Origin of the sequence: Streptomyces camponoticapitis, assembly GCF_014646115.1 — a bacterium.
Lineage (GTDB): Bacteria > Actinomycetota > Actinomycetes > Streptomycetales > Streptomycetaceae > Streptomyces > Streptomyces camponoticapitis.
Genome location: NZ_BMMV01000014.1, coordinates 154,281 through 208,917 on the forward strand (window position 1 = coordinate 154,281; position 54,637 = coordinate 208,917).

The 54,637-nt window shown below is 71.5% G+C and carries 53 protein-coding genes, 7 tRNA genes and 1 pseudogene (2 of these 61 only partly in view); 19 read left to right on the top strand and 42 right to left on the bottom strand.

All coding sequences use genetic code 11. The features are described 5' to 3' along the window. Positions 1–47 carry the beginning of an HIT family protein gene (locus IEY79_RS21825; RefSeq protein ID WP_189109250.1) on the bottom strand. It extends 520 nt beyond the left edge of the window, so the window shows 47 of its 567 coding nt (coding positions 1–47); its start codon is at positions 45–47; its stop codon lies beyond the left edge, outside the window. A gap of 66 nt (positions 48–113) precedes the next feature. Here IEY79_RS21825 and IEY79_RS21830 point away from each other — a divergent pair, with 66 nt between their 5' ends. Beyond that, positions 114–839: a potassium channel family protein gene (locus IEY79_RS21830; protein ID WP_189109251.1), complete on the top strand. Its 726-nt coding sequence runs from the start codon at positions 114–116 to the stop codon at positions 837–839. A 38-nt stretch (positions 840–877) separates the two neighbouring features. Here IEY79_RS21830 and thrS read toward each other — a convergent pair whose 3' ends face one another. Next, positions 878–2,860: a threonine--tRNA ligase gene (gene thrS / locus IEY79_RS21835; protein ID WP_189109252.1), complete on the bottom strand. Its 1,983-nt coding sequence runs from the start codon at positions 2,858–2,860 to the stop codon at positions 878–880. Positions 2,861–3,053: 193 nt separating this feature from the next. Between thrS and IEY79_RS21840 the strand changes: the two genes are divergently transcribed. Then, complete coding sequence (locus IEY79_RS21840; protein WP_189109253.1) at positions 3,054–3,779, top strand: exonuclease domain-containing protein; 726 nt, start codon at positions 3,054–3,056, stop codon at positions 3,777–3,779. A gap of 76 nt (positions 3,780–3,855) precedes the next feature. Here the strand turns inward: IEY79_RS21840 and IEY79_RS21845 are convergent. Together IEY79_RS21845 and IEY79_RS21850 are read right to left on the bottom strand one after the other, a co-directional pair. Then, a tRNA-Val gene (locus IEY79_RS21845) sits at positions 3,856–3,927 on the bottom strand. Positions 3,928–3,966: 39 nt separating this feature from the next. Beyond that, on the bottom strand, positions 3,967–4,422 hold the full coding sequence (locus IEY79_RS21850) for an SRPBCC family protein (RefSeq protein ID WP_189109254.1): 456 nt from the start codon (positions 4,420–4,422) through the stop codon (positions 3,967–3,969). 92 nt (positions 4,423–4,514) lie between these two features. Between IEY79_RS21850 and IEY79_RS21855 the strand changes: the two genes are divergently transcribed. After that, positions 4,515–6,983 carry an SCO7613 C-terminal domain-containing membrane protein gene (locus IEY79_RS21855; RefSeq protein ID WP_229701017.1) on the top strand — a complete coding sequence of 823 codons (2,469 nt, stop codon included), beginning with the start codon at positions 4,515–4,517 and terminating at the stop codon, positions 6,981–6,983. Between the two features lie 78 nt (positions 6,984–7,061). Here the strand turns inward: IEY79_RS21855 and IEY79_RS21860 are convergent. Next, positions 7,062–7,133: transfer RNA gene (locus IEY79_RS21860), tRNA-Val, on the bottom strand. A gap of 55 nt (positions 7,134–7,188) precedes the next feature. Beyond that, the gene (locus IEY79_RS21865; RefSeq protein ID WP_189109256.1) at positions 7,189–7,647 is read right to left on the bottom strand and encodes a TIGR02611 family protein; all 459 of its coding nucleotides are present in this window, start codon (positions 7,645–7,647) and stop codon (positions 7,189–7,191) included. A gap of 190 nt (positions 7,648–7,837) precedes the next feature. Between IEY79_RS21865 and IEY79_RS21870 the strand changes: the two genes are divergently transcribed. After that, positions 7,838–8,251, top strand: coding sequence for an SsgA family sporulation/cell division regulator (locus tag IEY79_RS21870; RefSeq protein ID WP_023542925.1), 414 nt, complete (start codon positions 7,838–7,840; stop codon positions 8,249–8,251). 199 nt (positions 8,252–8,450) lie between these two features. After that, positions 8,451–9,008, top strand: a complete 558-nt coding sequence (locus IEY79_RS21875) for a CGNR zinc finger domain-containing protein (RefSeq protein WP_189109257.1) — start codon at positions 8,451–8,453, stop codon at positions 9,006–9,008. A gap of 3 nt (positions 9,009–9,011) precedes the next feature. Here the strand turns inward: IEY79_RS21875 and IEY79_RS21880 are convergent, their stop codons facing one another. Both IEY79_RS21880 and IEY79_RS21885 read right to left on the bottom strand, forming a co-directional pair. Next, positions 9,012–9,164, bottom strand: coding sequence for a hypothetical protein (locus IEY79_RS21880; RefSeq protein ID WP_189109258.1), 153 nt, complete (start codon positions 9,162–9,164; stop codon positions 9,012–9,014). Positions 9,165–9,292: 128 nt separating this feature from the next. Continuing rightward, positions 9,293–9,754 carry a hypothetical protein gene (locus IEY79_RS21885; protein ID WP_189109259.1) on the bottom strand — a complete coding sequence of 154 codons (462 nt, stop codon included), beginning with the start codon at positions 9,752–9,754 and terminating at the stop codon, positions 9,293–9,295. Between the two features lie 205 nt (positions 9,755–9,959). Between IEY79_RS21885 and IEY79_RS21890 the strand changes: the two genes are divergently transcribed. After that, a complete protein-coding gene (locus IEY79_RS21890) occupies positions 9,960–10,472 on the top strand; it encodes a DsbA family protein (protein ID WP_189109260.1) in 513 nt (170 codons plus the stop codon). A gap of 40 nt (positions 10,473–10,512) precedes the next feature. On the opposite strand, the gene IEY79_RS21895 is transcribed toward IEY79_RS21890, so the two are convergent. The 3 genes from IEY79_RS21895 to IEY79_RS21905 are packed head-to-tail and all read right to left on the bottom strand — an operon-like array spanning position 10,513 to position 13,272. Continuing rightward, complete coding sequence (locus IEY79_RS21895) at positions 10,513–11,352, bottom strand: GNAT family N-acetyltransferase (RefSeq protein ID WP_189109261.1); 840 nt, start codon at positions 11,350–11,352, stop codon at positions 10,513–10,515. 42 nt (positions 11,353–11,394) lie between these two features. Continuing rightward, the gene (locus IEY79_RS21900; RefSeq protein ID WP_189109262.1) at positions 11,395–12,216 is read right to left on the bottom strand and encodes an aminotransferase class IV; all 822 of its coding nucleotides are present in this window, start codon (positions 12,214–12,216) and stop codon (positions 11,395–11,397) included. Next, entirely contained in the window at positions 12,217–13,272 is a 1,056-nt protein-coding gene (locus tag IEY79_RS21905) for a chorismate-binding protein (protein WP_189109263.1), read from the bottom strand. A gap of 180 nt (positions 13,273–13,452) precedes the next feature. Between IEY79_RS21905 and IEY79_RS21910 the strand changes: the two genes are divergently transcribed. The 5 genes from IEY79_RS21910 (at position 13,453) to IEY79_RS21930 (ending at position 13,894) form a co-directional block, all read left to right on the top strand. Beyond that, positions 13,453–13,525, top strand: a tRNA-Gly gene (locus IEY79_RS21910). Between the two features lie 35 nt (positions 13,526–13,560). Continuing rightward, positions 13,561–13,634: transfer RNA gene (locus IEY79_RS21915), tRNA-Cys, on the top strand. 1 nt (position 13,635) lies between these two features. Then, a tRNA-Val gene (locus tag IEY79_RS21920) sits at positions 13,636–13,707 on the top strand. A gap of 20 nt (positions 13,708–13,727) precedes the next feature. Beyond that, positions 13,728–13,799 (top strand) — tRNA-Val (locus IEY79_RS21925). 23 nt (positions 13,800–13,822) lie between these two features. Beyond that, positions 13,823–13,894, top strand: a tRNA-Val gene (locus IEY79_RS21930). Between the two features lie 55 nt (positions 13,895–13,949). Here IEY79_RS21930 and IEY79_RS21935 read toward each other — a convergent pair. The 4 genes from IEY79_RS21935 to IEY79_RS21950 form a co-directional block, all read right to left on the bottom strand. After that, positions 13,950–14,246, bottom strand: a complete 297-nt coding sequence (locus IEY79_RS21935; protein WP_189109264.1) for a TFIIB-type zinc ribbon-containing protein — start codon at positions 14,244–14,246, stop codon at positions 13,950–13,952. Positions 14,247–14,314: 68 nt separating this feature from the next. Continuing rightward, positions 14,315–15,328 carry a phosphotransferase family protein gene (locus IEY79_RS21940; protein WP_189109265.1) on the bottom strand — a complete coding sequence of 338 codons (1,014 nt, stop codon included), beginning with the start codon at positions 15,326–15,328 and terminating at the stop codon, positions 14,315–14,317. Positions 15,329–15,547: 219 nt separating this feature from the next. Further along, positions 15,548–15,754: a hypothetical protein gene (locus tag IEY79_RS21945; RefSeq protein ID WP_189109266.1), complete on the bottom strand. Its 207-nt coding sequence runs from the start codon at positions 15,752–15,754 to the stop codon at positions 15,548–15,550. 189 nt (positions 15,755–15,943) lie between these two features. Further along, on the bottom strand, positions 15,944–16,201 hold the full coding sequence (locus IEY79_RS21950) for a DUF8836 family protein (RefSeq protein WP_189109267.1): 258 nt from the start codon (positions 16,199–16,201) through the stop codon (positions 15,944–15,946). Positions 16,202–16,406: 205 nt separating this feature from the next. Here IEY79_RS21950 and IEY79_RS21955 point away from each other — a divergent pair, with 205 nt between their 5' ends. After that, complete coding sequence (locus tag IEY79_RS21955) at positions 16,407–17,678, top strand: serine/threonine protein kinase (protein ID WP_189109311.1); 1,272 nt, start codon at positions 16,407–16,409, stop codon at positions 17,676–17,678. A gap of 20 nt (positions 17,679–17,698) precedes the next feature. Here IEY79_RS21955 and IEY79_RS21960 read toward each other — a convergent pair whose 3' ends face one another. From IEY79_RS21960 to IEY79_RS21995, 8 genes are all read right to left on the bottom strand, one after another. Then, positions 17,699–18,520 carry a TrmH family RNA methyltransferase gene (locus IEY79_RS21960; protein ID WP_189109268.1) on the bottom strand — a complete coding sequence of 274 codons (822 nt, stop codon included), beginning with the start codon at positions 18,518–18,520 and terminating at the stop codon, positions 17,699–17,701. After that, on the bottom strand, positions 18,513–19,760 hold the full coding sequence (cobA, locus tag IEY79_RS21965; RefSeq protein ID WP_189109269.1) for a uroporphyrinogen-III C-methyltransferase: 1,248 nt from the start codon (positions 19,758–19,760) through the stop codon (positions 18,513–18,515). Before cobA ends, IEY79_RS21960 begins: the two co-directional genes overlap by 8 nt. Before the next feature lie 317 nt (positions 19,761–20,077). Continuing rightward, a complete protein-coding gene (gene cobT / locus IEY79_RS21970) occupies positions 20,078–23,632 on the bottom strand; it encodes a nicotinate-nucleotide--dimethylbenzimidazole phosphoribosyltransferase (RefSeq protein ID WP_189109270.1) in 3,555 nt (1,184 codons plus the stop codon). Between the two features lie 336 nt (positions 23,633–23,968). Beyond that, positions 23,969–25,189 carry a precorrin-6y C5,15-methyltransferase (decarboxylating) subunit CbiE gene (cbiE, locus tag IEY79_RS21975; RefSeq protein ID WP_189109271.1) on the bottom strand — a complete coding sequence of 407 codons (1,221 nt, stop codon included), beginning with the start codon at positions 25,187–25,189 and terminating at the stop codon, positions 23,969–23,971. Between the two features lie 177 nt (positions 25,190–25,366). Continuing rightward, positions 25,367–26,005 carry a GNAT family N-acetyltransferase gene (locus tag IEY79_RS21980; protein WP_229701018.1) on the bottom strand — a complete coding sequence of 213 codons (639 nt, stop codon included), beginning with the start codon at positions 26,003–26,005 and terminating at the stop codon, positions 25,367–25,369. A 118-nt stretch (positions 26,006–26,123) separates the two neighbouring features. Then, complete coding sequence (locus IEY79_RS21985; protein WP_189109273.1) at positions 26,124–26,984, bottom strand: MetQ/NlpA family ABC transporter substrate-binding protein; 861 nt, start codon at positions 26,982–26,984, stop codon at positions 26,124–26,126. A gap of 94 nt (positions 26,985–27,078) precedes the next feature. Beyond that, positions 27,079–27,747 carry a methionine ABC transporter permease gene (locus IEY79_RS21990; protein WP_189109274.1) on the bottom strand — a complete coding sequence of 223 codons (669 nt, stop codon included), beginning with the start codon at positions 27,745–27,747 and terminating at the stop codon, positions 27,079–27,081. Further along, entirely contained in the window at positions 27,744–28,844 is a 1,101-nt protein-coding gene (locus IEY79_RS21995) for a methionine ABC transporter ATP-binding protein (RefSeq protein ID WP_189109275.1), read from the bottom strand. Before IEY79_RS21995 ends, IEY79_RS21990 begins: the two co-directional genes overlap by 4 nt. A 621-nt stretch (positions 28,845–29,465) precedes the next feature. On the opposite strand from IEY79_RS21995, the gene IEY79_RS22000 reads away from it, so the two are divergent. After that, on the top strand, positions 29,466–29,825 hold the full coding sequence (locus IEY79_RS22000; RefSeq protein ID WP_189109276.1) for a hypothetical protein: 360 nt from the start codon (positions 29,466–29,468) through the stop codon (positions 29,823–29,825). A gap of 2 nt (positions 29,826–29,827) precedes the next feature. After that, positions 29,828–30,268 carry a hypothetical protein gene (locus IEY79_RS22005; RefSeq protein WP_189109277.1) on the top strand — a complete coding sequence of 147 codons (441 nt, stop codon included), beginning with the start codon at positions 29,828–29,830 and terminating at the stop codon, positions 30,266–30,268. 15 nt (positions 30,269–30,283) lie between these two features. Here IEY79_RS22005 and IEY79_RS22010 read toward each other — a convergent pair whose 3' ends face one another. Then, positions 30,284–30,787 carry a GNAT family N-acetyltransferase gene (locus tag IEY79_RS22010; RefSeq protein ID WP_189109278.1) on the bottom strand — a complete coding sequence of 168 codons (504 nt, stop codon included), beginning with the start codon at positions 30,785–30,787 and terminating at the stop codon, positions 30,284–30,286. A gap of 359 nt (positions 30,788–31,146) precedes the next feature. Continuing rightward, complete coding sequence (locus IEY79_RS22015) at positions 31,147–32,313, bottom strand: glycerophosphodiester phosphodiesterase (RefSeq protein ID WP_189109279.1); 1,167 nt, start codon at positions 32,311–32,313, stop codon at positions 31,147–31,149. A 287-nt stretch (positions 32,314–32,600) separates the two neighbouring features. Here IEY79_RS22015 and IEY79_RS22020 point away from each other — a divergent pair, with 287 nt between their 5' ends. Then, a complete protein-coding gene (locus IEY79_RS22020) occupies positions 32,601–33,224 on the top strand; it encodes a lysophospholipid acyltransferase family protein (RefSeq protein WP_373292592.1) in 624 nt (207 codons plus the stop codon). A gap of 73 nt (positions 33,225–33,297) precedes the next feature. Here IEY79_RS22020 and IEY79_RS22025 read toward each other — a convergent pair whose 3' ends face one another. The 9 genes and pseudogenes from IEY79_RS22025 to IEY79_RS22065 all read right to left on the bottom strand — a co-directional run bounded on the left by IEY79_RS22025 (position 33,298) and on the right by IEY79_RS22065 (position 41,794). Next, positions 33,298–34,581: a sensor histidine kinase gene (locus IEY79_RS22025; RefSeq protein WP_189109280.1), complete on the bottom strand. Its 1,284-nt coding sequence runs from the start codon at positions 34,579–34,581 to the stop codon at positions 33,298–33,300. Next, positions 34,578–35,246, bottom strand: coding sequence for a response regulator transcription factor (locus tag IEY79_RS22030; protein WP_189109281.1), 669 nt, complete (start codon positions 35,244–35,246; stop codon positions 34,578–34,580). Before IEY79_RS22030 ends, IEY79_RS22025 begins: the two co-directional genes overlap by 4 nt. A 183-nt stretch (positions 35,247–35,429) precedes the next feature. Then, positions 35,430–36,332: a S1C family serine protease gene (locus IEY79_RS22035; protein WP_189109282.1), complete on the bottom strand. Its 903-nt coding sequence runs from the start codon at positions 36,330–36,332 to the stop codon at positions 35,430–35,432. Positions 36,333–36,345: 13 nt separating this feature from the next. Beyond that, entirely contained in the window at positions 36,346–37,296 is a 951-nt protein-coding gene (locus IEY79_RS22040) for a VWA domain-containing protein (RefSeq protein ID WP_189109283.1), read from the bottom strand. Beyond that, positions 37,293–38,303 (bottom strand): DUF58 domain-containing protein, encoded by a 1,011-nt coding sequence (locus IEY79_RS22045; protein ID WP_189109284.1) that lies wholly within the window; start codon positions 38,301–38,303, stop codon positions 37,293–37,295. Before IEY79_RS22045 ends, IEY79_RS22040 begins: the two co-directional genes overlap by 4 nt. Beyond that, a complete protein-coding gene (locus tag IEY79_RS22050; RefSeq protein ID WP_229701019.1) occupies positions 38,300–39,349 on the bottom strand; it encodes an AAA family ATPase in 1,050 nt (349 codons plus the stop codon). Before IEY79_RS22050 ends, IEY79_RS22045 begins: the two co-directional genes overlap by 4 nt. Further along, a complete protein-coding gene (locus tag IEY79_RS22055) occupies positions 39,346–39,591 on the bottom strand; it encodes a hypothetical protein (protein WP_189109285.1) in 246 nt (81 codons plus the stop codon). Before IEY79_RS22055 ends, IEY79_RS22050 begins: the two co-directional genes overlap by 4 nt. 72 nt (positions 39,592–39,663) lie before the next feature. Next, positions 39,664–41,249, bottom strand: a pseudogene (locus IEY79_RS38430) (MFS transporter). Continuing rightward, positions 41,249–41,794, bottom strand: a complete 546-nt coding sequence (locus tag IEY79_RS22065; RefSeq protein WP_189109286.1) for a TetR/AcrR family transcriptional regulator — start codon at positions 41,792–41,794, stop codon at positions 41,249–41,251. The pseudogene IEY79_RS38430 and the gene IEY79_RS22065 overlap by 1 nt, the downstream one beginning before the upstream one ends. Positions 41,795–41,916: 122 nt before the next feature. Between IEY79_RS22065 and IEY79_RS22070 the strand changes: the two genes are divergently transcribed. Continuing rightward, positions 41,917–44,136: an NADP-dependent isocitrate dehydrogenase gene (locus IEY79_RS22070; RefSeq protein WP_189109287.1), complete on the top strand. Its 2,220-nt coding sequence runs from the start codon at positions 41,917–41,919 to the stop codon at positions 44,134–44,136. A gap of 63 nt (positions 44,137–44,199) precedes the next feature. Here IEY79_RS22070 and argH read toward each other — a convergent pair whose 3' ends face one another. The 3 genes from argH to IEY79_RS22085 all read right to left on the bottom strand — a co-directional run bounded on the left by argH (position 44,200) and on the right by IEY79_RS22085 (position 47,384). Then, positions 44,200–45,627: an argininosuccinate lyase gene (gene argH, locus IEY79_RS22075; protein ID WP_189109288.1), complete on the bottom strand. Its 1,428-nt coding sequence runs from the start codon at positions 45,625–45,627 to the stop codon at positions 44,200–44,202. 94 nt (positions 45,628–45,721) lie between these two features. Continuing rightward, entirely contained in the window at positions 45,722–46,915 is a 1,194-nt protein-coding gene (locus IEY79_RS22080) for an argininosuccinate synthase (protein WP_189109289.1), read from the bottom strand. Positions 46,916–46,976: 61 nt separating this feature from the next. Next, positions 46,977–47,384 carry a DUF488 domain-containing protein gene (locus IEY79_RS22085; RefSeq protein WP_189109290.1) on the bottom strand — a complete coding sequence of 136 codons (408 nt, stop codon included), beginning with the start codon at positions 47,382–47,384 and terminating at the stop codon, positions 46,977–46,979. A 66-nt stretch (positions 47,385–47,450) separates the two neighbouring features. Between IEY79_RS22085 and IEY79_RS22090 the strand changes: the two genes are divergently transcribed. After that, on the top strand, positions 47,451–48,065 hold the full coding sequence (locus IEY79_RS22090; protein WP_189109291.1) for a pyridoxamine 5'-phosphate oxidase family protein: 615 nt from the start codon (positions 47,451–47,453) through the stop codon (positions 48,063–48,065). Positions 48,066–48,144: 79 nt separating this feature from the next. Beyond that, entirely contained in the window at positions 48,145–48,888 is a 744-nt protein-coding gene (locus tag IEY79_RS22095) for a L,D-transpeptidase family protein (protein ID WP_189109292.1), read from the top strand. Between the two features lie 27 nt (positions 48,889–48,915). Here IEY79_RS22095 and IEY79_RS22100 read toward each other — a convergent pair whose 3' ends face one another. The 5 genes from IEY79_RS22100 to argC are packed head-to-tail and all read right to left on the bottom strand — an operon-like array spanning position 48,916 to position 53,930. Next, positions 48,916–49,518, bottom strand: coding sequence for an arginine repressor (locus IEY79_RS22100; protein WP_229701020.1), 603 nt, complete (start codon positions 49,516–49,518; stop codon positions 48,916–48,918). A gap of 7 nt (positions 49,519–49,525) precedes the next feature. Continuing rightward, entirely contained in the window at positions 49,526–50,740 is a 1,215-nt protein-coding gene (locus tag IEY79_RS22105; RefSeq protein WP_189109293.1) for an acetylornithine transaminase, read from the bottom strand. After that, positions 50,737–51,675: an acetylglutamate kinase gene (gene argB / locus IEY79_RS22110; protein ID WP_189109294.1), complete on the bottom strand. Its 939-nt coding sequence runs from the start codon at positions 51,673–51,675 to the stop codon at positions 50,737–50,739. The genes IEY79_RS22105 and argB overlap by 4 nt, the downstream gene beginning before the upstream one ends. After that, the gene (gene argJ, locus IEY79_RS22115) at positions 51,672–52,841 is read right to left on the bottom strand and encodes a bifunctional glutamate N-acetyltransferase/amino-acid acetyltransferase ArgJ (protein ID WP_189109295.1); all 1,170 of its coding nucleotides are present in this window, start codon (positions 52,839–52,841) and stop codon (positions 51,672–51,674) included. Before argJ ends, argB begins: the two co-directional genes overlap by 4 nt. 60 nt (positions 52,842–52,901) lie before the next feature. After that, complete coding sequence (argC, locus tag IEY79_RS22120; protein ID WP_189109296.1) at positions 52,902–53,930, bottom strand: N-acetyl-gamma-glutamyl-phosphate reductase; 1,029 nt, start codon at positions 53,928–53,930, stop codon at positions 52,902–52,904. A gap of 140 nt (positions 53,931–54,070) precedes the next feature. On the opposite strand from argC, the gene IEY79_RS22125 reads away from it, so the two are divergent. After that, positions 54,071–54,637, top strand: partial view of a TetR/AcrR family transcriptional regulator gene (locus tag IEY79_RS22125; RefSeq protein ID WP_189109297.1) — the 5' portion only. It continues 12 nt past the right edge of the window; 567 of the gene's 579 nt are visible here — the first part of the coding sequence; it begins with the start codon at positions 54,071–54,073; the stop codon falls past the right edge of the window.

A 54,637-nucleotide genomic window follows, 5' to 3' on the forward strand; every position in this document is an offset into this window, starting at 1 on the left:
CCCACTCCGATCTGCTGCTCCGGCTCACTCGTCATGCTGTGCAGCATATGACTTCGGCCCGGTGAAGCGTGTCGCCGGGCCCGCCCCGTCCCCTCCCCGGCGATGCTGGCGCGATGCATGTCCGGAACCGAGCGAACCGCCTGCGTGACTGGGAGCGGCGCCTCGAACTGCCACTGCTCGTCGCCTCGCCGCTCTTCCTCGCCTGTTACGCGGCGCTGGTGCTGAACGACAGCCGCGACCCGGTCGTGGGTGATGTCGTACTGGGCGTCCTGCTCGCGGTCTGGGCGCTGTTCGCCGTGGACTACGCGGTACGTCTGGTACTGAGCGGCCAGGGGGCCCGCTTCGTGACGGCGCACTGGCTCGACACGGTCGTCCTGCTGCTGCCCCTGCTGCGCCCGGTGCGGATCGTGAGCACCTATGTGACGCTCCAGCGCCGCCGCGACGAGCCGCGGCTGAGTCTGTACGGGCGGGTGATGCTGTACGCCGGTGTGACGGCGGTCCTGCTCAGCTTCGCCTCCGCGCTCGCGGTCTACCAGCAGGAGCGCGGTGCGCCGGGCGCCACCATCCGGACCTTCGGGGACGCGGTGTGGTGGGCCTGCTCGGCGATCACCACGGTCGGGTACGGCGATGTGACACCGGTGACGCCGCTCGGGCGGCTGTTCGCGGTCTTTCTGATGGTGTGCGGTCTGGCGCTGCTGGGCGCGGTGACGGGTTCGTTCTCCTCGTGGCTGATCCAGGTCTTCGACCGGGAGGACCGGTCGAGGACGAAGGACCGGGGAGAGCAGGGTGACGACCGGGGAGAGCGGGGAGGGCGCGCGGTACGGCCTCCGGGAAGCTGACGCCTCCCCGGAGGCCGTACCGGACCCGCTCCGTCGTCTCAGACCTGTACGCGGCGCTCCACGACGTCCAGGAGCTCGGCGAGCGCCTCGTCGGCGGGAATGCCGTTCTTCTGCGTGCCGTCCCGGTAGCGGAAGGACACCGCGCCGTTGGCGACGTCCTCGTCGCCGGCGATGATCATGAACGGCGTCTTGGCCTTCTGGTGGTTGCGGATCTTCTTCTGCATCCGGTCCGCCGACGCGTCCACCTCGACGCGCAGCCCCTTGGCCTTCGCCCGCGCGGCGAACTCCTGGAGGTAGGGCACGTGCGCGTCGCCGATCGGGATGCCGACCGCCTGGACGGGGGCCAGCCAGGCCGGGAACGCGCCCGCGTAGTGCTCCAGGAGCACGGCGAAGAAACGCTCGATCGAGCCGAACAGCGCCCGGTGGATCATGACCGGCTGCTGCTTGGTGCCGTCGGACGCGGTGTACTCCAGCTCGAACCGCTTCGGCTGCTGGAAGTCGACCTGGATGGTGGACATCTGCCAGGACCGGCCGATGGCGTCCTTGGCCTGTACGGAGATCTTGGGCCCGTAGTACGCGGCGCCGCCCGGGTCAGGAACGAGCGGCAGACCCTGCTTGTCGGCGGCCTGCTGGAGCGCCGCGGTGGCCTCCTCCCACTCCGCGTCCTCGCCCATGAACTTGTCCGACTCCGGGTCGCGGGTGGACAGCTCCAGCTCGAACTCGGACAGGCCGTAGTCGCGCAGCAGCTCCAGCACGAAGGTGAGCAGGGAGTCCAGCTCCTGCGGCATCTCCTCCTTGGTGCAGTAGATGTGCGCGTCGTCCTGGGTGAAGCCGCGTGAGCGGGTGAGGCCGTGCACGACCCCGGACTTCTCGTAGCGGTAGACGGTGCCGAACTCGAACAGGCGCAGCGGCAGCTCGCGGTAGGACCGCCCGCGCGCCTTGAAGATCAGGTTGTGCATCGGGCAGTTCATGGCCTTGAGGTAGTAGTCCTGGCCGTCGAACTCCATGGGCGGGAACATGCCGTCCGCGTAGTGCGGCAGGTGCCCCGAGGTCTCGAAGAGCTTCTTCTTCGAGATGTGCGGGGTGTTGACGAACTCGTACCCGGACACCTCGTGGCGGTGGCGCGAGTACTGCTCCATCTCCTTGCGGATCACCCCGCCCTTGGGGTGGAAGACCGCGAGACCGGAGCCCAGCTCGTCGGGGAAGGAGAACAGGTCCAGCTCGCTGCCCAGCCTGCGGTGGTCGCGACGCTCGGCCTCGGCGAGGAAGTCGAGGTGGGCCTTGAGCTCCTCCTTCGACGGCCACGCGGTGCCGTAGATCCGCTGGAGCTGGGGGTTCTTCTCGCTGCCGCGCCAGTAGGCGGCGGCGGACCGCATGAGCTTGAAGGCCGGGATGTTACGGGTGGTGGGCAGGTGCGGGCCGCGGCACAGGTCCTTCCAGCACAGCTCGCCGGTCTTGGCGTCGAGGTTGTCGTAGATCGTCAGCTCACCGGCGCCGACCTCGGCCGACGCGCCCTCGGCGGCGTCGGCGGCCTTGCCCTTGAGCCCGATCAGCTCGATCTTGTACGGCTCGTCGGCCAGCTCGACGCGTGCGTCCTCGTCGGTGGTGACCCGCCGGGAGAACCGCTGGCCGCGCTTCTGGATCTCCTGCATCTTCTTCTCGACGGCCTTGATGTCGTCGGGGGTGAAGGGCTCGGCGACATCGAAGTCGTAGTAGAAGCCGTCCTTGATCGGCGGCCCGATACCCAGCTTGGCCTCGGGGAACAGCTCCTGCACGGCCTGCGCCATCACGTGCGCGGTGGAGTGGCGCAGGATGTTCAGGCCGTCCTCGGAGGAGATCTCCACGGGCTCGACACTCTCGCCGTCGGCGACCTCGTAACTGAGGTCCTTCAGCTCTCCGGCCACCCGGGCGGCGATCACGGTGCGCTCGCCGGGGAAGAGGTCGGCCGCCGTAGTGCCCGTCGTCACCACGCGCTCTTCCCGCTCGGAATCGCGTTCGATGGTCACGCGGACATCTGACACCGGTCTCTCCTGACTCACGGGGCGCGCAGGCTCGTTTCCGTACGCGTCGGGAATCGTACCGAGCCGGAGGGGCCACTCGCTAAACGGTTCAATTGTGCCGTCATCTCCGGCGTACGCCGCAAAGGGTGCGGGTATCACCGATTCGGGCAGTCGGCCGGATGCCATCTGCCAAGCGTGCGTGAGGAGTTCAGGGATGACGCACTGGTACGAGGGCCCCCTGGCCGCATTCGACATCGAAACGACGGGCACCGACGCCGAGGAGGACCGGATCGTCTCGGCCGCCCTCGTCGTCCAGGACGTATCGGGCGCTCGGGCCCGGGTCACCCGCTGGCTGGTCAATCCGGGTATCCCGGTGCCGGTCGAGGCGACCGAAGTGCACGGCCTCACCGACGCGTTGGTCCAGCGTTCGGGCCGCTGGCCGGCTCCGGTGATCGAGGAGGTCGGGCGGGGCCTCGCCGAGCAGTGCATGGCGGGCCGGCCACTCGTCGTGATGAACTCGCCGTTCGGACTGACGCTGCTCGACCGAGAGATGCGGCGCCACCGCAGCTCCTCCATGGCCCGATATATGGAGAACGCCCCGTTCTGCGTGCTGGATCCGAGTGTGCTCGACCGGCATCTCGATCCCGTCCGCAAGGGCCGGCGGCGGCTGGTCGATCTCTGTTCGCTCTACGGGGTGGTGCTGGACGGCTCCCACGACGCCGCCGCCGACGCGGCGGCTGCGCTGGAAGTGGTCCGGTCGCTGGGGCGCCGGTTCGCCACCACGACACAGCAGCTCACCGCGGCCCAGCTGCACGCCCGGCAGGCGGTCTGGCACGCGGCCCAGTCACGGGGCAGGCAGGAGTGGTTCGCGCGCGGCGGCTCACGGGTGGCGGCCGACCCGGCGTGGCCGCTGCGGCCCCAAATGCCGGCTGTGGCCTGACCGCTGGGCCGCGGGTCCGGGCCGGGGCCCGACAACAGCGAGGCCGGTCCGTCAGCGACGGACCGGCCTTTCCCGGTGGGCGATACTGGGTTCGAACCAGTGACCTCTTCGGTGTGAACGAAGCGCTCTCCCACTGAGCTAATCGCCCGGGAACGGACTGAACCATACAGGTCTCGGCGGGTTTCGTTCAAACGGTATGGCCGCCCGCGAGGACCTTCCGCAGCCCCCGCCGCCCGGCCCGCATCATCAACGCGTGGTTGGCCAGGAAGAAGGGCCGCCCGGGCACGGCGAAGCGGCGCAGCAGCGGTTTGTTGACGACGACCTCCTGCTCGTACAGGGCGCGGGTGCCGCCGCCCCGGGCACTCAGGGTCCAGCGTGCCCACCCTTCGAGATCACCCGTCATGGCGATCTCCAGGACGCGGGCCCGCGGGTCGCTCCTGCTCGCGCGGGCGTGGACGAAGAGGTCGTACGGAATCACCGACCGGAACCGGGCCGTCCCGCCGCGCTCGTCGACCGGCGTCACCTCCCGGACCTGCGGCCACCAGTCGGGGTACTCACCGGCCCGTTCCAGCACGCCGAACACGGTGTCCGGGGCGGCGTCGAGATCCCAGACGCTGCGGAAGCGGTAGTGATGCCAGTCCATGGGCCAAGTGTGCGCCCCCCGCCCGTACTCAGACCCGTATCTGAGTACGAGAGCCGATGGCCCGTGCTGTGGCGCGGACCACACTCCACTCCATGGAGAACGTTCCGCGACCGGCCGAGGAGCTCGCGGTCCTCGATCACGAGCTCGCCCGAATCGAGGCGCGCAGAGCGCAGTTGCTCGCCCGCAGGTCCTATCTGCTGACGCTGCTGACACCGGTGGCACCACCGGTGCCGCCGGTCCCCCGGGCGCGGCGCGCCGCCCGGGCGGCCGAGACGTCCCCGCCGAGCGTGCAGAACGCCCTGCTCGCGCTGGGCGGCGTACTGCTGACCATCGCGGCCATCGCCTTCACCGTGGTCAGCTGGGGCTCCCTGGGTATCGGCGGCCGGTCCGTCGTGCTGGGCACCGTCACCGTCGCCGCACTCGCCGCCCCGGTCCTCCTGCTGCGCCGCTCCCTGGCCTCGACCGCCGAGGCCGTGGGCGCGCTGGCCCTGGTCCTGACCGTCCTCGACGCCTACGCGCTGTACCGGGCCGCGCTGCCCGACACGGATCCGCTCGGCTACACGGCCACCGTGTGCGCCGTACTGGCCGCGCTCTGGGCGGGATACGGACTGCGGGCCGGCGGGCTGCGCACGCCGCTGCCCGCCGCGGTCCTCACCGCCCAACTCCCCCTGCCGCTCTGGGCGCTGGCAGCCGGCGCGAGCGAACTCACCCTCGCGTGGGCGCTGCTGGCGACCGCCGCCGCCGACACGGCGTTCGTGCTGTGGACCAAGCCCGCGCCCGCAAGGTCGATCGCGGGTGTCACCGCCTGGGTGAGTGGTGGCTGGGCCCTGCTGATCGCGGTCGGTCTCTCGCTGATCGCCGACGCCCCGCTCGACGCCGCCCGGCCCGGCGTGCCGCTGCTCGCCGGTGCCGGCCTGGGTCTCTTCGTGGCCGTGCGCGTTCCCGGCGTCTCGTTCGCCTGCGGGCTGGTGGCCGGTCTGGCCGCGACCACCGCGATCGCCGGTGTGCCGCGTCCCTCCGTACCTCTCGGCTGGGCCGTCGTCGGGTATCTGCTGTGCGGCGCGGCCCTGTTGACGGCTGTACGGGCGCCACTGCCCCACGCGGCGGTACGCGGGCTGGGCGCGGCCGCCGGAGCGGTCGTGGCCGGGGCCGTTCTGTGGACGCTGCCCCCGGTGGCCGTGACGGTCCTGGGCCCTGTCTCCCGGGTCGAGCACATCTGGTCGGGCGCACCCGGCAGCGCGCGGGAGGCGCTCGGAACGGATCCGGGGTGGTCGGCGACGGCCACGGCGCCGCTGGTGCTGCTGATCGCCGCGGGGCTCCTCGCCGCCGCGTGCCGCCACCTGGCAGCCTCCGCGCGACCGGCCGCGCTCTGCGGTGCGACGGCGCTCGGCTGGGCCGCGGCGCTGGTGCTTCCCGGGGCGCTGGACCTCGGGTATCCGGCGGCCGTGGCGACTCATCTCGCCCTGACGGCGGGCGCGTTGGCGCTCGCGGTGTACCCGCGCCGGTCCGCCTACGGGGCCTGGTCGCCGGTCCCGACGACCGCCATGGTCTGCGGGCTCGTCGGCGCGGCAGCCGTCTCGCTGCTGGCCCTGGCCACGGAGACGACCACGCTGATCACCCTCGGGGTGCTGCTCATCCTGCTCTGCGGCGGCGCGGTGGCCCTCGGCCCCGCCGTGGCCGAAGCCGCAACCGAAACGAACACCGGCACCGGCACCGGCTCCACCCGCGCCGGCTTCCTGGCGCGGCCCTTCCAGGCTCTGCTCGCCTGCGCCGCCGTCGTGACGGCCGCCGCCCTGCTCTGCGCGCTCTGCGCGTCCGCCGGGCTGCCCCGCGAGCACACCGCCCTGGCCGTCCTCGCCGTCCCCGCCGTCGTCGCCCTGCTCGGCGCGCGCCCGCGAGGCCGTCCCGTGGCTCTGCCGATGGAGCTGACGGCGGCCGGAGCCGGTCCCCTCGCCGTCATCCTCGCCGCCGGGCACCCGGAGAGCGTCGCCCTGGTGCTCGCCCTCTGCGGAGTCGTCGCGGCGGGCACCGCGCTGCGCCCGGACCGCCGCCCGGCGGCCGGGTATCTCGCGGCGGCGCTGTTCGTCCTGGCCACCTGGGTGCGGCTGTACGCCTCCGACGTGGCGACCCCGGAGGCTTACACCCTGCCGGTGACCGTCCCCGCGCTCGTGGTGGGTTTCCTCCGGCGTCGCGGCGACCCCGAGGCGTCGTCCTGGACGGCGTACGGCCCCGGCCTGGCCGCGACGCTCCTGCCGAGCCTCGCCGCCGCCTGGGGCGACACACACTGGCTCCGGCCGCTGGCGCTGGGACTCGCCGCACTGGCCGTCACGCTCGTCGGCGCCCGGCTGAGGCTCCAGGCGCTGCTGGTCCTCGGCGGCGCCGTGCTCGCCCTGGACACACTGCACGAGCTGGCGCCGTACGTCGTCCAGGCCGTCGGAGCCCTGCCCCGCTGGCTGCCGCCCGCCCTCGCCGGACTGCTGCTCCTGGCGCTGGGCGCGACCTACGAACGGCGCCTGCACGACGCCAGACGGCTCCGGGAGTCGCTGGGCCGGATGCGCTGACGGGCCGGCGGTCGGGAATCACCTGCGGAAACAGCGATGCCCCGGAGACGGTGAAGTCTCCGGGGCATCGATTCCGGGTGGGCGATACTGGGTTCGAACCAGTGACCTCTTCGGTGTGAACGAAGCGCTCTCCCACTGAGCTAATCGCCCGGACGCAGGGCAAACATTACCCCATGTCAGTGGCTCCGCCGGACCGCTTCCACGGTCACTGGTCGATCTTCCAGGGCATGACGAATCCGAACTTCCACAGGTATATGCCGGCCAGTACGGCCATGATCGCCAGACCGACGCTCGTCAGGATGACGTTGCGTCTGCGTACCTTCGGATCGAGTGCTTTCTGCGCCGCTTCGGTGACCTTGCGTCGCGTCCACCGGAGCACCAGTTGTGCCCAGACGAATTCGGTCGCCCAGATCGCCATACCGCCGAAGATGATGAGCCAGCCGGGACCGGGCAGGGGCAGCAGCACCACGCCCACGCCGACCACCGCGAGCCCGACGACGAATACGCCGACCTGCCAGCTCATATGGAGCGTCTTCGAACTCTTGATAAAGCCGGGAGCGCGTGAGCCGAGCTCTCGCACCGGCGGCTCCTCAGTCAATTCCCCCGTGGATTTCACTGTCGTCGGTATGACGACATCCCCCCGCTCGTCACTCTCCGCATGCATGACTACCAACCTACCGGACGCCGAGTCGTCACCGGAATGGCGGCATAAGTCGAAGTTACACACCGCTGTACGAGCTACCTGAAGGATCACAAAACAGACAGAGGGGTTTACAACGGCACCGTAGGTGGCATGTCGATTTCGCCGACGTGCGAATCCCCGAGCGCACACTGAGCGAAAGGCCCTGGCGCTTATGAACACCACGGTCAGCTGCGAGCTGCACCTGCGCCTCGTTGTATCGAGCGAGTCCTCACTGCCTGTACCCGCGGGCCTGCGGTATGACACGGCCGATCCTTATGCCGTGCACGCCACCTTCCACACCGGAGCCGAGGAGACGGTCGAGTGGGTGTTCGCCCGCGACCTTCTGGCCGAGGGGCTGCACAGGCCCACCGGCACAGGCGATGTCCGAGTCTGGCCCTCACGCAGCCAGGGCCAGGGCGTCGTCTGCATCGCACTCAGCTCCCCCGAAGGAGAGGCCCTGCTGGAGGCACCGGCGCGAGCCCTGGAATCCTTCCTCAAGCGAACCGACGCGGCGGTGCCACCGGGCACCGAGCATCGCCACTTCGACCTCGACACAGAGTTGTCTCACATCCTGGCCGAGAGCTGAGCCAGGCCGACAGCTGCTCGGCGCCGTCCGACTCGGGGAGACGGCGCCGTGCGGACAACCTCATACGGGCGGGCACCGACGCCGTCGCCGCGGAACCCACCGCGGCGACGGCGTCGGCGCGCTCCGCCGCTTTCCGGACACCCCCTAGGATCTGCGGGACCCGGCGGGCACCGGCCCGCAGCAGGCCAGGGAGCGAATCGTGCAGGTCCCCCACGACACCCGCAATGCCCTTGAGACCGTCGTCAGTCTCGTGAACACCGTCCCCGAGGCCGACGGCACGGACGGGCTCGCCGACGTCGAGGCCCTGTACGGCTTCGCACAGGCCCATCGGATGAGCGGGGTCGGTGACCTCGGGCCCCGCGATCTGCGGGCCGTGCGGGACGTGCGTACGCGCTTCGCCGAGGTCTTCGCCGCGGCCGGTCCCCGCGAGGCGTCCCAGCTGCTGAACGAGCTGGTGGCCGCCGCCGGGACGACCCCGCAGCTGACCGATCACGACGGCTACGACTGGCACGTGCACTACTTCGCGCCGGACGCGTCGATGGCCGACCATCTGGCCGCCGACTGCGGCATGGCGCTCGCTTTCATCGTGGTGGCGGGCGAACAGGAACGGCTGCGGCGCTGCGAGGCGCCGGACTGCGGGCACGCCTTCGTCGATCTCTCGCGCAACCGCTCCCGCCGTTACTGCGACAGCCGCACCTGCGGCAACAGACTGCATGTGGCCGCCTACCGCGCGCGCCGCAGAGAAGCGGCCGGCTGAGCGTCACAGCAGGAACAGATCGTGGATCGCCGCCATCAGCAGGAGGGTGCCGATCACCGTCAGAAAGATCATCAACGGCGGCTGGGAGAGCGCGAAGAGACAACCGCGCGGCTCTTCGGTGGGTGCGGGGGTTCGGCCCCGTGAGGTATCGAGCATCGCGGGGTGATCATGACGCAGGCGAAGGGCAGCCGAACAACCAACACGCGTCCGGGTGAGGCGAGTTCGTCAGATTCCCGGGAAACGTCCAACCCCTGAGACGGTCGGGCCGCCGGGAGGGCTTCCGGTCAGATGCCGTGCTTCTTGAGGATGGCCTCGACATCGCTGAAGTCGTCGCCGGAGTCGGTGCCGCCGGACTTCTTCGCCTTGGCCGGCCGCGGCTGCGCCGCGGGCGCCGTGGACGCGCCGAGCGAGGGCGCGGAGGCCGCAGGCGCGACCGCTTCGCGCTGCGCAGCCCTGGCCGCCGCCTTGCGTTCCTTACGGGTGCCGGCTCCGGCGCGTCGCTCCACCATCCGTGTCGTCATGAACAGCAGCCACGAGAATCCGAGGAGTCCGACACCGACCCAGGCGGTCGGGCTGAACGCCTTGTCGGCGAGCCACTGGACCACCCCGGTCATCACCAGCGCGACCGGTACCAGCGAGTACGCCGCGATCCTGGTCGCGGTGAGGAAACGCTTGCGGTAGGCGGTGATCGCCGCGATGCCGAGGCCGGCAGCGGACACCGCGGAACAAATGGTCTCGGCAATCATCCGGTCCTCCAGGCGTGCGCGCCGTCGTCGGTCGTGGTCAGCTCTCGTCCCGTGTCGGCCCGCGCCGACATGTCGACCCTTCCATCCTGCACCCCCCGGCACGGTACGGGCCACGGTGCGGAGTCACCTCAGGGAGATCTCCGGGGTCCGCCTCCTCCCCAGGTCCCGGTCAGAAGCGCGGGCGGGGACCTGGAAGACTGGGCGCATGAGTGACTCCCCCACCGCCGGCCCCGTCGTGCTCGACGTCTGGTGCGAGCTCGAGTGCGTCGACTGCCACACCGCCCTGGCGGACCTGCGCGCGCTGCGGGCGCGCTACGGAGACCGGCTCGACATCCGGCTGCGGCACTTCCCCCTGGAGAAGCACCGGCACGCGTTCGCCGCCGCCCAGGCGGCCGAGGAGGCGCTGGAGCAGGGCCAGGGCTGGCCCTACGCCGAGGCCGTGCTGGCCCGCCACACGGAGCTGGCCGCCCGGGGCGAGCCGCTGCTGGTCGAGGTCGCCCGTGAACTCCGCCTGGACGACGAGGAGTTCGACACCGCGCTGATCGACGGCCGGCACACCCTGATCGTCGACGCCGACCAGGCCGAGGGCAAGGCGATCGGCGTGACCGGCACGCCCACGTATGTCATCGACGGCGAACGGCTCGACGGCGGAAAGAGCCAGGAAGGGCTGCGCGAGCGTATCGAGGAGATCGCGGACCGGCTGCTCGCCGGGGGGTGACACCCGCTCCCCCGAAGCGGGTGTGGAGCCCGGGGCCCGCTCAGAGCAGCGGTTTGAAGACGTTGTGGTGTGTGGTGGCGTACCCGAGCGATTCGTAGAGACCGATCGCCGGGGTGTTGCCCGCGAAGACGTGCAGGCCGAGCATGCCCGCGCCCGTACGGTGGACGATCCGCTCGGCGTGCAGCATCAGCGCGCGGCCGTAGCCCTTGCCGCGCTTCTCCGCCTCCACCTCCACGTCGTAGACGAAGGGGATCTCCTGGCCGGGGGCGATCTCCCGGCTGCCCACCCAGACGTGTCCGACGACGTCCTCGTCGTGGACCAGTACCTCGATCCGGGTGCCGGGGGTGGCCAGGCCCTCGGAGAGGTTGTCGGCGCGGCTGGCCTCGGCCTTGGCGCGGGCCTGTTCAGGCGGCAGGCCCCGGTCGATCCAGCTCTGCCGGAAGCCTTCGAACAAGCGCTTTTCCCAGACCGCGTACTCCGCCTCGTCCATCGGTCTGCCGCTGACACCGGGCCGCGGGACCGGGGGCTCCTGGGCGAGCTCCTTGACCATGTTCCTGCTGCGCTCGGTGTAGCCCAGGGTCTCCAGCAGGGGCCGTACGCCGTCGGCCTCGGCCGGGACGGAGGCGACCACCTGGCCGCAGCCCCAGCCGCGGAGCACCTCCTCGGCGGCCAGCGCGGCGATCGTGCCACGGCCCCGGCGCCGGTCGGCCTCGCCGATCCGCAGCCGGCGCAGGACCCCCGCCGGGGTGCCGAAGGCACCGTCCATGGCGAGTTCGATCACGCCCACGGGGCGGCTGTTGTCACACACGTCGTAGGTGCGTGACTTCATTGCGTCATCGGTCTGCTGAAGCGGCCCGGTCGGCCGCAGAGTGGTGGTCATCGGAGGAGTTGTACCCATCTCAGGGGTACGCGTCATCAGGTTTTACGGATCCAGGTCGCTCGCCGCGCGCTCGTCGAAGACGCGCATGGCCTTGGCGGTGACCGGGCCGGGGGCGCCGGGCAGTTCACGGCCGTCGAGGCGGTGGACGGCCTGCACGTCGCGCAGCGACGAGGTCACGAAGATCTCGTCGGCCCGGTCGAGCACGTCGAACGGCATCCGCGTCTCATGGGCCCCGCACCACTCCACCGTCAGCGCCCGGGTGATACCGGCCAGACAGCCCGAGGAGACGGGCGGGGTGTGCAGCTGCCCGTCGAGTACGACGAAGACGTTGGAGCCCGTGCCCTCGCACAGGTCCCCGACGGTGTTGGCGAACAGCGCCTCGGAGGCATCCTGTTCGCGGGCCCGGGCGAGGGCGACGACGTTCTCGGCGTACGACGTGGTCTTGAGCCCGGTCACGGCGCCGCGTTCGTTGCGGGTCCAGGGGACGGTGATCACCGCGGTGGTGTCCGGGCGGCGCGTCGTCTCCCCGACGGCCACGACCAGCGTCGGCCCGGTGTCACCACGGTCCGAGCCGAGCGGCGAGAGACCGCCGGTGTACGTGATGCGCAGCCGGCCCATCGGAACGGGATCGGCCTCCAGGACCGCGGCGCACGCCGCGCGCACCTCGTCGTGGTCGGGATCGGGCAGTCCGAGACCGCGCGCCGAGCGGGTCAGCCGCTCCAGATGCCGGGTGAGGGCGAAGGTCCGGCCCTGGACCGTCTTCACCGTCTCGAAGATTCCGTCGCCCACCGTCAGCCCGTGGTCGAGCACGGACACCTGTGCGGCATCGGCCGCCCGCAGTCCGCCGTTGACCCAGATCATCATCTACCCGGTCCTTCCCGTCGCCTCGTACACTCCCGACGCTACCGCCAGCAGCCGCGAAGCCTTGAGCTCCGTCTCCCGCCATTCACGCTCGGGGTCGGACCCCCAGGTGATGCCCGCGCCGGTGCCGAAGCGGACGACGGGCCCCCGCGCCGGGTCGCGCTCTATCCAGAACGTCCTTATCCCGACGGCGAGTTCGGCCGTGCCACGGTCGGCGTCCACCCAGCCGACCGCGCCGCAGTACGGCCCGCGAGGGGCGGTCTCCAGCTCCTCGATGATCTTCAAAGCGCTGGATTTCGGCGCGCCGGTGACCGACCCGGGCGGGAATGTCGCAACCAGCAGCTCCGGCCAGCCCGCGCCATCGGCGAGCTCGCCGCGTACCGACGACACGAGATGGACGAGGCCGGGATGGGGCTCGACGGCGCAGAGGGACGGCACGGTCACCGATCCGGTGGCGCAGACACGGCCCAGGTCGTTGCGGACGAGGTCCACGATCATCACGTTCTCGGCGTGGTCCTTCTCCAGCAGGTCGGCGGCGGTCCGGCCGGTGCCCTTGATCGGCCCGGACTCCACGGTACGGCCGGTGCGGCGGAGGTAGAGCTCCGGGGACGCGGTGGCGATCTCCACGCCGTGCGCGGGGAGCCGGATCGTACCGGCGTACGGGGCGGGGTTGCCGCGCGCCAGAAGGGCGGTCAGCGCGTCGACGTCGGCCGCGGCCGGGTCGGGCAGCGGCGCCGTCATGACCCGGCAGAGGTTCGCCTGGTAGACCTCGCCGGCGGCGATGAGTTCACGCACGCGCCGTACGCCGGAGACGTACGCGGTCCGGTCGAGCGAGGACGTCCAGTCGCCCGGCCCGGGACCCCGCCACCGTCCGGGGACGGGCGAGGGCACCGGTTCACGGCGGACGTCGCCGAACCGGGCGCAGGTCAGGCGGCCTTCGAAGTCCATGGCGACGGCCCAGAAGCCGGTGGAGTCCAGGGCTTCCGGGTCGCGGGTGACATCGCGCAGATCGGTGGCGAGAAGATCACCGAAGCGGGCCAGCGGAGGAAGGTCGTGCACGATGGTGAGTCTAGGGCGGGTGGTCCGAGACGCCGCGAACGTGTCACGACGGCGGTGGTGAAGGTGCCGCAGCGTGAACGCACGGCAGCACGCTGCACAAACGCGTTTTTGTACTGGCCCCGTAATCCGCTAGAGTTCACCACGTCGCCGGGCCGCGCAGTAGGGACCGGGAAACGGCACGCGGACGTAGCTCAGTTGGTAGAGCGCAACCTTGCCAAGGTTGAGGTCGCCAGTTCGAACCTGGTCGTCCGCTCGAGATGGGGGATCCCTTCCCGCCCCCGTACTCCTGGTGGAGTGGCCGAGAGGCGAGGCAACGGCCTGCAAAGCCGTCTACACGGGTTCAAATCCCGTCTCCACCTCCAAGGACGATTAGCTCAGCGGGAGAGCGCTTCCCTGACACGGAAGAGGTCACTGGTTCAATCCCAGTATCGTCCACTGGATCCACTTGGATTCCCGCGCGATTAGCTCAGCGGGAGAGCGCTTCCCTGACACGGAAGAGGTCACTGGTTCAATCCCAGTATCGCGCACGCAGTACACGCGGGGTCACCCTGCGCGATTAGCTCAGCGGGAGAGCGCTTCCCTGACACGGAAGAGGTCACTGGTTCAATCCCAGTATCGCGCACAGCCCGAAGCCCCCGGCCTCTCCGGCCGGGGGCTTCGTCGTGCCCGGGGCTCACTCAGGAGGAGAAGAGCATCCGGCCGAAGCCCTTCTGACGGTGGTGCCCGCCGTGGCCGCCGTGGTGGCCGCCGCCGTGCGGCGCGCCCCACGCGGGAGCCGGCGCCGCCTGCGGGGGGTACCCGCCGGGCGCCGCGGGCGGCGGCGGGGCCTGCTGTCCCCACTGCGCCTCAAGACGGGTGAGGGACTCCAGCTCGCCGTAGTCGAGGAAGATCCCACGGCAGCCGCTGCACTGCTCTATCTGGACACCGTTGCGGTTGTAGGTATGCATCGCTGCATGACACTTGGGGCACTGCATTGATCGGCTCAGCTCCTCGCCGTTCGGTCGGCTTCGCCGGAATGCCTCCCGGCGACGGTCCGTTCACCTTACGACGAGGGCCCTGTCGCCAACTCCGTTATGAGTGTGGCAATCCGGGCACAGGACTCGATCATCGTCGCCTCCACCTCGTCCAGGTCACGGCCCTGCTCGGCCGACTTGGCGACGGCCAGGGCGGCGGTCTGGACGGTGAGGACGCGGGCGGGGATGTCCAGCCGGGGCCAGGGGTCGCCGTCGGGCGGTACGGCGGAACCGCCCGCCGACCGGTAGGCGCCGAGGAAGCGCTGCCACTCGTCGGGGGCCAGCAGTCCGGCGGCGTACCAGGCGGCTGGGCGGGCCAAGTCCCAGGCGGCGTCGCCGAGTCCGAGGTCGTCCACGTCGATCAGCAGCCAGGGGCCGTCCGGTACGGGGTGCCGTACGAGCTGGCCGAGATGCAGGTCCCCGTGGCAGAGCGAGCCGCCCTCGGGGGCGGGCGCCTCGCCCCTGGCCCAGGCGGGCAGCCCCGCCCAGGCGCGCTCCACGTCCGCCCCGGCCGGGTGGCGTCCGGCGGCCCGCATCCGGGAGAGTGCCTGGGCGGCCTTGAGGGGGCCGCGCGTCGGCGGGACGGCCAACGGGGCGAGGGCGGCGGGCGGTACCGCGTGCAGCCGGGCCAGCAGCGTCGCCGCCTCCTCCCAGGGCGCTTCGTCGGGGCGGTCGGGGTCGACGGGGACGCCGTAGGGCCAGGCGGTGACGGGACGGCCCGAGACCTGCGGGGTGGGCACCGGGAGCGGAGGCAGCAGGATGCCGGTGAGCAGCGGGTGGGCGGCGACGGCGAGCCGGGCGCGGTGTCCCGCCGGGTCGGTGGCGGGCGCGTGCGCCTTGGCGACGGCGGACTCGTGCCGTACGACCGTGGCATCCGGCCGGTCGGCCAGTACGGTCTCGTCGCGTCCGCAGGCGTCGCAGAGCACCGGGGGTGCCACGGGCGGGTGGCCGGCGCCCGGGTGGGCGGCGTGACGGGCGGCGGCGGTGAGCGCGCGGACGACGGAGGGGCCCGTACCCGAGGTGCCGGTCGCGGATGTGGTCACGGTGGTGTCCCCCGAAGCGATGTGTTTCAGCCGGGAGCTTACGCCGGGCGCCGTCGAAGGGGCGTCCCAGCGGGATCCGGAACGGGTCCGGACAGCGCGATGGCCGGTCAGCTCCCCAGCTGACCGGCCAAACGCTGCCGTCCGCCGCACCCCCGTCCCCACGGGGTTGTTGGCCGGATGTCTACGATTCGGGCCGCTCTCCCGAACCTGGGGCGCCGCTCAGCGCCCCAGCATCACGCCCACGGACGACGCTTGTGTGACCACTGCGTCCCAGCCGCCGAAGACGACGACCAGCAGGGCCGCGAGAGGGAGGACCATGGCCGTGGCCACCAGGGGGTGGCGCGGACCGGAACTCCGCCCGCCGAACGCGTCGAATGCTCTGCGTCCCTGCGTGCGGATCATCGCTCGCGATGCCGTGTCGGCCATGGTCCTTCTCCCGTCGTGTTCTGGCAGCGGCGAGTGTCTGACCTCGGGGGACGAGTGCTGCACCCGCCGCTTGAGAACAACATTAGGCAAGCGCCGTACCTGGGTCGTCATGCCCGCGTACCGATTGCCGGGCCTCCCGGAGGATGACCGGTACCCCCGCCGCGTACTCCCCTGGGTGGAGAGGGCGGCCTAGGCCTTGGGGTCTTCCCCGAGGGGACGCTCCGAGAGGTCCTCCCTGGGGACCGGCTGCTCCACCAGAGCGAGCACGCGCGTGGCCATGAATCGCGCCGTGCGCACCACCGAGCCGTTGCGGGTGACTTCACTCACTTCCACCACTCCTCGACGCACCGCCGTCTCCACCCGGCGGCCTGCCCGACTTGCCACGACTTCGTAGGTACGCGTCGTGTCACCCGCGTCCACCACTATCTCCACGCGGTCACCCTTCATTGATCCAATCCCCCTTCTGCGACCGACCTTTGAGATCTCGCACGGGCCCGACAACCTTGGATCCACGGTCCCCTGACCACCTTTCAAGTTTCTCACCCAGCACTGACAATCGATCCGTCCGTGAGGGCGCGGCCTATGAGCGCCCCGGGGCGCGGGTACGTAAGCTGTGCCACGTCACACGGACGACCGGGCAGCGGGGATGGACATGGCGATGATGCGGCTCCGGCGCGAGGACCCGCGTGTCGTCGGTTCGTTCAGGCTTCACCGGAGGCTGGGCCAGGGCGGCATGGGCGTGGTCTATCTGGGTTCGGACCGGCGCGGGCAGCGGGTCGCGCTGAAGGTGATCAGGCCCGATCTCGCCGAGGACCAGGAGTTCCGCTCGCGGTTCGCCCGCGAGGTCTCGGCCGCCCGACGGATCCGCGGGGGCTGCACGGCCCGGCTGGTGGCCGCCGATCTCGACGCGGACCGGCCGTGGTTCGCCACCCAGTACGTTCCAGGGCCCTCCCTGCACGACAAGGTGGCCGAGGACGGGCCGCTGTCCGCCGCCGAGGTCGCCTCCGTCGGAGCCGCGCTCTCCGAGGGGCTGCTGGCCGTGCACGAGGCGGGGGTCGTCCACCGGGACCTGAAGCCTTCGAACATCCTGCTCTCCCCCAAGGGCCCGCGCATCATCGACTTCGGGATCGCCTGGGCGACGGGGGCGAGCACGCTCACGCACGTCGGTACGGCGGTGGGATCGCCCGGCTTCCTGGCGCCCGAGCAGGTGCGTGGCGCGGCCGTCACCCCGTCGACCGACGTCTTCGCGCTGGGCGCGACGCTGGCCTATGCCGCGACGGCCGACTCGCCCTTCGGGCACGGCAGTTCGGAGGTCATGCTCTACCGGGTGGTGCACGAGGAGGCGCAGCTGTACGGGGTGCCTGACGCGCTGGCGCCGCTGGTGCGGGCCTGTCTGGCGAAGGACCCCGAGGAGCGGCCGACCACGCTCCAGCTGTCGATGCGGCTCAAGGAGATCGCGGCGCGGGAGGCGCAGGGGCTGCCGGACGGACGGCCGCCCGTACAGCGGGAACGGAACGGGCACGACGTGGCGACGGGCCGGATCCCGGAGCGTACGGCGCGGATGCCGCAGCGGACCGAGCGGGCGGAGCGCTCCGAGCGTTCGGAGCGGGCCGAGCGGCAGGACCGTACGGACCGGTCCACCCAGGGCCGTACGGCGAGCGGGCAGGACCCCCGTCCGCACGGGAGCCGTGGTTCGGCGCCGCGCACGGGCGGCGGGCGCCCGCCGAGGCCCCGTGAGGGCTCGCCCCGTACCGGCTCACGTACCGGCGGCCGGCCCGGCTCCAGGCCCGGAGCGCGTACGACATCGGGCGGGCGGAGCGGGCGCAGACCGGCCAATCCGCGGCTGCTGCGTCAGCGGCTGATCGTCTTCGTCGTGGTGACGCTGATCGTCGCCCTGGGGATCGCTGCCGCGCAGCAGTTGTAAGAAGGGCGCCTCGGACCGGATCAGCCTCGGGGACGCGTCATGTAGAAGGCGACGGCCGAGGTGGCGGCGACGTTGAGGGAGTCCACCCCGGCGTCCATCGGGATGCTCACCCGCAGGTCGGCCGCGGCGAGGGCGCCGGCCGTCAGTCCGTCGCCCTCCGTACCGAAGAGGAGCGCCAGCCTGTCGTCGCGCCGCTCCGCCAGTTCGTCGAGGGTGATCGACCTGTCGTCCAGACAGAGCGCCGCGGTGACGAATCCGGCCTCGCGCAGAAGCTCGGCGTCCTTCGGCCAGGATTCCAGCCGGGTCCAGGGGACCTGGAGGACGGCGCCCATGGAGACCTTCACGGACCGGCGGTAGAGCGGGTCGGCGCAGCGTGGGGTGAGCAGGACCGCGTCGACGCCGAGCGCCGCGGCGTTGCGGAAGGCGGCGCCGAGGTTGGCATGGTCGACCATGTCCTCGAAGACGACGGCGCGGCGTGCCGTGCGCAGCAGATCGGCGGGCGGCGGCAGGGGCTTGCGGTGCATGGAGGCGAGCGCGCCTCGGTGGACGTGGTAGCCGGTGACGCGTTCGGCGAGGTCGGGGGCGACCTCGTAGACGGGCGCGGCGGTCCGGTCGATGACATCGGCCATGACGTGGGTCCACTTGGCCGTCAGGAGCATGGACCGCATCTCGTAACCGGCTGCCACGGCGCGGCGGATGACCTTCTCGCCCTCGGCGATGAACAGGCCCTCGGCGGGCTCGCGGCGGCGGCGGAGCTCGACGTCCGTGAGGCCGGTGTAGTCGGCGAGGCGGGGGTCGGCCGAGCCGTCGGGGGTCGCTTCGACGGTGACGATCTCAGCCACGGCCGGCCTCGCCGCCGCCTCCGGTGCCGCCTCCCGTGCCGACCGAGACCACGTCGCCGATGACGATGACGGCCGGGGGCCGTACGTCCTCCGTACGGACGGCTTCGGCGGTCGTTCCCAGTGTCGCGTCGACGCGGCGCTGGGTCGCGGTGGTGCCTTCCTGGATCAGCGCCACGGGGGTGGCGGGCGGCCTGCCGTGGGCGATCAAGGTCTGGGCGATGGCGCCGATCTTGTCGACGGCCATCAGCAGGACGAGCGTGCCGCGCAGCCGGGCGAGCGCGGGCCAGTCGACCAGGGAGCGCGGGTCGTCGGGGGCGACATGGCCGCTGACGACCGTGAACTCGTGCGCCACGCCCCGGTGGGTGACGGGGATGCCGGCCGCGCCGGGGACGCTGATGGAGCTGGAGATGCCGGGGACGACGGTGCAGGCGATACCCGCCTCGGCGAGCGCCTGGGCCTCCTCCATGCCGCGGCCGAAGACGAAGGGGTCGCCGCCCTTGAGCCGTACGACGGCCTTGCCCGCCTTGGCGTGCTCGATCAGCGCGTTGTTGATCGCCTCCTGGGCCATGTAGCGGCCGTACGGGATCTTCGCGGCGTCGATCACCTCGACGTGCGGCGGGAGTTCGTCCAGGAGGTCGCGCGGGCCGAGGCGGTCGGCGATGACGACGTCGGCCTCGGCGAGGAGGCGCCGGCCGCGGACGGTGATCAGCTCGGGGTCGCCGGGGCCGCCGCCGACGAGAGCGACGCCGGGGGTCCTGGTGCGGTGGCGCGGGGCGACGAGGGTGCCGTCGCGCAGGCCCTCGACGATGGCGTCACGCACGCCGGCCGAGCGCCGGGGGTCGCGTCCGGTGAGGACGGCGACGGTGACGCCCTCGCTGCGGCCGGTGGCCGGGGTCCAGGCGGTGGCGGCCCCGGCGTCGTCGCTCCGTACGCACCAGGTCCTGTTCCGCTCGGCCTCGGCGGAGGCGCGGGTGTTGGCCTCGGTGTCGCTGGAGGCGACCAGGACGTACCAGGCGTCGGCGAGGTCGCCCTCGGCGTACGGGCGGCGTTCCCAGCGCAGTTCGCCGGTGTCGGCCATGGCTTCCACGGAGGGCGTCGCGGTCGGCGAGACGAGCAGGATGTCGGCGCCGGTCGCGATGAGGGCCGGCAGCCGGCGCTGGGCGACCTGTCCGCCCCCGATGACGACGACGCGCCGCCCTGCCAGACGGAGTCCGACGGGGTAGGCGGGATGCTCGGCCATGGCGGTACGGGCTCCTCTGGGGACGGTGCGGGGTGGGGACTCGGGGCGGTGAAGGTGCTGGTGGGACGCGGTTCCAGCTTAGTGGGGCCGGGGATTGCCCCGGTCGGGCGGTGATCAGGGGTGGCGGGGCGGCCCGTACGGGGTCCGGGCGCGAGCGGAGCGGCCCCGCTCCCGTGCGCGGGCGGCGGGAGCCGCTCCCCCCACCCGCCCCTTCCCGGGACCGGAGCTCGGCCCCGGGCCCGGTACGGCCTTCGGCCGTACCCTCACACGCCGGACGGGCTGATTTCCGGGGCTCCGCCCCGGGCCCGCCCGTCCCGCTACTTCTCCGTCACTCCCGCCGAGTCGAACGTGGCCACCTCGTGCATGGCGCGTGCCGCGCTCTGGACCACCGGGAGCGCCAGCAGGGCGCCCGTGCCCTCGCCAAGGCGGAGGTCGAGGTCGACCAGGGGGCGCAGGCCCAGCTTGTTGAGCGCCGCGACATGGCCCGGTTCGGCGCTGCGGTGGCCCGCGATACAGGCTGCCAGCGCCTCCGGGGCGATGGCGCGCGCGACGAGGGCGGCGGCCCCCGCGCTCACCCCATCGAGGATGACCGGCGTACGCAGTGACGCGCCGCCGAGCAGGAAACCGACGAGCGCCGCCTGCTCCAGGCCGCCGAAGGCCGCGAGGACTCCGATGGGGTCGGCGGGGTCGGGGCGGTGGAGTTCGAGACCGCGCCGGACGACGTCGATCTTGCGCGCGTGCATCTCGTCGTTGATGCCCGTGCCGCGTCCGGTGACCTCGGACGGGTCCAGGTCCGTGTAGACCGAGATCAGCGCGGCGCAGGCGGTGGTGTTCGCGATGCCCATCTCGCCGGTGAGCAGGCCCTTGTTGCCCGCCGCCACCAGATCGCGGGCGGTCTCGATGCCCACGTCGATCGCGGCCAGCACCTCTTCGCGGGTCAGCGCGGGCCCGGTGGTGAAGTCGGCGGTGCCCGCGCGGACTTTTCGGGGCAACAGGCCCGGTGTGGCGGGCAGTTCGCCCGCGACGCCGACGTCGATGACGCAGACCTCGGCACCGACCTGATTGGCGAAGGCGTTGCAGACAGCCCCGCCGCCGAGGAAGTTGGCGACCATCTGCGCCGTCACCTCCTGGGGCCAGTGGGTGACGCCCTGCGCGTGCACACCGTGGTCACCCGCGAAGACCGCGACGGCCGCGGGCTCCGGGATCGGTGGCGGGCACATCCGGGAAAGGCCGCTGAGCTGCGCGGAGATGATCTCCAGCATGCCCAGCGCCCCGGCGGGCTTGGTCATCCGCTTCTGCCGCTCCCACGCCTCGCCGAGGGCCTTGGCGTCGAGCGGGCGGATACCGGCGATGGTCTCCTTCAGGAGGTCGTGCGGCTCCTCGCCGGGCAGGGCCCGGCGGCCGTACGTCTCCTCGTGGACGACCCAGGAGAGCGGGCGGCGCTTGGACCAGCCCGCCTGTGTCAGCTCGGGCTCCTCCGGGAACTCGTCGACGTATCCCACGCACAGATACGCCACGACGTCCAGGTGCTCGGGGAGACCGAGCGCGCGGACCATCTCGCGCTCGTCGAAGAAGCTGACCCAGCCGACGCCGAGTCCTTCGGCGCGGGCGGCGAGCCACAGGTTCTCGACGGCGAGGGCCGAGGAGTACGGCGCCATCTGCGGCTGCGTGTGGCGGCCGAGTGTGTGCCGGCCGCCGCGCGTGGGGTCGGCCGTGACGACGATGTTCACCGGGGTGTCGAGGATGGCCTCGATCTTCAGTTCCTTGAACTGCTTGGCCCGGCCCTTGGGCAGCGACTTGGCGAACGCGTCGCGCTGGCGCTGCGCCAGTTCGTGCATGGTCTGGCGGGTCTCGGCGGAACGGATGACGACGAAGTCCCAGGGCTGCGAGTGGCCGACGCTGGGGGCGGTGTGCGCGGCTTCCAGGACGCGCAGCAGCACCTCGTGCGGGATCGGGTCGGAGCGGAAGCCGTTGCGGATGTCACGGCGCTCACGCATGACGCGCAGGACGGCCTCGCGCTCGGCGTCGTCGTAACCGGGCGCGGGAGGTGACGCGTCGTCGGCGACGGCCGGGGACGGGTCGTGCCCGCCGTCGGGGACGGGGGCCGGGGCCGCGACGGGGGCGGGGAGGGGCTCGGGCTCGGGCTCCGTCACCGGGACGGGAGCCGCTTCGGCCGCCGGGGCGGGCTCGGGTGTCGGGGCGGGCTCCGGTGTCGGGGCGGGCTCCGGTGTCGGGGCGGGCTCGGGTGTCGGGGCGGGCTCCGCCACCACCGCGAGCGGTACCGGCTCGGGCTCCGACTCGGGCTCGGGCTCCGGCTCCGCGAGTACGGGCTCGGGCTGTACGGGCTCCGGCTCGGGCTCGGGCCGCGTTTCGGCGACCGCCGACGGCTCGACCGGATCGACCGGCGCGGGCGTTTCGGGTGCCGCGCCGGGCAGCGCTATCGGCTCGCGCTTCTCCTCGGCTTCGACCGGCTCGACGACCGGGGCCTCCTCCACCACCGTGTCGGGTACGGGAGCAGGGACGGGCTCTTCGACCACCGGGACTTCGGCGACCGGCTCGGGCGCCGGCTCGGGCTGGAGCGAAGGCTCGGGCTCGGGTTCCGGGGCCGGCTCGGGCTTCTCGGCCACCGGCTCCGGCACGGCTTCCGGCACCGGCACCGGCACCGGCGACGGCTCCGGAACCGCGACCCGCACCGGCTCTTGGACGGGCTCGCGGGCGAACTCCGGCCCGAAATCGGGCACGACCGTTTCTGCGGCAGACTCGGGAACGGCTTCGTCGGCCACCACCCGCGGTTCGGCGACCGCTTCCGCGACCGCGACCGCGGCCTCCGCCACCGGCGTCTCGGACTGCGGCGGCAGTGACGCCCACGGGTCCGCGCCCTGCGCGGGAATCGCGCCGAGTTGCGGCCCGGGCAGCGCGCCCGCCTCCTCGCGCGGGATGTCCAGATACTCGGGGCCGGTGGTCGGCGGCCCCTGCGTCCGTACCCGCACCGGGGCGGGCGGCGTACTCCGGGGACCGCGGTCGGCGAGCGAACGGACCACCCCACCCGTGGAGTCGGGAATCGGGGGGCCCAGGTGCAGCGGTCGGCGCGCGGGCGGCGGAGTCGGCGTGGACGTGGCGGTCGCGGCCCGTACGGCCCCTACGTCCACGGAGCCCGAGTCCCGGCCACCGGCCTCATGGGCGCCCGGTTCGGGAGCGGCGGGTGCCGTCGCCCCCTCGGCCGCCGCGGGCGCGGGGACCTCCGCGGCTTCCTGCGGCGCCTCCCGCACGGCCTCCTGGGCCGGTTCGGGGGCGGGGTGCGCGACGGGGTCCGGAACGGGGGCCTCCGCGGGCGCGTACGCCTCCGGCGCGAACTCCGCCTGCGGGGCGACGGGCTGCGCGGGCTGCACGGGCTGCGCGGCTTGCTCGGGCATCTGGGCCAGGTTCGGCGCCGGATACTCCGAAAGGCTCTCGGGCGCGGGCACGTGCTGGAACTCCGGCGGCGTCCCGTACGACACCTGGCCGTGCCCCAGCGGGTCGGAGTGCTGCGGCTCGGGCTCGGAGTACGCGGCCGGCGGGGCCGGTGAGAACTCGGCCCGGCCCACCACACCCTGGCCCACCACACCCTGGCCCACCGAAACGGGCTCCGGCTCGGGCACGGGCGCGGGCATGGCATGGGCGACCGGCGCGACCGGATCCGCCGGAGGGGGCACCGGCAGCGGATCGCCCCACGCGCCCTGCGAACTCGGCATCAGCAGAAGGTCGTCGTCCTCGGGAGAACTCTCGGAGGGGCCCAGGTAGGCGTAGGAGCCGGCAGCGGGGTCGCCCGGCTGCTCCACCATGCCTGCGTTCTCCGGCTGTCCCTTGTCCGGGATCTGGCCGGTGTCAGTCATGCGTACCCCTCGCCCATTGGTTGTGCTCCTTCGGCCCTTCGACCGGGGCGCCCGATTCGGCGGCGCTTCCGGCGCCCGTCAGTGACAACGAGCGTGGGCGCCGCGCGGCACGAATCGAGCCGCGGCCCTCACGTATTCTCGCGGCCGTCGGCGGCCAACACGCGGAGATCTGCGGCGGCCGTCTGTGGGCTGCGCCACGTTGCGCGACCCCCGGTGCAGCCGTACCACATGAGGGGCCAAAACGCCCCCCTTTTCCGGACATTGACGAACGAAGCGACGAACGCCCGGCTGCGGTACAACGATCGGTCAGCCTACCTCGCGACTCCGACAACGGGGTCAGGGGGCGCGGTCCGGCCGCTTTCCCGAGACCAGGAAAACCACCGAGCGTTCGCGCTCCGACCAGGCTTCGGTGTCCATGTCGACGGACTGGAGCAGCACGCATTCCACCGTGTAACCGCCCTCGCGCAAGGCGGTGCAGACGGCCTCCGCCTCGTCCCGCGTCGCCGCGTGGGTGACGATGCGCGCGGGCCTGCGGTCGGCGCAGGCGACGACGACGTCCACTCCCCCGCCACCGATGCGTACGACGTCGGGCTCGGGCAGATTCTCCAGAACCTGGGGCGCGCGGCCTTCCACGACTTCCAGTTGTACGCCGGCGCGCCGGGCGGCGGCCGCCGTGCTCGCGCAGGCCCCCGGTTCCGCGTCGACGGCGATCACGGCCGCGCCGAGGCGTCCCGCCTCCGCGGCGAGCGCGCCGCTGCCGGAGCCGATGTCCCAGACCAGATCGCCGGTACGGGCCCCGAGCCGGGCGAGTTGGGCCGCGCGCAGCCAGGTCGACTCGCCCTCGTCGAGTTCGACGCCGTACTCCTCGGAGGGCAGCGCCCAGCCCCGCACGGCGGGCGGGAACTCGGGGTCGTGTGCCGCGATCCAGCCGCCGGTGCGGACGGGCGCGGTGCCGATGCCGCCGACGACGATGACCACGTTGGGGTCGCGCCAGACGTGGTCGGCCGCCTTGTCCGAGGTCAGGACGGTCACCTGTTCGCGCTCGGTGCCCAGCTCCTCGCAGATCACGAAGGTGCGGTGAACTCCTTGCAGCAGCAGGGCGAGTTCGGCGGGCCCGGCGCCCGGGGACGTGAGGACGGCGACTTTGGTGTGCGCCCGGCACACGTTGACCGCGCGCCGGAGTGTGCGCTGGTGGGCGACCACCACCTGCGCGTCGTCCCAGGACATTCCGGCGCGGGCGAAGGCGGTCGCCACGGCGGAGACGGCGGGCACGACTTCGACCTCAAGGCCGTGCTCGGGTGCGCGCAGTGTGCGTACGACGCCGAAGAAGCCCGGGTCGCCGTCGGCGAGCACGACGGCGCTGCCGCGGTGTCCGGCGATCCTGCGGGCCGCGAGATCGACGCTGCCGAGGCGGATGCGTTCGGCGTCCGGCGGGATCTCCGGCAGGGTGAGATGGTGGGCGGCGCCCGCCACCAGTGTGGCGGCCGCGAGGGCGGACGTGGCCGCGGGCGCGAGGGGCGAGCCGTCCCAGCCGATCACCGTGACGCGGTCGGCCATCGTCGTCAGTCTCCCCGGAGGTCGTCAGGTCGTTTTGCCGCAGGGCGGAGCCGCTGCGGATCGGATGTCGCGTGTGGGGTCCGCACCGTGGCGGTGCGTGTGAGGGTAACCCGCCGGTCGTCGCGCGGTCCGCCGGGGGTCCTGGGAGAACCAGGGGGACGGGGAGAGCGCCGGGGTTCAGTTCCAGTCGGTGTAGGAGCCGTAGCCGCCCGCGTCCGCCATCTGGTCGGCCACGCCTTCGAGGTCTTCGGGCAGCAGGCTCCAGACGATGAGGTCCGTACGGATGTCGGTCCAGCCGCCGGACTCGGTCTGCGTCCGCGCTATCCACGCGTTGCGCAGAACGCCTTCGCTGATGCAGCCGGCCTTCTGCGCGACCTGCTGGGCAGCCGTGTTGTCGGCGGCGGTGCGCAACTCGATGCGTTCGAAGGTCTGGTCGCGGAAGAGCCACTGCGCGACGGCGAGCACCGACTCGGTGGCGTACCCCTCGCCACGCGCCCAGGGAGCGGTGACGTAGGAGATCTCGGTCGCCCGGGTGCGCCAGTTGGTGTTCTGGAGGCGTGCGAGGCCGACGAGGCGCTGGGTGAGGAACTCGGTGACGGCGAGGACCAGTCCGCGCCCCTCGGTGCGTTCCGCGGGAGCGATTCCGCGGACCCACTCCTCGGCGTCCCGGGTGGTGTACGGACAGGGCGCCGACGTCCACGCGATGACCGGTTCGTCGTTCATCATCTCGATGTGCGCCGGGATGTCCGCGTCCTCGAACGGGCGCAGCACCAGCCGCTCGGTGCTGATGGAGACGTCCGGAAAGGTGGTAGTCATGCGCAGCTCCATGCCTCAGTCCGTCGTAAATGCACAGCATGCAGCATCGGGTGAGCCCCGCACACGGGCGGGGTGCGCGGGGCTCACGCCGGATTGACGGCCGGGTTACGCGGACAAATTACGCGGGCGGGCCGAAGGCGGGCAGGACGGAGCCGTTCTTGTAGGAGTCCTCGATGAACTTCTTCACCTCGGGCGAGTTGAGGAGCTTCGCGAGCTTCAGCACCCGCGGGTCCTTCTCGTTGCCCTCCTTGACGGCGAGGAAGTTGGCGTACGGATTGTTCTCGGTCTTCTCCAGGGCCAGGGAGTCCACGGCCGGGTTGAGGTCCGCCTCGATGGCGTAGTTGCCGTTGATGACGGCGGCGTTCACGTCGTTCAGGGCCCGGGGCAGCGTGGCGGCCTCCAGCTCCTTGAACTTCAGGCCCTTGTCGTCCTTGATGTCGGCCAGGGTGCCGTTGCCCCCGACGCCGTCCGCGAGCGTGATCACGTCGTTGTCGGCGAGGAGCTTCAGGGCGCGGCCCTCGTTCACCGTGTCGTTGGGGATCGCCACCGTCTGGCCGGACTTGAGACCGCTGAGGTCCTTGACCGTCTTGGAGTAGAGGGCGAGCGGTTCCAGGTGGACATTGACGACGGGGACGATGTGGGTGTCGTTCTTCTTGTTGAAGTCGTCGAGGTAGGGCTTGTTCTGGAAGTAGTTGGCGTCGACCTCGCCGCTCTCGGTGGCGGTGTTCGGCAGGACGTAGTCCGTGAACTCCTTGACGTCGAGCTTGAGTCCGGCGTCCGCCGCCAGTTCGTCCTTGATGAAGTTCAGGATGTCGGCGTGCGGCGTGGGGGACGCGGCGACGAGCAGGGGCTTGGACTCGTCGGCCTTGGCCCCGTCCGCGGTCTTCTCGGCCGGGTCCGACGAGGTGCCGCAGGCGCTGAGGCCGATGGCGAGTGCGGTGGTGGCCGCGGCGGCGGCGATCTTGAGGTGAGTACGCACGAAGAGTGCCTCTTTCCGGTGTGGGTGCTTCGGGCCCGGACAAGGAGTGCGGGCCGGTGGGACATCTGGAGGGGGCGCGGCGGCGCCCGTCGGTCTATGCCGTTCGGGTCCGGCGGGTCAGCAGCCGTACGGCGAGATCGCCGAGCAGCTGGATCACGGTGACGATCAGGATCAGCACGACGACCGTGGCGATCATGAAGCCGTTCTCGAACCGCTGGAATCCGTAGGTGACGGCCTTGGAGCCGAGGCCTTCGCCACCGACCGCGCCGGCCATGGCCGAGTAGCCGATCAGCGCGATGACGGTGGTGGTCGTGCCGGAGACGATCGACGGCAGGGCCTGCGGCAGCAGCACCTTGCGGACGATGGTGGGGATGGAGCCGCCCATGGCCTGGACGGCTTCGACCAGTCCGTGGTCGACCTCCCGTATCGCCGTCTCGACGAGCCGGGCGAAGAAGGGGATCGCGCCGATGGCGAGCGGCACGATCATGGCCGTGGGGCCGATGAAGGTGCCGACGACAAAGGTCGTGAAGGGGATCAGCGCGATCAGCAGGATGATGAACGGCAGTGAGCGGCCGATGTTCACGATCACGCCGACGACCTTGTTGACGGGGGTGTTCTGGAGCAGCCCGCCCTTGTCGGTGAGAACGAGCAGGACCCCGAGCGGCAGTCCGCCGACGACGGTGACCAGCGCCGACCACAGCACCATGTAGAGGGTGTCGAGCGTCCCCTGGCTGAGCAGTGGCTGCATTTCGGACCAGGTCACTTGGCACCTTCCTCGGTGAGCGCGGCGGACGGCTCGGTGGCGTCGGGCAGGTCGGCGGTCGGGGGCACCCCGGCGACGGTTTCGGCCGTCTCCACGACCTCGACCTGAAGGCCCTGTTCGCGCAGGAAGCCGACGGGTACGACGTTCTCCTCGAAGGCGCCGGGCAGTTCGATGCGCATCCGGCCGATCTGGCGGCCGCCGACGGTGTCCATGGCCGCGCCGAGGATGGAGATGTCGATGTTGTAGGTGCGCGACAGCTGCGAGATGACGGGCTGGGTGGCGCTCTCGCCGTGGAAGGTGACGTCGATGACCGTGCTGCCGGGGCCGGCGACGGCTCCGTCGACCGGGAACAGCGCGCGGGCCAGCCGGGAGCCGGGGGTGGCGAGCAGTTCGCCGACCGTGCCGGACTCGGTGATGCGGCCCCTCTCCATCAGCGCGGCCGAGTCGCAGATCGTCTTGACGACCTCCATCTCGTGCGTGATCAGCAGGATGGTGAGGCCGAGCTGCTGGTTGATGTCGCGCAGGAGTCCCAGGATCGAGCGGGTGGTCTCGGGGTCGAGTGCGCTCGTCGCCTCGTCGGAGAGGAGCACCTTCGGGTTGCCCGCGAGCGCGCGTGCGATGCCGACGCGCTGCTTCTGGCCGCCGGAGAGCTGTGCCGGGTAGACCTTGGCCTTGTCGGCGAGGCCGACGAGGTCGAGCAGCTCCAGTGCCCTGGCCGAACGCTTCTGTGCGGAGTGGCCGAGGATCTCCAGCGGCAGCTCGACGTTGTCCTGGACGGTGCGCGACGACAGCAGGTTGAAGTGCTGGAAGACCATGCCGATGGAGCTGCGCGCGCGCCGCAGTTCCTTGCCTGCTCGCCGGCCGCGCCCGGCGAGCGCGGTCAGGTCGGTCCCGTCGACGGTCACGGTGCCGGCGGTGGGCCGTTCCAGGAGGTTGACGCAGCGGATGAGCGAGGACTTCCCGGCGCCGCTGCGGCCGACGACTCCGAAGACCTCGCCCTCGCGTACGTGCAGGTCGACGCCGTCGAGAGCGGTGATCTCTGGGCCGCGCGACCGGCCGGACCGATAGACCTTGGTCAGGCCCGTAGTGGTGATCACAGGGGGTTTCCGTCACTGTCGGGTGCGCGGCACGAAGGCCGGGCGGGGCAGGGGAGTTCGGGCGGTCCGACAGGCGCGGCGCGACACGGCACGTCCACTCGCGGCGGCTCACGGCCGTTCGCGGGTGCTGCGGTGGGTGACCGTGAGGCGCTGCCGGCGGGCGTACGTGGTCCGGGTGCGTGGCGTACGGGAGGTACGGACGTAACCGTGGACGTAGCGTCGCGTCTGTCGGGTCTCGCTTCGGGGCGCGAGGCTCAGGCAGGGGCCCTCAGTGGGCGCACATTCGACACAGACAACGAACACCGGGCGTCGTGATCGCCTCGGTCGCAAGGGTGCGGCTGTTCGTCGTGGTCATGTCGGTAAGTAAAGCAGACGTATATCCGGACTCCGGCCGACTGTCCGCATACCGAACGGCTCCCGAAGAGCCCTCCGCTTCTCGAAAACACCGCTCCGACCTGCACAAATACAGACGGGGGGGCGCGGACCGGGGTGCCGGTGGTGGGCTCGGAGCCGTCGTGGGCTGTGGCCAAGGCCACGGTCCCGCGGCCCGCCGCGTCCCGTGGCCGGTTCCTCGCAGGGGCGAGGACACCGGGCTTATCGGGCCGTAATAGTCTCGACCACATGCTTGTCGCCCTGACGATCGCGGTCTCCGTGGCCGCCCTCGCCCTCGCCGCCTGGTGCGGTCACGCCGCGTACCGGGACCAGCCCACCAAGGACTGGCACTTCATCGGCATGGCAGTGGTCACGGTGCTGGCGCTCGTCCAACTGGTCGTCGGCATCGTTCAGTTGGCGCGTGGCGAGGAACCGGCGGACGGCTCGGTGATCTTCGTCTCGTATCTGATCGGCGCGTTCGCGGCCGTACCGGCGGCCGGATTCCTGTCCCTCGCCGAGCGGACCCGCTGGGGCTCGGCGACGGTCTCGGCGGGCGCCGTCGTCCTCGCCGTACTCGAAGTGCGCCTGTACGACATCTGGGGAGGCTGACCATGGAGACCGGGACAGGGGCCGCGGCGAGCACGGACGGACGGCCGGCGGGACGCACCAGGCTGGTCCAGGGCCCCGGCCTGCTGCTCGTGTGGCTGTACGGGGTGATGTCGGTCGGCGCGGTGTCGCGGACGGCCTTCGAGATCTCCACCAAGTTCGACCGGGCACCCCTGGCGTACACGCTGTCGGGCGTCGCCGCCGTCGTCTACGTGTTCATCACCTACACGCTGGTGCGGGGCGGCGAGACCGCCCGCAAGGTGGCGCTGGTGTGCTGCGCGGGCGAACTCGTCGGTGTGCTCACCGTCGGGACCTGGACGGTCGTGGAACCCTCCGCCTTCCCCGACGCCACGGTCTGGTCGGGGTTCGGCTGGGGGTATCTCTTCATTCCCGTGCTGCTGCCGGTCACGGGGATGCTGTGGCTGCGCAGGTCCCGACGGGGTTGAGCGAGAGGCCCCGCCTCAGGCGCTGGCGGCGAAGGCTCCGGTGGCCGCCTCCTTCTCCAGCGTCACGAGCGTGAGACCGGGACCGGTCGGCTCGCTGGCCACCGGCGCGTACCCCTTGCTCCGGTACAGCCGGAGATTGCCCTCGCTGCGGTGGCCGGTGAAGAGCTGGAAGCGCTTGGCCGCGTCGTCGCCGGCGAAGCTGCCCTCTATCGCGTCGAGCAGCCGGCCGCCGAGACCGTGGTGCCGCATCCGTGGGTGAACGATGAGCTTGCCGATCCTGGCCGTACCCTCCGCGTCGACGACGCCCCGCACGGAGGCCACGACTTCGCCGCCGAGCTTGGCCACGAGCGCGTGGCCGCGGGCGATCTCTTCCTTGAGATCGTCAAGGGTCTGGGTCAACGGTTCGATGGTGTAGTCACCGTAGAGCTCCGCCTCGCTCTGGTAACACAGGTACTGAAGCTTGAGGATGTGTTCCGCGTCCTGTGCACTCGCTGCTGAGATGGTCACGCTCATGCCCATGTGTGCATGCCTCCCGCTCACCTGCTGCCGCCGGTTGTCTACCGCTCCTTTCCCCGGAGTTCAGGAGCTGCAACCTCTGTGATGAGCATTCTGCCCAGGCATCACAGGCATCCGGAACGCACTGACTCCAAACTCACCTGTGAGATACCCAACCCTCCTGTGATTTCACGGGTGGTGGGGCCGTCGGACGACAACTTCCCAGCCGTCGGCGCGGGATGGGGGCCAGGTGTACGTTCTGGGCTCTCACGCCCAACTCGGCGTCCACGGCGAACGGGTGTGCCCCGGCGGGCAGACGCCCGGCCGGGGCACACCATCAGGCTCTTTCCTGGTCTTCGCCGTCAGCCGCGGCCGTCAGGCCGTCAGTCCTTGTTGAAGTCGGCGGCGGCCAGCAGACCCGTGTCGGGGTTGTCGGTGAAGATGCCGTCGATGCCCTGCTCGAAGTAGACCTTGAAGGCCCCGAAGGCGTCGCCGTACGCGTTCGGGTCCGTACCGACCCGGAAGTCGGCCGGCAGGAAGCTGTTCTCGTTGCGCATCGTGTACGGGTGCAGGATCAGGTCCTTGGCGTGCGCGTCACGCACCAGGGTGGTCGGCTCGCCCAGCTTGCCGTCCTTGTCCTTCGGGATGATCAGGTCCAGCCACGGGCCGATGCCCTGCGCGAACGACGCGATCCACTTCAGCCCCTCGGGCGTGATGAGGTCGGCCACGAAGCGCGGGTCGCCCGCCTGCTTGAGGTCCCACGGCTGGGTGTCCGCGGCGTCGAAGAGCACGACGCGCGGGGTCGAGACCAGCTTGGCCATGCGCTGCATGCTGGTGGGCTCGAAGGACTGGAGGAAGAGAGGGGAGTCGCGGCGGTCCCTGCCGTACCGGCGAAGCAGCTTCGCGAGCCGCTCCTCCAGGCCGAGGCCGATACCCCGGAAGTAGGTGGGGTGCTTCGTCTCGACGTACAGCCACACCGGCTCGCCCCGGCGCCGGCCCTCCTCGTCGGCCCACCGCAGCACCTCCTCGAAGGTGGGGATCTCCCAGCGGCCGTTGTAGAGCGTGCCGTTGCGACGCTGCTGCGGGATGCGCTCCTTGGCGCGCAGCGTCTTCAGCTCGGCGAGCGTGAAGTCCTCGGTGAACCAGCCGGTGAGGCTGACCCCGTCGACGCTCTTGGTCGTCCTGCGCCCGGCGAACTCCGGGTGGTCGGCGACGTCGGTGGTCCCCGTGATGTCGTTCTCGTGACGGCAGACCAGATGACCGTCCTTGGTGGGCACGAGGTCCTGCTCGATCACGTGCGCGCCGAGGTCGAGCGCGAGCTGGTACGAACCGAGGGTGTGCTCGGGCCGGTAGCCGCTGGCGCCGCGGTGTCCGACGATCGTCGGCACGGGCAGTCTCCTCCGCGGCGGGCGGTGCCCGCCGTGTCCGCCGGCCTGCGCGGCCTGCGCGGTGCCGGCCGTACCGGCGGAGAGACCGAGTGCGGCCGAGCCGAGCACCGCCGCTCCGAGCACGGTCCTACGACCCGGGATGTTCTGCGCACCCTGTGTCATGAACGCTCCTTCATGTGATGTCCATGTGCTGTCCCGCACCTGTCAAGCAAGGGCTTGATCGTAGGGAGTCGGACCCTACGGCGGGCAGACCGCGTGCGAACACACCGGAAACTCGTGTCAACACCGCGCGTCCGGTCGACAAGCCCGATGTGCGCGGGGGCCGACCCGCGAGTATCGTCCTCACCTGCGACGAGTTAGTCGGCTCGATACGACCGCTCACCAACCGGAGGACCCCGTTGTCCCGCTTTGCGCTCGTCAAGGCAGTGCTCGGACCGATCTTGCGTCTGATGTTCCGGCCTCGGGTGGAGGGCGCCGAGAACATCCCGGGGACCGGTCCGGTGATCCTCGCCGGCAATCATCTGACCTTCATCGACTCGATGATCCTGCCGCTCGTCTGCGGCAGCCGTCAGGTCTTCTTCATCGGCAAGGACGAGTACGTCACCGGCAAGGGGATCAAGGGCCGGCTGATGGCCTGGTTCTTCACCGGCTGCGGCATGATCCCGGTGGACCGTGACGGCGGGCACGGCGGTGTCGCGGCGCTGATGACCGGCCGCCGGGTGCTGGAGGACGGTCATATGTTCGGCATCTATCCGGAGGGCACGCGCTCCCCCGACGGGCGGCTCTACCGGGGCCGTACGGGTATCGCGCGGCTCACCCTGATGACCGGCGCGCCGGTCGTTCCCTTCGCGATGATCGGCACCGACAAGATCCAGCCGAACGGGGCGGGCATGCCGAGGCCGAGCAAGGTGACGGTCCGCTTCGGCGCGCCGATGGAGTTCTCGCGGTACGACGGGATGGACCGCGACCGCTATGTGCTGCGCGCGGTGACCGACTCCGTGATGACGGAGGTCATGCGGCTCGGCGGGCAGGAGTACGTGGACATGTACGCCACCAAGGCGAAGGCCGCCTGACCCGCGCGACCTGACCGGCCGGAACTGACCGGCCGGAACCGACCCGCCGGAACTGACCCGCCGTCCGGCCCGTTCAGCCGGACGGTCGTTCGTCGGGCGGGCCGTCCTCCGGCGGTGAGCCTCCCGGCTCCGGCTGCCCCCCGCTCGTCTCCCCCGCGGCCGGCAGCCACAGCACGAAGGTGCTGCCCACTCCCTTGCGGGAGGTCAGCCTGACCTGTCCGGCGTGCGATTCGACTATCTGCCGGACGATCGCGAGGCCGAGGCCCGCGTGTCTGTCGCGGCCCGTGCCGCCACCGCTGCCCGCCCGCCAGAAACGGTCGAAGACCCGGCCCTGGTCGTCGTCGTCGATGCCGGGACCGGAGTCCCGCACCGAGACCCACAGCCAGCTGTCGCGCCGCCCGGTCGAGACCACGACCCGTGTACCGGCCGGGGAGAGCCGTACCGCGTTGGAGAGCAGATTGCCGACGGCCCTGCGCAGTGCGTCGTGGTCCCCGATCGTGGTGTCGCCCCGGGTCAGCCTCCGGTCGAAGACGAGCCCCCGTTCGGCGGCCAGGACCGCGAACTCCTCGCATGCCTCGTCGGCGACCACCGCGAGGTCGACGTCCGTGTCCGCGAGCGCCGGTGCGCTGCGGCGGGCGGTGGCCAGCAGGTCCTCGACCAGGCGGGTCATCCGGGTCGTCGCCCGGTCGACGATCCTGACCGCCTCGCGCCGTTCCTGTTCGTCGGACTCCTCGGAGGTCAGCACGGCGTCGAGATTGGCCCGGATGATGGTGAGCGGGCTGCGCAGTTCGTGCGAGGCGTCGTCGATGAGCTGGCGCTGGGCGCGGAAGCCGTCGTCCAGCCGGTCGAGCATGGAGTCCACGGTGTCGCCGAGCTCGCGCAGTTCGTCGCGCGGACCGGTGAGCCGGATGCGCTGGGAGAGGTCGGTGGCCTGGATCTCGGCCGCCGTACGGGAGATGGCCCGGACGGGGCGCAGGGCGCGGCCGGAGAGCACCCAGCCGATGCCGAAGCTGGCGACGGCGATGCCGCCGAGCAGGAAGAAGGAGAAGCGGCGCAGGTTGCGCAGTGTCTGGTAGTTGACCGCGGCTTCCACGTCGCGGACCTTCACGACGTCGAAGTCGCCCACGTACTCGCCGCCGACGTACTTCTCCGCCGTGTACTCGTTGGTGACGGGGTGCGCGTCCCCGCTCTTCTCCACCACGACGTAGACGCCGCCGAGCACCAGAGCCGTGAGCACGAAGAGCAGGGCGGAGTACATCACGGTGAGCCGGAAACGGACGGTGTGGACGAAGGCGGGCAGCGGGACACGGGCCGGCGCTCCGCCGGCCCTTCCGACGCGCCGGAAGCCCCGGGTCATGGGGTGTCCATGAGCCGGTAGCCCTGGCGTATGACGGTCTCGATGAGCGGCGTGTCCTCGCCGGTGACCTTTCGGCGCAGCGAACCGACCGTGACCCGCACGGTGTTGGTGAACGGGTCGGCGTGTTCGTCCCAGACGTGTTCCAGCAGCTCCTCGGCGGGGACCACCCGGCCGGGACGGGTCATCAGATAGTGCAGGACGCCGAACTCCTTGGACGTCAGCCGGAGCGGGCGCTCGCCCCGGAAAGCCTCGAACCGGGCGGTGTCCAGGCGCAGTTCGCCCACCGTGACGACCGACGTACCGCTGTCCTCACGGCGCAGCAGGGCCCTGATGCGGGCCAGCAGCTCGGGCAGGGCGAAGGGTTTGACCAGATAGTCGTCCGCGCCCTCGTCCAGGCCGCGTACCCGGTCGGCGAGACGGTCGCGTGCGGTGAGCATCAGGATGCGGGGGCCGCCGGGTGCGGCCCTGATGGCGCGGCAGACGGAGAAGCCGTCGCCGTCGGGGAGCATCAGGTCGAGCAGGACGAGGTCGTAGTCGTTGACGGACAGCTTCTCCAGTGCGGAGTCGACGTCGCCGGCCCAGTCGACCGCGTAACCGGCGCGGACGAGACCGACCCGGAGCGCGGCGACCAGGTCGGCCTCGTCCTCGACCGCGAGGATTCTCATGACGCGAACCTAACCTCCGTAGGTGGGCCCGGTACGTCTGGCACGGCACCTCGCCGCGTCGTCGGACTCGTCCAAGTCCGCCCGGTACGAGGACGATCCCCCGCCTCGCGACGCACCGCACCACGTGACATCAGCCGCTCGGGGGCGGGCGCTCCCTGATCCGGCCTGATCGACAGGACAGCCTCAGTCACCGTCGATGATGGACTCGGCCGCCCGGAGCGCCTCGTCCACCGGGATCGCGAAGCCGATGCCGATGGAGCCGCCCCCGCCGCCGCGGTCGAGGGTGGCGATGGCGGTGTTGATGCCGATCACCCGGCCCCGGTCGTCCACCAGTGGGCCGCCCGAGTTGCCCGGGTTGATCGAAGCGTCGGTCTGGAGAGCGGTCCGGCCGCCGCCTCCGCCGCCGAGACTGACCTCGCGGTCGAGCGCGCTGACGATCCCGGCGGTGACCGTGCCCGACAGACCGAGCGGGGAGCCGATGGCCAGGACCGCGTCCCCCACGGCCGGCCCGGGCCCGGTCGCGACCTGGGCGGGCCGCAGACCGCCGGTCGTCTCCGTCTGGAGGACGGCGATGTCGTGCGCGGGGTCCCGGCCGAGGACGTCGGCGGAGAGTCTGCGGCCGTCGTCGAGGACCACGGAGACCTCCGAACTGCCCGCGACCACATGGGCGTTGGTGAGTATGCGGCCCTGTGTGTCGAGTACGAAGCCGGACCCGCCGGAGCCGCCCGCGCCGACCGACACGACGCTGGGCAGGACGCGGGCGGCGACCCCTTCGAGCCCCGCGGGCGCGCCGCCCGCGGCCTCGGCGGCGGGCGGCGGGCCGGTGCCGTCGCCGGAGGCGCCGCTCGCGTAGCCCGCGACGGCCCCGGCGGCGCTCCCGGTGAGGAGCGCGGCCAGGACGGCGGCGAGGACGGGGCGGGGGCGGGCGGGGGCTCGTGGAGTGGGCGGGGTGCCGGGGGTGGCGTACGGCGCGGGCGTGTCGGCGTACGGCGACGGGCCCCCGGGCGGCCGTGGGAGCGGCGGTCGCCCGGGGACGAAGGAGGGGCCGCGTGGTTCGCCCAGCCCGTGAACTCGGTTGTCGGACATGGTCGTTCCCTTCCTAGGGAAGCCGGGAGAACCAGAGCAGTGACGTGGCGGCGGTCGCGAGGGCGGTGAGCAGTCCCGCGGCGACGAACCACTGCCAGATCTCGCGCTCCTCGGTGCGGTGTCCGACGGAGCTGCCGATGGACTCGTAGACCTGCTGGAGTTCCTCTCCGGACGCGGCCTCGTGGTAGTCGCCCCCGGTGTCGGCGGCGAGCGCTTCCAGGGCGGGGCCGTCCGCGGGGACCTCCAGCGTGGTGCCGTTGGGGAGTTCGACGATGCCCTCCTCCGTGCCGTACGCGATGGTCGACACGGGGATGGCGTCACCGGCCACCTCCCGCGCGGCCTCGGCGACCGAGCGGCCCGCGGTGTTGGTGCCGTCGGAGAGGAGCACGATGTGGGCCGGCGGCGGGTCCTGCTCCGCCCGCTCGTCCAGGTCCCTGACCGCGTCACGCGCCGCGACGACGGCCTCCCCGATCGCCGTGCCCTCGCCGGTGGTCAGTCCGCCGATGGCGGAGCGCAGCACTTCGCGGTCGGTCGTCGGAGGTACGGCGACGGTGGCGGAGCCGCTGAAGGGGACGAGGCCGGCGTTGAAGCGTGCGGGGAGCCGGTCGACGAAGTCGAGCGCGGCGCGCTGTGCGGCGGTGAAGCGGCTGGGGCTGACGTCGGTGGCTTCCATGGAGGCGGAGACGTCGAACGCGACGACGACGGTGGCCCGTTCGCGCGGCACCTGTACCTCGGTGGTGGGCCGGGCGAAGCCGACGACGAGCAGGGCCAGGGTGGCGCAGAAGGCCGCGGCGGGGATGTGCCTGCGGCGCCCCGGCCGCTCGGGCGCGATCTTGTCCAGCAGGTCGAGGTTGGTGAAGCGCACGGCGTAGCGTCCGCGTCTGCGCTGTACGACGGCGTAGAGGGCGACCAGCCCCGCGAGGGGGACGAGCAGGAGCAGCCAGGCGGGCGAGAGCAGCGTCATGTGCCGGCGCTCCCGCCCGGGTCTCCGGCCGCGCCGCCACCCTCGCCGCGTCCGCCCGAACCGCCGCCGGCCGCACCGCCGCCGGCCATCGCGCCGCCGGTCGCGCGGCGTTGGGCCTCGACGTGGCGGACGACGTCCCTGACCCAGTCGCGGTCGGTGCGCAGCCGCAGATGCGCGGCGCCCGAGCGGCGGATCGACCGGCTGATCAGGGCGCGCTGTTCCCGGGCGGCCTCGGCGTAGCGCGCCCGCAACTTCCGTGAGTGGGTGGGTACTTCACGGCTTCTCCCGGTCTCGGGGTCGACGAGTGTCAGCATGCCGACATCGGGCAGCTCCATTTCGCGCGGGTCGACGATCTCCACGGCGAGCACCTGGTGGCGGTGGGCGAGCACGCGGAGCGGGCGTTCCCAGCCGGTCTCCAGGAAGTCGGAGACGACGGCGACCAGGCCGCGCGGCGGCTGGAGGGTGTGCAGGGCGCGCAGCGCCGTGTCGAGGGTGTGCCCGTGGAGCCGCTCCGGCACGGCGGGCTCGCGCGGGCGCTCCAGGACGGCTCGCAGGAGGACGAGCAGCTGGCCGCGTCCGCCGCGTGGCGGGATGCGCCGGATGCCGCCGGGGCCGGTGATCTGGGCGCCGATGCGGTTGCCGGTGCGTTCGGTGAGGAAGGCGACGGCCGCGGCGGCGCCGACGGCGAGGTCGCGCTTCTCCATCCGTGCGGTGCCGAAGTCCATGCTGGCGGTGGCGTCGAGCACGATCCAGGTGGTGAGTTCGCGGTCGGCGAGGGTGCGGCGGACATGGGGACGGGTCGTGCGGGCGGTGGCGTTCCAGTCCATCCGGCGGACGTCGTCGACGCCCGGCTCGTACAGGCGGGTCTCGGCGGGTTCGCTGCCGGGGCCGCCGTGCCGGCCGGGGTGGTCGCCCTGGAGGAGTCCGTCGGGGCGCCGGGTGAAGAGGAGTTCGAGATGGCGCAGGGCCTGTTCGGGGGTGAGTTCGCGGAGTGTGGGACCGGTCATGCCGCGTCCTCGCGGTGCTCGGTCCAGGGCGGCCCGGCCGGACCGGGTCCGTCGGCGGCCGGCGCTCCCGCCCCGGGGTCCTGGCGCGGGGTGATCCGGGGCTGGTCGACGGCCGTGAGGACCTCGTCGACGATCTCCGCGGCCGTCACACCGTCGGCGAGCCCGTCGAAGGAGAGCACCAGGCGGTGCGCGACGACCTCGTGGGCAAGGTCCCGCACGTCCTGCGGCAGGACGTAGCGCCGGCCGCGCAGCAGGGCGGTGGCGCGGGCCGCCGCGACGAGTCCGAGCGTGGCGCGCGGGCCCGCGCCGTGCGCCAACCGGCCGTCGGCGTGGGCGCGTTCACGGGTGGCGCAGACGAGCCGTACCGCGTACTCGGCCACGGCGTGGTGGACGAAGACGTTGTCGGCGGCCCGCTGGAGGCCGATGACCAGGTCGGGGGTGAGGACGAGCCGGGGCTTCGGCGGGTCGACGCTCATCCGGTAGAGGATCGCGAGTTCCTCGGCCTCGGAGGGGGCGGCGACGTCGACCTTGAGCAGGAAGCGGTCGCGCTGTGCCTCGGGGAGTTGGTACACGCCCTCGGACTCGATGGGGTTCTGGGTGGCGAGTACGAGGAAGGGCCGGGGCACCTCGATGGTCGTGCCGCCGATGGAGACCTGGTGTTCGGCCATGACTTCGAGGAGGGCGGACTGGACCTTGGCGGGGGCGCGGTTGATCTCGTCGGCGAGGACGAAGTTGGCGACGACGGGGCCGGGTTCGACGGTGAACGTCTCGCTGGACTGCCGGTAGATCCGGGTGCCGGTGATGTCGGAGGGAACCAGGTCGGGGGTGAACTGGAGCCGGGTGAACTCCCCTCCCACCACGTGCGCCAGGGTCTTGGCCGCGAGCGTCTTGGCGACGCCGGGCACGCCTTGGAGCAGGCAGTGCCCCCGGGCCAGTACGGCGGTGAACATCCGCTCCACCATGCGGTCCTGGCCGACGATGACCCGCTTGACCTCGAACAGCGCCTCTTCGAGCAGCTTCTCCTCGACGGTGTGGGCGTCGGTCACAGCGCGTCCGCGGGATTCGCCGTGTCCGCCGCCCCGGCGGGCGACGGCGGAGCCTGCTTCTCCGGGCAGTCGTCCTTGTCCGCGACGGCGGCGCCGGGGGCTTCCTCGTCGACGACGAGACGCACCTCGTCGGGCGGCGTGCCGCCGCCGTCGGCGAGAGCGGCGCCGCCGACGGCGGTGATCCCCGCCGCGGCCAGAACAGTGATCGCGGCGAGGGCGGTGCTGCGCGTACGACGTGTCATGGTCTGTCGCTCCTTCGGGCTGGGACGAGCCGGTGTCGGGGCACAGACCATCAGGCGAAGGCGAAAACGGACCTAAAGCGAGGGATGCTCGCCGGTCAGGGGTTCGGTGTCGGCCGGGGGCTCGATGTGGTCCGCCAGCTTCTGCCCGCGCAGCAGGAACCATGCCGCCACCGATGTCGCGAGCAGGACGGCCGCACCGGCGCCCGCCGCGATGCTCAGGCCGTGGACGAACGCCTCCCGGGCCGCCGCGACCAGTTCCGCCGCCTGGTGGGCGGGGACACCGCGCGCCGCCTCGACCGCGCCGCCCAGGGACTCGTGCGCGGCGGCCGCCGTCCCGGCCGGTACGCCCTCCGGGGTGAGGAAGCCCCGGTAGAAGCCTGTGACGATCGAGCCGAGGAGCGCGATGCCGAGCGCGGCGCCCAGTTCGTACGCCGTCTCCGACACCGCCGACGCCGCGCCCGCCTGTTCCTTGGGGACACCGGCGAGGATCACGTCGGCCGTCACCGTGAAGGAGAATCCCGCGCCGACGCCGACCACGAGCAGCACGGCGCCGAGCATCGGGTAGCCGGTGTTGACGGTCAGTCCGACGAGTGCGGCGGTAGCGAGCCCCACACCGGCGAGGCCGCCGGCCACCACGAACCGTACGGAGAACCGCCGGGCGGCCCGTCCCGCCAGCAGACCCGCCGTCACCGCGCCCACGGCGGCGGGCAGTTCGGCGACGCCCGCCTCCAACGGTCCTCGCCCCTGGACGAGTTGCAGATACTGCGAGAGGAAGAAGATCAGCCCGGACAGACCGAAGATGGTCAGCAGGTCGGCCAGTACGGCTCCGGAGAAGCCGCGGTTCCTGAACAGCCGCACGTCGAGGAGCGGGTGACGGATCCTCAGCTGTCTGCGGACGAAGCTGACGAGCGCGCCACGACGCCGGTCACGGCAGCCGCGGCGATGTCCCAGCGCAGCCCGTACGCCGCCGCTTCCTTGATGGCGTACACGACACCGACGATCCCGACGAGGGACAGCACCACGCTCGCCGGGTCCCAGGGGCCCGGCGCGGGGTTCCTCGACTCCGGGAGCAGTCTCACGCCGACGAGGACGAGGACCGCCATGACGGGCAGGTTGATCAGGAAGACCGAGCCCCACCAGAAGTGCTCCAGCAGGAATCCGCCGACGACCGGGCCCACGGCCGCGCCCGCCGACGCCGCGGCGCCCCAGATCCCGATGGCGACGCTGCGCTCCCTGGGGTCGTGGAAGATGTTGCGGATCAGGGCGAGCGTGGCCGGCATCAGCGTCGCACCGGCGACACCCAGCAGCGCCCGAGCGGCGATCATCATCTCCGGGCTGGTCGCGTAGGCGTTGAGTACGGAGACGGCGCCGAACGCCACCGCGCCTGTCAGCAGCAGCTTCTTGCGCCCGATCCGGTCGCCCAGGCTGCCCATGGTGACGAGCAGGCCGGCGATGACGAACGAGTAGATGTCGCCGATCCAGAGCAGTTGGGTGCCGGACGGCTTGAGGTCCTCGCTCAGGAACGGTGTGGCCAGGCCGAGCACCGTGGCGTCGACCGCCACCAGGAGCACGGCCAGGACGAGTACGGACAGGGCGAGCCAGCGCCCCGGGCGGTGCGTCGCGTCCGGCGCCCTCGCCGCCCGGTCGGTGCCGGCCATCACTCCACGCTCCGTCGTGCTCCGCCGAGCAGCAGCTCGGCGATCATGTACTGGAAGTCCTTCGCGGCGACCCGCCCGTCCTGGACCGCCCACGCGGCGGTGCCGACGAGCCCGTAGAACGCCTCGGTGAGCCAGGCGGGAGGCAGGTCGATCCGGAACTCGCCCCCTTCCTGTCCGCGCCGGAAGAGCGCGGAGACCCGGGCGTCGAGCCGGTCCCAGCCCTCGTTCACCTCGCCCTCGAAGAGCTGGTTCTCGGTGACGAGGAAGGCCAGGAGCCCGGCCGCCGGCTCGACCTCGGCGACGAGCCTGCGGAGGGCGTCGCTCGCGGGTCCCTCGTCCGTCCGTGCCGCGTCGAGCGCCGCCTCGAACTCCCGGATGCCCAGCTCCTCCAGCGCCTTGACCAGGGCGTCACGCCCCGCGAAGTGCCGGTGCAGGGTGGCCCGGCCGATGCCTGAGGCCCGTGCGACCTCGTCCATGGTGGCGGTGGGCTTGCGGGTGAGGAGGGCGGCGGCGGTGCGCAGAACCTGGTCACGATCGACTGTCATGAGACAACCATAACCCAAATGAGACACTGACGTCTCACTCCTTGCGGGCCACTGTCAAGTGGGACCCGGCCACGGGATATCTTGATGTCGAGCAATGTTGCAGACGTGGAGCGGAGCACCCGGTGACAGACTCGACCATCATTTACACGCACACCGACGAGGCCCCGGCCTTGGCCACCTACTCATTCCTGCCTGTGGTCGAGGCCTATGCCTCGACGGCCGGGGTCACGGTGGAGCGCCGTGACATCTCCCTGGCGGGGCGGATCATCGCCGGTTTCGCCGACCGTCTCGAACCGGGGCAGCGGATCGACGACGCACTCGCCGAGCTCGGCGCCCTGGCCAAGACCCCCGCGGCCAACATCATCAAGCTGCCGAACATCTCGGCCTCGATCCCGCAGCTGAAGGCGGCGATCGCCGAGCTCCAGCAGCAGGGCTACGCGCTCCCGGACTACCCGGACGACCCGAAGTCCGACGAGGACAAGGACGTACGGGCCCGCTACGACAAGGTCAAGGGCAGCGCCGTGAACCCGGTGCTGCGCGAGGGCAACTCGGACCGCCGCGCCCCCGCCTCGGTGAAGAACTACGCCAAGGCGCACCCCCACCGGATGGGCGCCTGGACGGCCGAGTCGAAGACGAACGTCGCGCACATGGACGCCGACGACTTCCGCTCCACCGAGAAGTCCGCCGTGATCACCGAGGACGGCGCGCTGCGGATCGAGCTGGTGGGCGACGACGGCAACACCACCGTCCTGCGTGAGTCGGTGCCCGTGCTGGCCGGTGAGGTCGTGGACGTGTCGGCGATGCGCGTCGCGGCGCTGCGTGAGTTCCTGACGGCGCAGATCGCCCGCGCCAAGGCCGAGGACGTGCTCTTCTCGGTGCACCTGAAGGCCACGATGATGAAGGTCTCCGACCCGATCATCTTCGGTCACACAGTGCGCGCCTTCTTCCCCAGGACATTCGCCGAGCACGGTCACGCGCTCGCCGAGGCGGGTCTGAGCCCGAACGACGGTCTCGGCGGCATCCTCAAGGGTCTGGAGTCGCTGCCCGGCGGCTCGAAGATCGCCGAGTCCTTCGCCGCGGAGCTGGCCGAGGGCCCGGCGCTCGCGATGGTCGACTCCGACAAGGGCATCACCAATCTGCACGTGCCGAGCGATGTCATCGTCGACGCCTCGATGCCGGCCATGATCCGCACCTCCGGCCATATGTGGGGCCCGGACGGCGCCGAGGCCGACACGCTCGCCGTCATCCCGGACAGTAGCTACGCGGGCATCTACCAGGTCGTCATCGACGACTGCCGCGCCAACGGCGCCTACGACCCGTCGACCATGGGCTCGGTGCCCAACGTCGGTCTGATGGCACAGGCGGCCGAGGAGTACGGCAGCCACGACAAGACCTTCGAGATCCCGGCCACCGGCACGGTGCGCGTCGTGGACGCGGCGGGCAACGCCGTACTGGAGCAGACCGTCAGCGCCGGCGACGTCTTCCGGATGTGCCAGACCAAGGACGTGCCGATCCAGGACTGGGTCAAGCTCGCCGTCAGCCGCGCGCGTGCCACCGGCAACCCGGCCGTGTTCTGGCTGGACGAGGGCCGCGCGCACGACGCCAACCTGATCGCCAAGGTGAGGACGTACCTGCCCGAGCACGACACCGAGGGCCTGCGCATCGAGATCATGAAGCCCGTCGAGGCGATCGCGTTCTCCCTGGAGCGCATCCGGCGCGGCGAGGACACCATCTCGGTCACCGGCAACGTCCTGCGTGACTACCTGACCGACCTCTTCCCGATCCTGGAGCTCGGTACGAGCGCCAAGATGCTCTCGGTCGTGCCGCTCATCAACGGCGGCGGGCTCTTCGAGACGGGCGCGGGCGGCTCCGCGCCGAAGCACGTGCAGCAACTGGTCAAGGAGAACTACCTGCGCTGGGACAGCCTGGGAGAGTTCCTCGCGCTGGCCGTCAGCTTCGAGCACCTCGCGACGAGCACCGGCAACGCGCGCGCCCAGGTGCTGGCCGACACCCTCGACCGCGCCACCGGCTCCTTCCTGAGCGAGAACAAGTCGCCCAGCCGCAAGGTCGGCGGGATCGACAACCGCGGCAGCCACTTCTACCTGGCGCTCTACTGGGCGCAGGAGCTGGCCAAGCAGACCGAGGACGCACAGCTCGCCACCGCGTTCGCGGCTCTCGCCAAGACGCTGGCCGAGCAGGAGCGGACGATCGTGGACGAACTGCTCGCCGTGCAGGGGTCGCCCGCGGACATCGGCGGCTACTACCAGCCGGACCCGGCCAAGGCCGAGGCCGTGATGCGGCCGTCGAAGACGTTCAACCAGGCGATCTCGACGCTGGGCTGATCCGGCTCGCGCATGAAGGCGCCGGGCGGCCGCGCACGCGGCCGCCCGGCGTTCTCGTTCCGGCTACTTCTTGGCCGTCGCCCACGCGTGCTGGAGCGCCAGGTCGGTCTTCACCTCGGCGAGCTGGACCGCGACCGCCGAAGGCGCCGTACCGCCGCGCCCGTCCCGCGACGCCAGCGCGCCGGAGACGTTGAGGACCGTACGGACCTCCGGGGTCAGATGCTCCGAGATCCCGGCGAACTGCTCGTCTGTCAGCTCGTCCAGTTCGATCCCCTGCCGCTCGCACACCTTGACGCACTCACCCGCGACCTCGTGCGCGACCCGGAACGGCACGCCCTGCCGGACCAGCCACTCGGCGATGTCGGTGGCGAGCGAGAACCCGGCCGGGGCCAGCTCCGCCATCCGCTCCCGGTTGACCGTGAGCGTCGCCATCATCCCGGTGAACGCCGGGAGCAGGACCTCCAGTTGGTCGCAGGAGTCGAAGACCGGCTCCTTGTCCTCCTGGAGATCGCGGTTGTACGCGAGCGGCAGCGCCTTCAGCGTGGCCATCAGCCCGGTCAGATTGCCGATGAGCCGGCCGGACTTGCCGCGCGCCAGCTCGGCGATGTCCGGGTTCTTCTTCTGCGGCATGATCGACGAGCCGGTGGAGAACGCGTCGTGCAGGGTGAGATACGAGAACTCCTTCGTGTTCCAGATGATGACCTCTTCGGCGATCCGGGAGAGATTCACACCGATCATCGCCGTGATGAAGGCGAACTCGGCGACGAAGTCCCGCGAGGCGGTCCCGTCGATCGAGTTGGCGGCCGAGCCGTGCTCGAAGCCGAGATCCGCCGCGACCGCCTCCGGGTCGAGCCCCAGCGACGACCCGGCGAGCGCGCCGGAGCCGTACGGGGAGACCGCCGTCCGCTCGTCCCACTGCCGCAGCCGCTCCGCGTCCCGCGACAGGGACTGCACATGCGCCAGCAGATGGTGGGCGAAGAGCACCGGCTGGGCGTGCTGGAGATGCGTACGGCCAGGCATGGCCACGTCCGGATGCGCCTCGGCGAGGCCCACGAGCGCGTCCTGGAGCTCGGCGATCAGTCCGCCGATGATCCGGGCGTGATCGCGCAGATACATCTTGAAGAGGGTGGCGACCTGGTCGTTGCGGGACCGGCCGGCGCGCAGCTTGCCGCCGAGGTCCGGGCCGAGCTGTTCGAGGAGACCGCGTTCGAGAGCGGTGTGGACGTCCTCGTCGGCGATGGTCCCGGTGAAGGAGCCGTCGACGACGGCCGCCTCCAGCCGGTCGAGCCCGGCGAGCATCCGGTCCAGCTCCTCCTCGTCGAGGAGGCCGGCCTTGCTGAGCGCGCGCGCGTGGGCGCGGGAGCCCGCGATGTCGTACGGCGCGAGGCGCCAGTCGAAGTGCACGGACGCCGACAGCTTGGCCAGGGCCTCGGCGGGACCGTCGGCGAAACGGCCGCCCCAGAGCCGGACGTCACCGGTGTTGCTGCTCACTGCTCGATTGCTCCTTACGTGCGCCGGCCGGGCTCAGAACGAGCCCGGCCGGCGGTTGAGGACTTTCGGGAAGGGGCGGGACGGGGAGAACGGACTACACCTGGTCCCGCTTGGCCGCGATCTTGGCCGAGAGGCCGAACAGCTCGATGAAGCCCTGCGCCTTGGACTGGTCGAAGGTGTCGCCCGAGTCGTACGTCGCCAGGTTGAAGTCGTACAGCGACTCCTCCGAGCGCCGGCCGGTGACGACGGCCCGGCCGCCGTGCAGGGTCATCCGGATGTCGCCGGTGACGTGCTGGTTGGCCTCGTTGATGAAGCCGTCCAGGGCCCGCTTCAGCGGGGAGAACCACAGGCCGTCGTAGACCATCTCGCCCCAGCGCTGCTCGACCTGCCGCTTGTAGCGGGCCAGCTCGCGCTCGACGGTGACGTTCTCCAGCTCCTGGTGGGCGGTGATCAGCGCGATCGCGCCCGGCGCCTCGTACACCTCACGGGACTTGATGCCCACGAGCCGGTCCTCGACCATGTCGATCCGGCCGATGCCCTGGCCGCCCGCCCGCTCGTTGAGCTGCTGGATCGCCTGGAGGACGGAGACGGGCTTGCCGTCGATGGCGACCGGGACGCCCTCCTTGAAGGAGATGACGACCTCGTCGGCCTCGCGGGGCTCCGCCGGGTTGGAGGTGTACTCGTAGATGTCCTCGATCGGACCGTTCCAGATGTCCTCCAGGAAGCCCGTCTCGACGGCCCGTCCGAAGACGTTCTGGTCGATGGAGTACGGGGACTTCTTGGTGGTCGCGATCGGGAGGTTCTTCTCCTCGCAGAAGGCGATCGCCTTGTCACGGGTCATCGCGTAGTCGCGGACCGGGGCGATGCACTTCAGCTCGGGGGCGAGGGCGACGATGCCGGCCTCGAAACGGACCTGGTCGTTGCCCTTGCCGGTGCAGCCGTGGGCGACGGTGTCGGCGCCGTGCTTCTTGGCGGCGGCCACGAGGTGCTTGACGATCGTCGGCCGGGAGAGCGCCGAAACCAGCGGGTAGCGGTCCATGTAGAGCGCGTTGGCCTTGATCGCCGGGAGGCAGTACTCCTCGGCGAACTCGTCCTTGGCGTCCGCGACCTCGGCCTCGACCGCACCGCAGGCGAGCGCGCGCTTGCGGATGACGTCCAGGTCCTCGCCGCCCTGACCGACATCCACGGCGACGGCGATGACCTCGGCGCCCGTCTCCTCGGCGATCCAGCCGATGGCGACGGAGGTGTCCAGGCCTCCCGAGTAGGCGAGTACGACGCGCTCGGTCACGGGTTTCTCCTTACGGTGCATACGCTGACGGGTATAACTATGCAGTCCTCCGTATGTTTTGTCAACGCGGGCCCCGAGTGCTCCCCGCGTCGCTCTCCGTGACCTCCGCCGCCAGCACCAGGGGGTGGCTGTGCTCCAGGTCCTTGGTGGCGGTGAGCAGGGTGAGGGTGCCGCCGGCTGCCACTTCCCGGAGCCGTTCCAGGGCGCCGGCGGCGGCCGATCCGGCAGCCGCCAGCTCGGCCCGGTAGCGGTCGGCGAACTCCTCGTACTTCCCGGGGTCGTGCCCGTACCACTTCCGCAGCTCGGCCGAGGGAGCCACGTCCTTCAGCCAGTCGTCGAACGCGGCCTCGGTCTTGGCCAGCCCGCGCGGCCAGAGCCGGTCGACGAGCACCCGAGTCCCGTCGTCCGGCCCCGGAGCCTCGTAGACCCGCCGGACACGTACCCCGCGCGTCGTCTTCTTCTTCGTCATCCGTTCCGTCCCGTTCCTCGGCAAACGTCTCGACGCGCGGGATCGCCGGCGCCGACAATAGATGCCATGGGAAAGCACTACGAACGAATCGACGGCCGGATACGCACGTTCATCGAGGAACAGCCCCTCTTCTTCACCGCAACGGCCCCACGCGCCGATGACGGTCACGTCAACGTGTCCCCCAAAGGCCGCTCCGGCAGCCTCGTCGTACTGGACGAGTCGACGCTCGCCTATCTCGACTTCGGCGGCAGCGGCGCCGAGACCATCGCCCATCTGCGCGAGAACGGCCGCATCACCCTGATGTGGTGCGCGTTCGACGGGCCGCCGAAGATCCTGCGGGTGCACGGGCGCGGGGAACCGGTCTTCCGGGACGATCCGCGCTGGGCGGAGTACATCGGGCGGTTCGCGGCCGCGGACGGGCCGAGCGCGCGGGCGATCATCCTGGTCGGGGCGGTACGGATCAGCGACTCGTGCGGATTCGCCGTCCCCTTCATGGAGTACCGGGAGGAGCGCACCCAGCACGCGGAGCACTTCGGCAGGAAGACGGACGAGGAGTTCGCCGCGTACTGCGAGAAGAAGGAGTACGTGGGCGTGAGCCTGGACGGGCTGCCCGCGCTGCCCCTGCCGCTGCCCGCGCGCACGGACGGGCCCGCGGAGGTCGCGTCGCACCCTTCGGCGTAGCGACCCGTTCGGCTCCGTCCGGGCCGGCGGACGGGGATCCTGAGAGGCCGTCACCCGGCCACCGGCGTACGGTCCGAGCATGCGCACCCTTCTCACGCTCGGGTCGGTCCTGCTCGCCGTCGTCGCCACGGTGGCGGCCGGCCCTGTCACGCCCAGTCCCGTCGCGCCTGGTCGTGCCGCGCCCGCCGACACCTCCGTGCCGCTCCCCGAGCGGATGGCCGACACCGGCGGCGGCAGCCAGCTGATCACCGCCGAGGCGCCGAACACCGGCGCCACCACGGGCCGTGTCACCTGGTGGGACCGGCGCGGGGGCCGCTGGGTGGCGGCGGGGTCGGCGGACGCCCGGTTCGGGGCGGGCGGGCTGGTCGGGGGCACCGAGCGGGTCCAGGGCACCTCGACCACGCCGACGGGGCTGTACGACCTGCCGTACGCCTTCGGCATCCGGCCGGCCCCGGCGGGCACCCGTTTCGCGTACCGCCCGGTGACCGACCGGTCCTGGTGGTGCCAGGACAACGACTCGCGCGCGTACAACCGCTGGGTCGAGGGCCTGCCTGCCGACTGCCGTGCGGCGGAGGCCGAGCATCTGACCGAGTACGGCGCCCAGTACGCCCACGCACTGGTGATCGGCTTCAACTACGACCGGCCCGTGCGCGGCCGGGGCGCCGCGATCTTCCTGCACGTCAACGGCAAGGGCGCGACGGCCGGTTGTGTCTCCGTACCGGCCGGTGCGATGCGCCGCATCCTGGCGTGGGCCGACCCCGCGCGCTCACCTCACATCGCGGTGGGCACGGCGTCGGGTCGTACGGCGATCACCAACTACTGATCCGCCCGCAGAGCCGCCGGCGCGCGCTCAGCCGTCCTTCTGGGCCAGCCGCAGCAGATGGTCCGCGAGCGCCTGCCCGCCCGCCGGGTCGCGGCTGATCAGCAGCAGCGTGTCGTCACCGGCGATGGTGCCGAGGATGGGCCGGAGCTCGGCCTGGTCGATGGCCGAGGCGAGGAACTGGGCGGCGCCCGGCGGCGTACGGAGCACCACGAGGTTGGCGGAGGCCTCGGCGGAGATGAGCAGTTCGCCGGAGAGCCGCCGCATCCGCTCCTCCTTCGCCGACTCGCCGAGCGGGGCGTGCGGGGTGCGGTAGCCGCCCTCGCTGGGGACCGCGTAGATCAGCTCACCACCGGTGTTGCGGATCTTCACGGCGCCCAGCTCGTCCAGGTCGCGCGAGAGCGTCGCCTGGGTGACGCTCAGACCGTCGTCGGCGAGGAGCTTGGCGAGCTGGCTCTGGCTGCGGACCGGCTGCCGGTTGAGGATGTCCACGATCCGGCGGTGGCGCGCGGTGCGGGTCTGCGGGACGGACGGTCCGATGTGCTGATCGGCCGCCTCGGCGCCGCCGTTGGTGCCGCCCGAGCCGTCCCTGTCGGTCCCGTTGTGCTCTGGTGGTGCCTGCGCCTCGGTCATCGTCGTCTCATTCCCCGGATCGTCCGGCCCCGTTGGTCCCGTGGGTGGTGTCGAGGATGCCGGGCAGAGCCCGGAGGAACGTTTCCACCTCGTCGTCGCCGATGATCAGCGGTGGCATCAGCCGTACGACATCGGGAGCTGGCGCGTTCACCAGAAGACCGGCATCCTGAGCCGCCTGCTGTACCTGTGGCGCGAGCGGCTCGGTGAGCACGATACCCAGCAGCAGCCCCGCGCCACGGACATGCGAGACCAGCGGGTGGCCGAGCGCCTCGATTCCGTCCCGCAGCTTCTCCCCCAGCCGCTTCACCGTGTCGAGTGCCCCGTCGGCGCCGAGCGTGTCCAGTACGGCGAGCCCGGCGGCGCAGGCGACGGGGTTGCCGCCGAAGGTCGTACCGTGCTGACCGGGCTTGAGCAGATCCGCCGCCGGGCCGAACGCGAGCGTCGCGCCGAGCGGCAGGCCGCCGCCGAGACCCTTGGCGAGCGTGACGACATCGGGCTCGACACTCTGATGTGCCTGGTACTCGAACCAGTGCCCGGTCCGCCCTACACCCGTCTGGACCTCGTCGAGCACCAGCAGCGTGCCCGTGGCGCGGGTGATCTCCCGGGCCGCTTCGAGATAGCCCCGGGGCGGGACGACCACACCGTTCTCCCCCTGGATCGGCTCGATGATCAGCAGCGCGGTCTCCTCGGTGACGGCCGCCCTGAGCGCGTCGGCGTCTCCGTACGGGACATGCGTGACGTCGCCGGGCAACGGCAGGAAGGGCTCCCGTTTCGGCGGCTGCCCGGTGAGGGCGAGCGCGCCCATCGTGCGGCCGTGGAAGCCGCCGTCGGTGGCGACCATGTGGCGGCGGCCGGTGAGCCGGCCGATCTTGAACGCGGCTTCGTTCGCCTCGGCGCCGGAGTTGCAGAAGTAGACGCGGCCGGGGCGGTCGGCGAGGTCGACGAGCCGTTCGGCGAGGGCGACGGGCGGGGCGGCGATGTACAGGTTCGACACATGGCCGAGGGAGGAGATCTGCCGGGTGACCGCGTCGACGACGGCCGGATGGGCGTGGCCGAGGGCGTTCACGGCGATGCCGCCGACGAAGTCGGTGTAGGCGTTGCCGTCGGCGTCCCAGACGGTGGCGCCGGCGCCGCGCACGAGGGAGAGCCTCGGGGTGCCGTAGTTGTCGGCCATCACGTGCTGCCAGCGGCGCGTGAGTTCCTGGTTTCCGTCGTCGGTCATGACGCTCCCCCTACCGTGGTCTCCGTTGTCGCTGCGGTCACGCGCTCCCGGCCGTCGGGGACGACCATGGTGCCGATGCCCTCGTCGGTGAAGATCTCCAGCAGGATCGAGTGCTGTACGCGGCCGTCGAGCACGCGGGCGGTGTTGACCCCGTTGCGTACGGCGAACAGACAGCCCTCCATCTTCGGCACCATGCCGCTGGACAGCTCGGGCAGCAGCTTCTCCAGCTCGGTCGCCGTGAGCCTGCTGATCACGTCGTCGTTGTTCGGCCAGTCCTCGTACAGACCCTCGACGTCGGTGAGGACCATCAGCGTCTCGGCGCCGAGGGCGGCGGCGAGCGCGGCGGCAGCGGTGTCGGCGTTGACGTTGTAGACGTGTCCGTCGTCGGCGCTGCGCGCGATGGAGGAGATGACCGGGATACGGCCGTCGGCGAGCAGCGCCTCGATGGCGCCCGGGTCGATCTCGGTGATCTCGCCGACCCGGCCGATGTCGACCAGCTCGCCGTCGATACGGGGCCGGTGCCGGGTCGCCGAGATGGTGTGCGCGTCCTCGCCGGTCATCCCGACGGCGAGCGGGCCGTGCTGGTTGAGCAGCCCGACGAGCTCGCGCTGGACCTGGCCGGCGAGCACCATCCGTACGACGTCCATCGCCTCGGGCGTGGTGACCCGCAGCCCGGCCTTGAACTCGCTGACCAGCCCGTGCCGGTCGAGCTGTGCGCTGATCTGGGGGCCGCCGCCGTGCACGACGACGGGCTTGAGACCGGCCTGGCGCAGGAAGACGACGTCCTGGGCGAAGGCGGCCTTGAGGTCTTCGTCGACCATGGCGTTGCCGCCGAACTTGATGACGACGGTCTTGCCGTGGTGCCTGGTCAGCCAGGGCAGCGCCTCGATGAGGATCTGCGCCTTGGGCAGCGCGGTGTGCTTGCGGGCGGTCATGAGCTGTACGCGCTGTTCTCGTGGACGTAGTCGGCGGTGAGGTCGTTGGTCCAGATGACGGCCGACTCGTTGCCGGCGGCGAGGTCGGCGGTGATCCGCACCTCCCGGAAGCGCATGTCGACGAGGTCGCGGTCCTCGCCGACGGAGCCGTCCTTGCAGACCCAGACGTCGTTGATGGCGACGCCCAGCCGGTCGGGTTCGAAGGCGGCGGAGGTCGTGCCGATCGCGGACAACACCCGGCCCCAGTTGGGGTCCTCGCCGTGCAGGGCGCACTTGAGGAGGTTGTTACGGGCGACGGAGCGGCCCACCTCGACGGCGTCGTCCTCGGTCGCGGCGTTGATCACCTCGATGCGGATGTCCTTGCTGGCGCCTTCCGCGTCGCCGATGAGCTGACGGCCGAGGTCGTCGCAGACCGTGCGGACGGCCTCCGCGAACTCCTCGTAGCCGGGCGTCACCCGGGCGGCGCCGGAGGCGAGCAGCAGGACCGTGTCGTTGGTGGACATGCAGCCGTCGGAGTCGACCCGGTCGAAGGTGGTACGGGTGGCGGCGCGCAGGGCCGAGTCGAGGGCGGGGCTGTCGACGTCGGCGTCGGTGGTGAGCACGACGAGCATGGTGGCGAGGCCGGGGGCGAGCATGCCGGCGCCCTTGGCCATACCGCCGACGGTCCAGCCGTCGCCGCCCGCGACGGCCGTCTTGTGCACGCTGTCCGTGGTCTTGATGGCGATGGCGGCCTTCTCGCCGCCGTGCGGGGAGAGTTCGGCCGCCGCCTTCCCGATGCCCGGCAGGAGCTTGTCCATCGGGAGGTTGATACCGATGAGCCCGGTGGAGGCGACGGCGATCTCGCCGGAGCTGTGGGCGCCGGGATCGGCCTCGTTCAGCACCTCGGCGACCTTCTCGGCGGTGGCGTGGGTGTCCTGGAAGCCCTTGGGGCCCGTACAGGCGTTGGCTCCACCGGAGTTGAGGACGACGGCGGAGATCCGGCCGCCCTTGACGACCTGCTCCGACCAGAGGACGGGGGCGGCCTTGACGCGGTTGGAGGTGAAGACGCCCGCGGCGGCCCGGCGCGGCCCGGTGTTGACCACGAGGGCCAGATCCGGGGCGCCGCTGTCCTTGATCCCGGCGGTGATGCCCGCCGCCGTGAATCCGCCTGCTGCCGTGACGCTCACTGCATCTCCTTCTTCGGCCGGGTGATGGTGTGTTTCATGGGGTGACGTGCGGAGCCGGGCTCACGGCGCGACGCCGGTCGCCGGGAGCCCGGTCTCCTCGGGCAGTCCGAGGGCGATGTTCATGCTCTGGATCGCGCCGCCGGCCGTGCCCTTGGTGAGGTTGTCGATGGCGCTGATCGCGATGAGGCGCCGGGCGTTCTCGTCGAGGACGACCTGGACCTGTACGGCGTTGGAGCCGTACACGGACGCGGTCGCCGGCCACTGGCCCTCGGGCAGGAGCTGGACGAACCGCTCGTCGGCGAATGCCTTCTCGTACGCGCCGCGTATGTCGTCCGCGGTGACGTCCGGCCGGGCTTTCGCGGAGCAGGTGGCGAGGATGCCTCGCGGCATGGGGGCGAGGGTGGGGGTGAAGGAGACACCGACACGCTCCCCCGCCACGGCGCTGAGGTTCTGGATCATCTCGGGGGTGTGCCGGTGGCCGCCGCCGACGCCGTACGGGCTCATCGAGCCCATGACCTCGGAGCCGAGCAGATGCGGCTTGACGGACTTGCCCGCGCCGGAGGTACCGGAGGCGGCGGTGATGACGGCCTCGGGCTCGACGAGGCCCGCGCCGTACGCGGGGTAGAGCGCGAGCGAGACGGCCGTCGGATAGCAACCAGGCACCGCGACGCGCTTGGACCCCTCCAACGCGGCGCGGCTGCCCGGCAGTTCGGGGAGGCCGTAGGGCCAGGTACCGGCATGGGCGGAGCCGTAGAACGTCTCCCAGTCGGCGGCGTCCTTCAGCCGGAAGTCGGCGCCCATGTCGATGACGAGCACCTCGTCGCCGAGCTGCTGGGCGACGGCGCCGGACTGCCCGTGCGGCAACGCGAGAAAGACGACGTCGTGCCCGGCGAGCACGTCGGCCGTGGTGGGCTCCAGGATCCGCTCGGCCAGCGGCCCGAGGTGGGGCTGGAGCGTTCCGAGGCGCTGACCGGCGTTAGAGTTCCCGGTGAGCGCGCCGATCTCGACGCCGGGGTGTCCCAGGAGCAGCCGGAGCACTTCCCCTCCGGCATATCCACTGGCCCCTGCCACCGCTGCGCGTACCGCCATCGAAGCCTCCTCGTCGATGGCATGACTATACGTACCTACGCAGCTTTATGCAATGGTCGAGCTCGGCGCCCTCACACCCGTCCTGACGCGGAGCCTTCGCAAGGCGATGGGACTCTTGTCCCGTCACGTAGGATGCGGCCATGGGCCGATGGGAACCAGGCGCGCGCGAGCGCCTCGTCGTGGCCGCCGTCGATCTCTTCGGCGAGCAGGGGTACGACGCCACGACCGTCGCACAGATCGCCGAGCGCGCCGGGGTCACCAAGAGCACCTTCTTCCGGCACTTCCCCGACAAGCGCGAGCTGCTGGTGGCCGGTCAGGAGACGCTGAGCCGGCTGCTGGCCGAGGGGATCGCCGAGGCGCCCGGCGACGCCGCCCCGCTCCAGGCGGTCGCCGCGGGGCTCGAACGCGCCTCCAGCACGATGGGCCCCATGAACCGCGAGCTCGCCCCTCGGCTGAAGGCGGCCGTCGCCGCCAGCGCCGAACTCCAGGAGCGCGACGCCCTCAAGAGCGTCGGCCTCGCGGCCGCGATGACATCCGCTCTGGTGGCCCGCGGCGTACCGGATCCGATCGCGGCTCTCGCGGGCGAGCTGGGCGTCCTCGCCTTCAAACGGGGGTACGCCGAATGGTCGGAGGGCGATCGTGGTGCGGAGGACGAACTCGCCGGGTACGTCCTGACGGCCCTGAACGAGCTGCGGGCGGCGAGCGCG

Coding starts and splice junctions, on each gene's coding strand:
- IEY79_RS21885 (WP_189109259.1), bottom strand. CDS start 9,754: ATGATTGCCGAGACCATTTGTTCCGCGGTGTCCGCTGCCGGCCTCGGC.
- IEY79_RS21945 (WP_189109266.1), bottom strand. CDS start 15,754: ATGGCCGACACGGCATCGCGAGCGATGATCCGCACGCAGGGACGCAGA.
- IEY79_RS22025 (WP_189109280.1), bottom strand. CDS start 34,581: ATGACCCGGGGCTTCCGGCGCGTCGGAAGGGCCGGCGGAGCGCCGGCC.
- cobA (WP_189109269.1), bottom strand. CDS start 19,760: ATGGCCGAGCATCCCGCCTACCCCGTCGGACTCCGTCTGGCAGGGCGG.
- IEY79_RS22065 (WP_189109286.1), bottom strand. CDS start 41,794: ATGACAGTCGATCGTGACCAGGTTCTGCGCACCGCCGCCGCCCTCCTC.
- IEY79_RS21900 (WP_189109262.1), bottom strand. CDS start 12,216: ATGATGATCTGGGTCAACGGCGGACTGCGGGCGGCCGATGCCGCACAG.
- argB (WP_189109294.1), bottom strand. CDS start 51,675: ATGACCGCCCGCAAGCACACCGCGCTGCCCAAGGCGCAGATCCTCATC.
- IEY79_RS21955 (WP_189109311.1), top strand. CDS start 16,407: ATGGCGATGATGCGGCTCCGGCGCGAGGACCCGCGTGTCGTCGGTTCG.
- cbiE (WP_189109271.1), bottom strand. CDS start 25,189: ATGGCCGACCGCGTCACGGTGATCGGCTGGGACGGCTCGCCCCTCGCG.
- IEY79_RS22040 (WP_189109283.1), bottom strand. CDS start 37,296: ATGACGCTGCTCTCGCCCGCCTGGCTGCTCCTGCTCGTCCCCCTCGCG.
- IEY79_RS21890 (WP_189109260.1), top strand. CDS start 9,960: ATGAGTGACTCCCCCACCGCCGGCCCCGTCGTGCTCGACGTCTGGTGC.
- IEY79_RS21850 (WP_189109254.1), bottom strand. CDS start 4,422: ATGGACTGGCATCACTACCGCTTCCGCAGCGTCTGGGATCTCGACGCC.
- IEY79_RS21950 (WP_189109267.1), bottom strand. CDS start 16,201: ATGAAGGGTGACCGCGTGGAGATAGTGGTGGACGCGGGTGACACGACG.
- IEY79_RS22035 (WP_189109282.1), bottom strand. CDS start 36,332: ATGTCCGACAACCGAGTTCACGGGCTGGGCGAACCACGCGGCCCCTCC.
- IEY79_RS22010 (WP_189109278.1), bottom strand. CDS start 30,787: ATGGGCATGAGCGTGACCATCTCAGCAGCGAGTGCACAGGACGCGGAA.
- argC (WP_189109296.1), bottom strand. CDS start 53,930: ATGGCGGTACGCGCAGCGGTGGCAGGGGCCAGTGGATATGCCGGAGGG.
- IEY79_RS22095 (WP_189109292.1), top strand. CDS start 48,145: ATGCGCACCCTTCTCACGCTCGGGTCGGTCCTGCTCGCCGTCGTCGCC.
- IEY79_RS22030 (WP_189109281.1), bottom strand. CDS start 35,246: ATGAGAATCCTCGCGGTCGAGGACGAGGCCGACCTGGTCGCCGCGCTC.
- IEY79_RS22020 (WP_373292592.1), top strand. CDS start 32,601: ATGTTCCGGCCTCGGGTGGAGGGCGCCGAGAACATCCCGGGGACCGGT.
- IEY79_RS21870 (WP_023542925.1), top strand. CDS start 7,838: ATGAACACCACGGTCAGCTGCGAGCTGCACCTGCGCCTCGTTGTATCG.
- IEY79_RS21865 (WP_189109256.1), bottom strand. CDS start 7,647: ATGCATGCGGAGAGTGACGAGCGGGGGGATGTCGTCATACCGACGACA.
- IEY79_RS21935 (WP_189109264.1), bottom strand. CDS start 14,246: ATGCAGTGCCCCAAGTGTCATGCAGCGATGCATACCTACAACCGCAAC.
- IEY79_RS21830 (WP_189109251.1), top strand. CDS start 114: ATGCATGTCCGGAACCGAGCGAACCGCCTGCGTGACTGGGAGCGGCGC.
- IEY79_RS22085 (WP_189109290.1), bottom strand. CDS start 47,384: ATGACGAAGAAGAAGACGACGCGCGGGGTACGTGTCCGGCGGGTCTAC.
- IEY79_RS22015 (WP_189109279.1), bottom strand. CDS start 32,313: ATGACACAGGGTGCGCAGAACATCCCGGGTCGTAGGACCGTGCTCGGA.
- cobT (WP_189109270.1), bottom strand. CDS start 23,632: ATGACTGACACCGGCCAGATCCCGGACAAGGGACAGCCGGAGAACGCA.
- IEY79_RS21840 (WP_189109253.1), top strand. CDS start 3,054: ATGACGCACTGGTACGAGGGCCCCCTGGCCGCATTCGACATCGAAACG.
- IEY79_RS22105 (WP_189109293.1), bottom strand. CDS start 50,740: ATGACCGACGACGGAAACCAGGAACTCACGCGCCGCTGGCAGCACGTG.
- IEY79_RS21855 (WP_229701017.1), top strand. CDS start 4,515: ATGGAGAACGTTCCGCGACCGGCCGAGGAGCTCGCGGTCCTCGATCAC.
- IEY79_RS21880 (WP_189109258.1), bottom strand. CDS start 9,164: ATGCTCGATACCTCACGGGGCCGAACCCCCGCACCCACCGAAGAGCCG.
- IEY79_RS22000 (WP_189109276.1), top strand. CDS start 29,466: ATGCTTGTCGCCCTGACGATCGCGGTCTCCGTGGCCGCCCTCGCCCTC.
- IEY79_RS22045 (WP_189109284.1), bottom strand. CDS start 38,303: ATGACCGGTCCCACACTCCGCGAACTCACCCCCGAACAGGCCCTGCGC.
- IEY79_RS21895 (WP_189109261.1), bottom strand. CDS start 11,352: ATGACCACCACTCTGCGGCCGACCGGGCCGCTTCAGCAGACCGATGAC.
- IEY79_RS22090 (WP_189109291.1), top strand. CDS start 47,451: ATGGGAAAGCACTACGAACGAATCGACGGCCGGATACGCACGTTCATC.
- IEY79_RS22055 (WP_189109285.1), bottom strand. CDS start 39,591: ATGACACGTCGTACGCGCAGCACCGCCCTCGCCGCGATCACTGTTCTG.
- IEY79_RS22100 (WP_229701020.1), bottom strand. CDS start 49,518: ATGACCGAGGCGCAGGCACCACCAGAGCACAACGGGACCGACAGGGAC.
- IEY79_RS22005 (WP_189109277.1), top strand. CDS start 29,828: ATGGAGACCGGGACAGGGGCCGCGGCGAGCACGGACGGACGGCCGGCG.
- IEY79_RS21980 (WP_229701018.1), bottom strand. CDS start 26,005: ATGACTACCACCTTTCCGGACGTCTCCATCAGCACCGAGCGGCTGGTG.